Origin of the sequence: Mammaliicoccus sp. J-M41, assembly GCF_022385935.1 — a bacterium.
GTDB lineage: Bacteria > Bacillota > Bacilli > Staphylococcales > Staphylococcaceae > Mammaliicoccus > Mammaliicoccus sciuri_A.
On sequence record NZ_JAJNIR010000005.1, the window covers coordinates 1 to 57671 of the forward strand.

Genomic DNA, 57671 nt, shown 5'->3' on the forward strand with positions numbered 1-57671 from the left:
ACCTGTTCCCATGCCGAACACAGAAGTTAAGCTCTTTAGCGCCGATGGTAGTTGGGCTTACGTTCCGCGAGAGTAGGACGTTGCCGGGCAAATGTTTATAAATGGATGCGATGAGCCGCACTCGAGACCTGTTAGGTCTCTTTTTTTATGTTTAAATTTAGTTGAAATAAAGTAGAAGATAAAGGGCATGTATACAGTACATAATAAATAAAGATATAACAGGGTTTATATCAAAAAAACATCTCATTTCTTTCTGTAATAAACAGAGAAATGAGATGTTTTAATTTGGTTACGTACTTATATTAGCAATGAATAAAGCATTTTATTCTTATTAATATAGATGTATTTAGGATCAAATTCGCTAACGTTCTTATAAAGTTGGTCTAAATCGTTATGATCTTTAAGTTGAATACCTATAATAACAGAACCAGTATTTTGGCTCGATTTTTTTAAGTATTCAAATTTTGTTATATCATCATTTGGTCCAAGTACTTCGTTAACAAATTCTCTTAATGCCCCTGGTCTTTGTGGGAAGTTAACAATAAAGTAATGTTTCATATCTTCAAATAAAAGTGAGCGTTCCTCAATTTCTTTCATTCGGTTAATATCATTGTTACCACCACTGACAATACAAATAACATTTTTACCTTTAATTTCATTTTTATAATGATTAAGTGCAGTGACACTTAAAGCGCCAGCTGGTTCTGCAATAATAGCTTGTTTAGAGTACATATCTAGGATTGAACTACATACTTCACCTTCATCTACAGCAACAAAGTCATCAACAACATTTTTTGAAATTTCGAATGTTAATTGTCCAACTTTCCCTACTGAAGCGCCATCTACAAATTTATCGATATCCGTTAATGTAACAATTTTATTAGCTTTAACAGATTGAGCCATACTACTTGCTCCAAGTGGTTCTACACCAATGACTTGTGTAGTAGGCATTGTATCTTTAAGATAAGTGCCTACTCCTGAAATTAAGCCACCGCCACCAATTGCAGCGAAGCAATAATCAAATTTGATATCTTCTTCTTCTGCATAATCTACTATTTCTTTAGCGATCGTACCTTGACCAGCAATTGTATTAATATTATCAAATGGATCAATAAAGCTTAATCCAAATTGTTCAGTATAATCTAACGCATGTTTTAAGCAATCATCAAAAGTATCGCCAATTAATTCTATTTGTACAAATTCACCACCGAAAAATTTAACTTGATTAATTTTTTGAGCTGGTGTTGTTACTGGCATAAATATAACAGCTTTGATTTCGAGTTGTTTAGCCGTGAATGCGATACCTTGTGCATGATTACCTGCGCTCGCACAACTAACGCCATTTGCTCGTTCTTCGTCTGTTAACTGATTAATTGCATAGTACGCACCTCTTAATTTAAAGGAACGTACCCATTGCAAATCTTCTCTTTTTAAATATACATTACAGTCAAACTTCTGTGATAAATACATATCTTTTTCTAATGGTGTTTGTTTTACTGTATCTTTTAATTTTAAAAATGCTTCTTTTATATCTTCAGCACTTAAACGTGTTTTTAAGGTCATTCTACCACTCCCAATTATCAGCACTTAAACGTGTTTTTAAGGTCATTCTACCACTCCCAATTAGTTGTGCATTTTTTCATATTGGTTGATCTGTTCTTCATAAGTTAATGTAATAGCAATATCATCTAAACCATTAACCAATTTATTCTTCCATGTCGCATCTATATCAAAATGATATTTTGCTTCAGGTGTAATAATAAGTTGGTTAGGTAAATCAATCGTTATTTCACTATGTTGCGCTATTGCTTCTCTGTCTTCTTTATTTTCAATTACAATAGGTAACATACCATTTTTAGTACAGTTCATATAAAATATATCACTAAAACTACCTGCTATAATGATTAAGAATCCAAAGTCTTTTAATGCCCAAGCTGCGTGTTCTCTTGATGAGCCACAACCAAAATTATCACCTGAAATGAGTATGCTTGCACCTTTGTATTCTGGTTTATTTAAGTTGAAATCTGGATTATCAGAGCCATCTTCTAAATAACGCCATTCGTCGAATAAGAAGGGGCCAAAACCAGTTTTAGAAATTCTTTTCAAAAAAGCTTTTGGAATGATTTGATCCGTATCAATATTATCATTGAGTAGGGGAACTGTTTTACCATTAAAAATATTAATTGGTTCCATTTAAATGACCACCTTTCTAGTATCTACAAATCTTCCGTTAATAGCTGCTGCTGCTGCCATTGCAGGAGATACAAGATGCGTTCTTGCGCCTTTACCTTGACGACCTTCAAAGTTACGGTTACTTGTTGAAGCACAGTGAACACCGTTAGGAACTTGGTCAGGGTTCATTCCTAGACACATTGAACATCCAGGTTCACGCCAATCAAATCCTGCTTCTTTGAAAATTTTATCTAGACCAAGCGCTTCTGCTTGAAGTTTAACACTTCTAGATCCAGGAACGACTATTGCTGTAATATCTTGATGGACTTTATGACCATCTACAATTTTACTTGCTTCAATAAGATCTGAAAGTCTTGCATTTGTACAAGAACCAAGGAAAACATAACCTAGAGGAATATCTCTAGCAGTTTGACCTGGTTGAAGGCCCATGTAATTATAGGCTCTTTCATCATTTAAATCTTTAATTTCTGGGAATGGCGTATTAAAACTAACACCCATTTCAGGACTTGTACCCCAAGTTACTTGTGGTTCAAGATCACTTACGTCTACAGTAATTACTTTATCGTAAGTAGCATCTTCATCTGAATACAAAGTTTTCCAATCTTCAATAGCTGCTTCAAAGTTCTCTGGTTGATATTTACGTCCTCTTACATATTCAAAAGTTGTTTCATCTGGCTTCATCATGCCATATTTAGCACCAGCTTCGATTGCCATATTACAAATTGTCATTCGCTCATCCATTGTCATATTAGAAATAGCTTCACCAGCGAATTCTAAAGCGTAACCAGTACCAAAATCAACTCCGTGTTGATTGATTAAGTATAGGATAATATCTTTAGCATAAACACCAGTTGGCAATGTACCATCAACTTGAATTTTCAAGTTCTTTGGTTTAGTTTGCCATAGTGTTTGAGTTGCAAAAACATGTTCGACTTCACTTGTACCTATACCAAAAGCAATAGCTCCAAATGCACCATGCGTTGCAGTATGTGAATCTCCACATACGATAGTTTTACCTGGTTGTGTTAAACCTGTTTCTGGGCCAACCATATGCACGATACCTTGTTCATCTGAACCCATATCAAATAACTTTACACCAAATGCTTCACAGTTTTTTTGCAAAGCACTAATTTGTTTATTAGCAATTTCATCTCTAATATTGAATATATCAACTGTAGGTACATTATGATCCAATGTTCCAAACGTTCGATCGGGACGTCTTACTGTCCTATTTTGTAATCTTAAGCCTTCGAATGCTTGAGGAGATGTAACTTCATGAATAAGGTGTAAGTCGATGTATAATAATTGGGGTTCACCTTCTTTACCAGCTATTATATGTCGATTCCATACTTTATCAAATAATGTTTGAGACATGTCGTTTTCCTCCTTCTAAATATTATTTTTGATTGCTTCGAAGACTTCAGATGTACTGTTATTTCCACCTAAATCTGTAGTTGCAATACCTTTCTTGATTGTGCTAAATACGATATCTTCTAAATACTGAGCGCATTCAGGTTGATGTAAACTTTCTCTAATACACATTGCTAATGATAGTAACATACCACTTGGGTTTGCTTTATTTTGACCGGCTATATCAGGTGCAGAACCGTGTATTGGTTCATATAAACTTGGTCCATTCTCACCAAAACTTGCAGAAGGTGAAAGGCCAAGTGATCCTGGAATAACTGAAGCTTCATCACTAAGAATATCTCCAAATAAATTTTCAGTTACAATAACATCAAACTGTTTAGGATTTGTAATTAAATGCATGCTACATGCGTCTACTAAGAGATGATTTAGTGTAACATCTGGATATTCTTTAGAAACTTGTTCTAATGTTTGTCTCCAAAGTTTAGAAGAGCTTAGTACATTTTCTTTATCTACTGATGTAACGGTTTTATTTCGTTTAGTAGCTAGCTGAAATGCAACGTGTGCGATTCTTGTAATTTCTTCTTTAGTATATGCAAGTGTGTCAATTGCTTTTTCATAATCAAAATATTTTGGTTCTCCAAAATATAAACCGCCTGTTAATTCACGTACAATTATAAAATCAGTACCTTTGACGAGTTCTTCTTTTAATGGTGATAAATGTGCAGTTGATTCAGTAACAATTGTTGGTCTAATGTTAGCAAATAATTTCAATGCTTTTCTAATACCTAATAGGCCGTGTTCTGGTCTATTTTTTGGATCAGTCCATTTAGGACCACCAACGGCTCCTAATAATATTGCATCACTGTTTTGACAAGCAGTTAGAGTTTCTGGAGGTAAAGGCTCGCCATGTTTATCGATGGCGATACCTCCAAAATCTTTAGTGTCTATTTCATAATCAAAATTAAATTTCTTTGATAATAATTCTAGTATTTCAATACTACCTTCTAAAATTTCTGGACCGATTCCATCACCGGGTAGGGCAGTGATTTTGTATGTCATGACTTTACGCCTTCTTTCAATTTGTTCTCACTGTGTTTAGCATGTGCTTCAACATATGCCTTACAAGAAGCATATAGGATATCGTAGTCAATACCGATACCTGTATATACTTCGTCTTCAAATTCTACTTGAACGTGTACTTCAGCTTGAGCATCCGTACCTTCTGTAATAGATTCAATTCGATATTGTTGTAATTCAGGTGTGTAATCAAAAATTCTATCAATTGCATTATAAATTGATGTAATTGAACCTGAACCAATAGATGAGTCTTTATAAGTATTTCCTTCTTTATCTTCAATAACGACAACAGCGCTTTGTAAGCCATTCGATACAAATTGAAGTTGAAGTGCATTTACTTTATAGTATGCATTTTCTTCATGTTCACTACCTTGAAGGATAGCGTGTATATCTCGATCAGTTACTTGTTTTTTCTTATCTGCGACTGATTTGAATTGTTTAAATACTTCCACTTGTTCATCTGGTGAGAGATTATATCCAAGTTCAACTAACTTTTCGCTAAATGCGTGTTTACCAGATAGTTTACCAAGTGGTAATGAATTTTTAACAACACCGACAAGTTGAGGTGTCATAATTTCATAAGTTTCTGGGTTTTTCAAAATACCATCTTGATGAATACCAGATTCATGACTGAAGGCATTTTGACCAACGATCGCTTTGTTTCTAGGGACTCGAAGACCTGAATATCTACTTACCATGTCACTTGTGTTTTTAGTTTCAGCTAGATTGATATTAGTAGATAGGTTGTAATGATCTTGTCTAACGTGTAGTGCAAGTGCAATTTCTTCAAGAGCAGTATTACCAGCACGTTCACCGATACCATTAATTGCACCTTCAACTCTTCGTGCACCATTTTCAAAAGCAGATAGGGCATTTGCTACAGCAAGACCTAAATCATCATGACAATGAGAACTATATATCACTTCATGATCACTTTTAATTGTTTCAATAAGTGTCTTAAAGATTTGACCATATTCTGTAGGATAAGAATAACCAACCGTATCTGGAATATTGATAATATCTGCACCAGCATCAACTGCTGTTTGCACTGCTTTAATTAAAAATGGTAAAGGTGTTCTTGTAGCATCTTCAGGTGAAAATTGAACTTTTTCAAATAATGTTTTTGCATAAGTTACATTTTCAGTAATAGATGCTAATACTTGTTCTTCAGTCATTTTCAATTTATATTCCAAGTGGATAGGGCTAGTTGCTAAGAAAACATGAATTTGTCTATGTTGTGCTTCTTTTGTTGATTCATGTACAGCATCGATATCTGACTTTTTACATCTAGCTAATCCGCAAACTGCAGTTGTTGTTAATGCTTTAGCAATACTTTCTACTGATTTAAAACTACCTTCACTAGAAGCGGGGAAGCCAGCTTCTATTACATCGACTCCCCATTTTTCTAGTTGTATAGCAATTTTGAGGCGTTCATCAAATGAAAAACTGACGCCTGGTGTTTGTTCTCCATCTCTAAGTGTTGTATCAAATATTTGAATATGGTCTGACATAATAATCCTCTCCTTAAATTCTAGTACTTTTATTTAGTTTGAATACTTTTAGCTTTAACGAATGGCATCATGTCACGTAATTCTCTACCTACTGATTCGATTTGATGTCCTTGTTGCTCTTTACGCATTCTTAGGAATTCTTCGAAGCCATTTTCGTTATCTTTAATGAAGCGATCACTGAAAGCTCCTGTTTGAATATCTTTAAGTACTTCTTTCATATTTTCTTTAACATCAGGTGTGATAACACGTTCACCAGATACATAATCTCCAAATTCTGCAGTGTTTGAAATAGAATAACGCATGTTTTCCATTCCGCCTTCATACATTAAATCAACGATTAATTTCATTTCATGTAATACTTCGAAGTAAGCAATTTCTGGTTGGTAGCCAGCTTCAACTAATGTTTCGAAACCAGATTGGATAAGTTTCGTTACACCACCACAAAGTACTGCTTGTTCACCGAATAAATCAGTTTCAGTTTCTTCTTCAAAGCTTGTACCAATAACACCAGCTCTAGTAGCACCGATACCTTTTGCATAACTTAATGCTAATTGAGTTGCTTTGCCTGTAGCATCTTGATATACAGCGTATAGTGCAGGTACAGCACTTCCTTCAGTAAATGTACGTCTAACTAGGTGACCTGGTCCTTTTGGTGCAACTAAGAATACATCTACGTTTGCTGGTGGTTGAATAACTTTAAAGTGAATATTAAATCCATGAGCAAATACTAAAGCATTTCCTTCATCTAAGTTAGGTTCAATTTCTTCTTTATAAACTTGTCCTTGAATTTCATCTGGTAATAGAATCATTACAACGTCAGATTGTTTTACAGCTTCATCTACTGGATATACTTCAAAACCATCTTCTTTAGCTTGATCAAATGATTTACCTGGACGAATACCAATTACAACATCATAACCGTTATCTTTTAAGTTCTGTGCATGTGCATGTCCTTGTGAACCATATCCAACTACTGCGATTTTCTTACCTTGTAATGCGTCCTCTGTTACCGTGTTGTCATAAAATACTTTAGTCATAATAAATGCCTCCATTAATTTGTTTTATTTTGTATTATAGTAATCCTGCAGAACCTGTTCGTGACACTTGTGTCACAGGATATATTTTTAAATCATCCAATAGATTTTCTATTGTTTGATGGGTTCCAATTGCTTGAATATAAATATAATCTTCTAAATCTTTTAAAATGGTTAATTGACCTTCATAAGGCTTAATGATTTTTTCGAACGTTTGATAATCGTCAGGATGTCCTAACTTGATTAAAATAAGTTCTCTATTAAATAGGTTGTTATCTGTAATATCTAGGGCAGATATTACATTTACTTGCTTTTCTAACTGCTTAATAATTGTTTCTGTACTACTTTCATCTGAAACATCCACAATAAATGTAATATTTGTGATGCCCTCTGTTTCAGTAGGCGTTGCAGAAAGAGAAACAATGTTGTATTGTCTCCTTACAAAAATGCTTGTAAGTCGGTTGAGTGTACCCGCTCTATCGAGTACTTGAGTCTTAATTGTTCTTTTCATTATTCAACGCCCTCCATTTTGTAGTTTGGTTGTCCACTTGGAACCATTGGAAGTACTGGTTCAGAAGGGGAAATTCTAATTTCGATTAAGGCTGGGCCTTTATGAGCGAATGCTTCATCAAGTGTAGATTCTAATTTGTCGTTAGAATCGATCATGAAACCTTTAACACCATAGCTTTCAGAAAGCTTCATAAAGTCAGGCTGCCCAGCAAATACTGAATGAGAAAAACGTTGGCTATAAAATTTATCTTGCCATTGTTTAACCATACCTAAAGCACCATTGTTGATTAATACGATTTTGATGTCATTATCAAATTCATTTAAAATGGCCATTTCTTGGTTAGTCATTTGGAAACCACCGTCACCAACAAAGGCAACAACTGTCTTGTCAGGGTGTGCAAACTTGGCACCCATAGCAGCTGGAATACCGAAGCCCATTGTTCCTAAACCACCGCTTGTAATAATTTGACCATGTGTTTTAAATGGATAATATTGTGCAACCCACATTTGATGTTGACCTACGTCAGTTGCAACAAGTGCATCTCCGTTTGTAATCTTTCCGATATACTCAATTGCTTGTTGAGGCTTAATGAAGTCATCAGTTGGTTTGTCGTATCTAAATGGATATGTTGCTTTATTTGATAGACAATGTTCATACCATTCATGATGGATAAGCTCATGAGAATCATATTCTAATAGTGCTTCTAATGTTTGTTTTGCATCGGCAATAATACCTAAATCTGTAGGAATGATTTTGTTAATTTCACATGGATCGATATCTACATGAATAACTTTAGCGTCTTTTGCGAATTCATCTGGGTTACTTGCTAGACGATCATCAAATCGACTTCCAAAGTTAATTAACAAATCACATTCTGTTAATGCCATGTTACTTGCATATGATCCATGCATACCGCCCATACCTAAGAATAATGGGTCAGAGTAGGGGATAGAACCTAATCCAAGCAAAGTGTTTACAACAGGAATTTTGTATTTATTAGCAAATGCTGTAAGTTCCTTTGAAGCTTCAGCGTGGTTAACACCAGCCCCAGCAAGGATAATTGGTTTCTTAGCTAAACGAATCATTTGGATAACTTGTTCAATCTCTTTATCTTCTGGCGTTAAGTTAATATGATATCCAGGTAAATTAAGCTCTCTTGGAGAAACTTCAACTGTTTCTAGAACACCGATATCTTTAGGAAAATCGATTACAACTGGCCCTTTACGACCAGTTGAAGCAATATGAAATGCTTCATCAATAATCTTTGGAATATCTTTTACATCTGTAATTTGATAATTATGCTTTGTAATAGGTGTTGTCATAGAGAGTAAATCCGCTTCTTGGAAAGCATCTTTACCAATACCTGGTCTGTGAACTTGTCCAGTCAGTACAACTAGTGGAATTGAATCACTCATAGCATCAGCTATTCCAGTAATTGTATTAGTTGCGCCAGGTCCACTTGTAACGACTACAACACCAGGTTTACCTGTAACTCTTGCATATCCTTCAGCTGCGTGAACTGCACCTTGCTCGTGTCTCGTAAGAATATGAGGCACTTTACCTTCATAAAAGGCATCATATAAAGGCAAGACAGCACCGCCAGGATATCCAAAGATGTAATCGACTTCTTGATCAATAAAGGATTGGACAAGTAATTCTGCCCCTGTGTAAGTTATTGTCTTTTCTTTAGTTGCTTCATCTGGTTCTTTGTATGATTTAGTAGTTAGTGCCATGCAAATCACTCCTTAAATTAGTTCGTCCGGTACTTTCAAGATGCCTCCTGTATTTGCACTTGTTACAAGGGCAGTGTATCTTGCAAGATAACCAGTCTTAACTTTAGCTTTAAATGGTTCAATGTTTTGTTTTCTAGCATGTAATTCTGCTTCAGAAACATTTACATCTAATGTACGATTCGTTAAATCGATGATGATTTCATCACCGTCTTGGATGAGTCCGATAGGTCCACCCGCGGCAGCTTCTGGTGAAATATGTCCGACAGCGATACCTCTTGTTGCACCAGAGAATCGACCATCTGTAATTAATGCAACATCTTTACCTAAACCTCTACCGACGATAGATGAAGTAGGTGCTAACATTTCTGGCATTCCAGGTCCACCTTTAGGGCCTTCATAACGAATGACAACAACGTGACCTTCTCTAACAGTATGGTTATCAATTGCTTCAACCGCTTCATCATGTGAACTAAAGCAAATCGCTTTACCAACAAATTTCTTGATTGATGGATCAACACCACCAACTTTAATAGCAGCACCATCTGGCGCGATATTTCCAAATAACATTGATAAGCCACCAGTTTCAGAGAATGGATTATCTCTTGTATGGATAACTTCTGTATTTTTAATTTCACGATGTTCGTTATTTTCTCTTAATGTTTTGCCTGTGACTGTAATACGGTCAGGATGTAAAACATTATCGAGTTTGAGTAATTCACCGATGATAGCTGGTACACCGCCTGCTTCATGTACATCATGCATTGAGTATGAAGAACTTGGTGCAATTTTAGATAGGTAAGGTGTACGTTTAGCTATTTCATTTACTCTATTTAAGTCATAATCGATACCAGCTTCATTTGCTAAAGCTAAAGTATGAAGGACTGTATTTGTAGAACCACCCATTGCCATATCTAAAGCAAATGCGTCATCAATTGCATCTTTAGTAATGATGTCTTTAGGTTTAATGTCTTTTTTAACTAAGTCCATTAGTTTAAAGGCTGCTTCTCTAATTAATTCTCTTCTTTCTTCTCCTACAGCAATAGCTGTTCCGTTATAAGGTAATGCTAATCCTAATACTTCCATTAAGCAGTTCATTGAATTTGCTGTAAACATGCCTGCACATGAACCACAAGTAGGGCATGCGTTCTTTTCCATATCTAAGAATTCTTCTTTCGTCATTGAACCACCTTTGAATGATCCAACTGCTTCAAACATCGAAGATAAAGTTAATGCTTTACCTGTTGCAGATAAACCAGCTTTCATTGGGCCACCTGAACAGAAGATAGCTGGTACGTTTGTTCTAACAGATGCTAGTAACATACCAGGTGTAATCTTGTCACAGTTTGGCATGTAGAATACGCCGTCAAACCAGTGTGCGTTAATAACAGTTTCAGCTGCGTCAGCAATAACTTCTCTACTTGGTAATGAGTAGCGCATCCCGATGTGACCCATTGCTATACCATCGTCAACACCGATTGTATTGAATTCAAATGGAATACCACCTGCTTCTCTAATCGCTTCTTTTGCGATATCCGCCAATTCCCTTAAATGAACATGTCCTGGGACAATATCAATGTAAGAATTGCAAATCGCAATAAATGGTTTATTCATATCCGTTGGGCTCTTGATTTGTCCTGTTGCATGTAATAGGCTTCTTGCAGGTGCTTGGTGATCACCTTTTTTGATCATGTCACTTCTCATAATTACACTCCTCTAGAAAAATAAAAAAGCAACGTCCCAATAAATATGGGACGTTGCTTCGAGTCCCATTCAAGTAGAAATAGGACTTAAACCATACAGTAAATTGAAACTTACTGTTGTTCGAGTCCTTCTAAGCGTAATAAAATCACTAATATGCTGTATTCGATTGTCGGTTTATTTGCCGTCATTGTGAATTTCATTACAACTCGTCCTTTCTTCTCAAATGTGAACCATATTTTTAGTTAAGATTTTTGAATAGTTAAAAAATTTATGTACTAAATTTAACGCATATCAGAATACATGTCAACAGAAGATTTAGATTTTTCTAAAAATTTAGATAATGAAAGCGTTTTATTGATAAATGAACCATTCATTACCCAATTAAATAAATATTTGTTATAATAGTTCAGTTAGTTTAAGTAAAGAAAAGGTAGGTGCCAAATTAGTGATTATTCAAGTTGACTCATTAGAAAAAACGCAGCAAATTGCTGAAAAATTAGCTCAAGTTGTAACTGAAAATGATATTATTTTGTTGAATGGAGATTTAGGAGCGGGTAAAACCACTTTTAGCCAATATTTCGGAAAGGCTTTAGGCGTTAAAAGAAACATTAATTCACCTACCTTTAATATAATAAAGTCCTATAAAGGGAGATTGCCTTTTCATCATATGGATTGTTATAGATTAGAAGATAGTGATGAAGATTTAGGATTTGATGAATACTTTAATGATAATGGTGTTACGATAATTGAATGGAGTGAATTCATTCAAGAATATTTACCTAAAGAGCGTTTAGAAATCAACATTAAGTATATTGACGCCGATAAAAGGGTGTTTGAAATAATTTCTAAAGGTGAACATTATAAACAGATAAAGGAAGTGCTAAATGATGACAACATTACTAATTGATACTTCTAATCAACCTTTAGCAGTAGCACTTGTTAAAGATGGAAATGTATTAATCAATTATCAGTCCAATATAAAGAAGAATCATTCATTACAATTAATGCCCGTTATTGAATCGTTAATGGATGAAGCGCAATTAACACCTCAATCATTGTCAGATATAGTCGTTGCCAATGGACCAGGTTCGTATACGGGGTTAAGAATTGGTATTACAACTGCAAAAACGATGGCATATACTTTGGATATTCCTTTATATGAAGTTTCATCTTTAAAGGCATTAGCAGCAACATATAACAACGAAAATGATCTTATTGTACCTTTATTTGATGCTAGAAGAGACCATGTATTTGCTGGTGTTTATCAATATAAGGATGATAAATTAGAAACAATCAAAGAAGATAGTTATATTTCTATTGAAGCATTGAATCAATTTTTAAAATCACAAAATCATCCATATATATTTATTGGTCACGATGTATTAAAGTTACAAGATAAGTTAGAAGGTAGAAGTCTTTCAAAATTACCTGATGCTTCAATAATGTATAACATTAAGGAACAACCGGTGTTAAATGTTCATGAACTAAAACCAAGATATCTAAAATTATCAGAGGCGGAACAAAATTGGAAAAACAATCAAACGAAGCATTAGAAATTAGAAAAATGTCAATTGAAGATGTCCCTCAAGTATACGAAATAGAAAATCATAGTTTTACGCAAAGTTCATGGTCTATTGACGCATTCTATCATGAGTTAGAGAAAAATGAATTTGCGCATTATTTTGTTGTATCTATAGGTGAAGAAATCATTGCATATTGTGGATTGTGGTTAGTTATTGATCAAGCACAAATTACGACAATATCTGTTGCCGAGCAATATAGAGGTAATGGAATAGGACAAATGTTATTAGAATATGCGATGACTTTTGCTAGTGCAACTTGTACAACGATGAGCTTAGAAGTAAGAGTGGATAATGAAGCGGCGAGACATGTTTATGAGAAAGCTGGCTTTACGTATGGTGGCGTTAGGAAAAATTATTATGGTGATGGAGAGGATGCTAAAGTGATGTGGGTGAGTCTAAAAAATGTCTGAATCAATTATATTAAGTATAGAAACAAGTTGTGATGAAACAGCAGCAAGTGTCATAAAAAACGGCAATGAAATTATCAGTAATGAAGTTGTAACACAAATGATGACACATAAAAAATTTGGCGGTGTAGTACCAGAAGTAGCGAGTCGTCAACACGTTGAAGTTATGACAACAGTGATTGATGAAGCTTTGAAAAATGCAAATATGCAAATGGATGACATTGATGCAATAGCTGTAACAGAAGGTCCAGGATTAATTGGTGCTTTACTTGTCGGTGTTGCAAGTGCTAAAGCTTTAGCATTTAGTCATCAAAAGCCACTTATTCCAGTTCATCATATTGCAGGGCATATTTATGCTAATCATCTCGTTAAACCATTAGAATTTCCTTTAATTGCATTAATAGTTTCTGGTGGACATACAGAACTGATTTACATGAAAAATCATTTAGATTTTGAAGTTATAGGTGAAACGCGTGATGATGCAGTCGGTGAAGCATATGACAAAGTTGCTAGAACAATAGATTTACCATATCCAGGAGGTCCTGAAGTTGATAGACTTGCACAAATCGGTCAAGATACTTTGAATTTCCCTAGAGTATGGTTAGAGAAAGACAGTTATGATTTCAGTTTCAGTGGGTTGAAAAGTGCGGTTATTAATACATTGCATAATAAAAAGCAAAAAAATGAAGAAATCATTAAAGAAGATGTTGCGACTAGTTTCCAAAATAGTGTTGTTGAAGTACTTGTCGGCAAAACAATGGCCGCAGTTAAAGACTATGATGTTCAACATTTAATTGTAGCTGGTGGTGTAGCTGCGAATAAAGGTTTGCGTCATGCACTTGAACAAGAATCAAACAAATTAGGAATAGATCTTAGTATTCCACCATTAAATTTATGTACAGATAATGCTGCCATGATAGGGTCAGTAGCTCATTTCTTATATGAAAATAACCGCTTTTCAAATATGAAATTAAACGGTAAAAGTTCTCTAGATATTGAAGCATTTTAATATACAATAATTTGTAATATTGCACTATAGACGTTATACTCAATATGATATAAAAAGATTGAGGAGTCGTTGTAAAGTGGAAGTGAATACTTATTTTAATTTTAAAAATAGTATTGAAGCATTAAAGTTCTACGAAGAAAAATTAGGTGCAACGGATATTATGAGAGTTCCGGGTAACCATGAGATGTTTAAAGATGCACCTGATGAATTTAAATTGCCCGAATCTTTTACAATGAACGCGAGCTTTAACTTATTAGGGAAGACATTTTTATGTAGTGACACTTGGCAAAATAAAGATATTAATAACGAAGGCGCTCAAGCATGTTTTCAGTTTAATTATAACGATGAAGAAGATAGAGCAGCTGTCATCGAATTGTTTAAGAAAGCAGAAGAAGCGGGTTGTAAAATTGATATGCCTTTAAACGAGGTAGAGTGGTCACCACTCTTTGGTTCATTCCAAGATCCATTTGGTGTAACTTGGATGGTAAATGCATATACAGAATAGGATAAAAGGACGTTCAAAAATTTTGAACGTCCTTTTTTATTTGCGTGCGTATTTGCCTTCACTATTCGTATAGTCAGTATAATCTTTTATACGTTGATCATATTCTTCTTTAGTTATAATTTTATGTTTCAATAGTTCCTTAGCTTTCGTTGTATAATTTTCAATGTTAGATTGTTTCATAAATCATCATCCCTTCTGAAGCATACACAAGACCAATTAATCAATGAAATTTAACTCTAAGCACATCATTAACTTCAAAATTAAAGTAGAATTTATAACTAAAGTCTATAAACAAGAAAATTGGTTACATAAATTATAAGTCTTAATTGATATTAAATCTAGCCTAATTGATAAATATATTAATATTTTAGTCATTTCAACATTTAGAATTTAAAATATTTACAAAAAATACATGAAGGTCACCTATTCATCATAAAGTCAATACAGAACATTTGTACTTGTGCACAAGTTAACCACATTTTGTGGATAACATTAGTATAAGTTTTTAAATATTTGTGGATAAAATAGTTGATTCAGATCGATATTTTACATTTTACTTGTGGATAACTAGGATAACTTTGTGGATTACTTGAAAAATAAGACTTTTTGATGTGTATAAAGATGTGCTTAATTATTTCAGAAAAAAACGACTGAGGTGTAAAATTTACCTCAGTCGTTTTTCGTTAATTTAACTTACTTTCAAGTTCTTCCCATTTTTCCATATTTTCTTCGAGCAAACGTTCTGCTTCAACTCGTAAGTTATTGATTTCATTACTTTTTTCAATATCATTAAATATCTCTGGTAACGTAAGTTGATGTTCATAGTCAGAGATTTGTTCTTCATATGTTGAAATATTATTTTCGATTTCTTCTAACTGTCTTTCGAGTTTACGCTTTTCTTTTTTTAGTTGTTTTTGATTTGCGTAATATTGATCGTCTTTAGGCGTTTCAGTAGATTGGATGTCTTCTTGTTCATAACGACTAATAGCCTCACGTTGTTCTAGCTTTTCTAAATAATATTGGTAATCTCCTCTAAATAATTCATTTCCACTTTGTGTGATGTGGAAAATATTATTTGCTAGTTCGTTAATAAAATAACGGTCATGAGATACAAAGAGTAATGTACCTTCAAAATTTTGCAAAGCTTGTTCCAGCATTTCTTTAGAATCGATATCTAAGTGGTTGGTAGGTTCATCTAGAATGAGTACATTGTTTTTTTCTAACATGAGCAAAGCGAGTTGAAGTCTGGCTTTTTCTCCACCTGATAAATCATTGATGACTTTTTTTACTTCTTCTTGAGTAAATAAAAATCTACCTAAAATCGTTCTAATATCTTTCTCAGGCATATGTGCATACTGATTCCAAACATAGTCTAAGATTGTCATATTAGAAGTGAATTCTGCTTGTTTTTGGTCGTAATAACCGATTTGAATATTGGAACCATAAACAATATTACCACCTAAAGCAGGTATTTTTTGAGCAATTGTTTTGATTAACGTAGATTTACCAATACCATTTGGACCAATTATCGCAATACGATCATGTCGTTTAACTTCTAAGTTGATAGGTGGTGTAATGCTTTTAGAATAACCAATATCTAAATTTTGAACTTTAAGTACATCTTCACCTGTAGCTCTGTTTATTTCGAAATTTATTTGTGCACTTTTAGCATCAAGTCTCGGCTTTTCGATTCTTTCCATTCTTTCTAATACTTTACGACGACTTTTTGCCATGCCACTTGTCGAAGCACGTGTAATATTTTTTTCGACAAATGTTTCTAATTTTTTAATTTCACTTTGTTGTCTTTCGTATTCAGCCATGACTTTTTCGTAATGTGCATCTCGTTCTTTTAAGAATTTACTATAATTACCGACATACTTTTTAACAGAACCTAAAGCAACATCATATACTTGATTGACTATTTTATCTAAAAAGTATCTGTCATGACTGATAATAACGATCGCGCCTTTAAAATGTGTTAAATAATTCTCTAGCCATTCAGTTGTTTCCATATCTAAATGGTTCGTAGGTTCATCGAGTAATAGTAAATCAGGTTCACTTAATAACATTTGAGCCATAGATAATCTTGTTTTTTGGCCACCACTAAAGGATTGAATTTGTCTATCAAAGTCAGATTCTTTAAAATCTAAACCTGTTAAAACGGTTTTAATTTTGCTTTCGTAATTATAGCCATCCATTAATTCATATTGATTAGATAACGCTTCGTATTGTGACAATTTTTCTTTATATATATCTTGGTCATATTCATCAGCATGAATACTTAACCAATCTGTTAAAGTTTTCATTTTATCTTCAATATTGATAACGTCTTTAAATGGTTTTTTCATTTCATTCATAACACTGTCATTAGAATCTAATGTCATTTGTTGAGTAAGGTAACCCATCGTAACTTGTTTACCTTTAGAAATATTTCCTTCATCATACGATTCGACACCAGCGATGATTTTCATTAATGTTGTTTTTCCCGCGCCATTTCTTCCGACAATAGCGATTCTTTCACCGGTTTTTACTTCGAAATCTACATCAGAAAAGATAACTTCTCCATCATAAGATTTCTCTAATTTATTTATTTGTAAAAGTATCATGTTTACACCTCTCTATTAGTTATTATTTTACATGAAAACGAGTGATAATTGTATGTAAATCACATACAATATTTATATAGTTATTTTACGTGAAGTTTGTTATAATTAAGCCATTAGATGTGAACGCAATCACATTATTTTATATTGGAAAAGGTGAGGATTTTGGCAAAGAATGATGTGAAGATCCCTAAAGCAACTTTGAAACGTTTGCCTCTTTATTATAGATTTGTTAGCACATTGCATAATTCTGGCGTAGATCGTGTTTCATCGAAAGAATTAAGTGAAGGACTTAAAATTGATTCAGCTACTATTCGTCGAGATTTTTCGTATTTTGGTGAATTAGGTAAAAAGGGTTATGGTTACAATATTAGTTATTTACTTAAATTTTTTAGAACAACACTTGAACAAGATGATATGACTAAAGTCGCAATCGTTGGTGTTGGTAATTTAGGTACTGCACTTGTGAATTATAACTTTACTGTTAATGATAGAATGCAAATTGTAGCTGCTTTTGATCAATCAGAAGATATCATTGGTAGTATGGTTGGTAAATTAACTGTGGATAGTATGGATGATTTTGAAAAGGTAGTTGAAGAAGTAGGTATACAAGTTGTAATATTAACAGTACCACAACAAGCAGCTCAAAAAGTTGCGGATCGTATAACATCTTCGGGTATTACTGGTATTTTGAATTTTACACCTCAAAGAATTAATGTGCCTGAGAAAGTGCAGGTTCATCATATAGATTTAGGAATTGAATTACAATCTTTAATCTTCTTTATGAAGAATCAATAGGAGGGTATCAAATGGAAGCTTTAATGTTTATTAACACACTTGGTATTTCAGGACCAGTCAGTTTATTATTTATAGGGGTAGTTGCATTAATCATATTTGGACCAAAGAAATTACCACAATTCGGTAGAGCAATGGGTTCAACTTTGAAAGAATTTAAAGATGCGACTGATGGCATGACAAACTTTGATGAGAAGAAAAGCACTCCAGAAGATAGCAAAGATAAAGAAGTTAAATAGAATTTTATTTAACAGATGTTCCCATGTATGTGGCGGGTTTCCTGCCACATCTTTTTTAGATTGGAGGTAAGACGGTGGATAAAGACAATTTAACATTTGTCGAACACTTAGAAGAACTTCGTGGACGTATTATGATCATTGCATATTTCCTTGTTGGTGGTCTCATCGTTGGTTTTTTCGTAGCTAAACCCGTTATTTTTTATATAACAAATGATGATTTCACACAAACATTAGAACTCAATGCATTTAGAATAACGGATCCATTAACGATATACATAACAATGATAATTGTGATTGCATTTATCATAGTATCGCCTGTTATTTTATACGAATTATGGGCATTTATATCTCCAGGTTTACATCCTAAAGAACAAAAAGTGACATTAAGTTACATACCATTTAGTTTGATTTTATTTGTAGGTGGTTTATTATTCTCATACTTTGTTATTTTTCCGTATTTAATTTCGTTCACAATGGGATTAGCTGATGATATGGGGATTAAGCAAACTATCGGGATTAAAGAGTACTTTAGTGAAATGTTTAAATTTACAATACCATTCGGATTTGTCTTTCAATTACCAATTTTATTACTATTTTTAACGAGATTAGGTATCGTTACACCGATGTTTTTAAAGAAAAATAGAAAATATGCATATTTTATTTTACTTGTTGTGGCTGCGTTAATCGCACCACCTGACTTTATGACACATATGTTGTTTACTTTACCGATGATTTTACTTTATGAAATCAGCATAATTATTTCAAAAATCGGCTATAAAAAATATTTAAAAGCAGAACAAAAATTAATGGAAGAAGAACTTGGGATGGATGAAGAAGATAAAGAGCAGCTGTAGCTTAATGCTATGGCTGTTTTTTTATTGAATTGTCTGATATTTGTAATCAAATGTTAACTTGAATATGTGTTGTATATGATATATTATTATTCCTATCATTGTAATAGGAATAAGGAGTTGTTTATATGGTTTGGATGATTATAAGTGGACTTATAGTCGGAATATTACTTGGCTTTGTTATGCAAAGAACACGTTTTTGTTTAACAGGCGGGTTTAGAGATATGTATGTACAGAAAAATAATAAAATGTTTTATGCTTTATTAATAGCGATCTCTATTCAAAGTATTGGATTATTTACACTAGTAGGATTAGGCGTATTTAAGTTAGAAGCTGCAACATTTCCATTAGTAGGTACGATATTTGGATCATTTGTATTTGGTATCGGAATTATCTTAGCTGGTGGATGTGCGACTGGGACTTGGTACAGAGCAGGCGAAGGATTAATTGGAAGCTGGATAGCCTTAGTATTATATGGTGTTACAGCAGCAATTATGAAATCTGGACCATTAAACCCTGTTCAAGAAAAAATTAATTCATATAGTGTCGTTAACTCTAATATGGCAGAAACACTTAATGTACCTGTATGGGTATTGATTGCAATTTTAGTGATTGTTACAGTTTATTTTGTGACAAAGACACTAAAAAAACCAAAAGTAGCAATTCCTCAATTAAAACAAAAATATACAGGCATTCGTCATATCTTATTTGAAAAAAGATATCACCCATTTGCAGCTGCTATTGCAGTAGGGATAATAGCTTTAATTGCTTGGCCAATGAGTGCTTCAACAGGAAGAATTGCTGGCCTTGGTATTACAACACCTTCAGCAAATATCGTGCAATACTTAGTTACAGGTGATGCTTCATTAATAAACTGGGGCGTATTTTTAGTACTTGGTATATTTATCGGTTCATATATTGCTGCAAAAGGTTCAAGAGAATTCAAATGGAGAATGCCAGATACTAAGACAATAAGAAACAGTGTTATCGGTGGTGCTTGTATGGGTGTTGGTGCATCATTAGCAGGCGGATGTTCAATCGGTAATGGTTTAGTTTCAACTGCAGCAATGAGTTGGCAAGGTTGGGTTGCTTTACCATCAATGATCGTTGGTGCATGGTTTATGAGTTATTTCATCTTTGTTAAACCTAGAAAAGCAAGACAAACAAAAGCACAAGTAAGTACACAAAGTATTTAATAAAAGGAGTTAATATATATGGTACATGAATTAGGTACAGTAGGAATGGTATGTCCGTTCCCTTTAATAGAAGCGCAAAATAAAATGGATGAATTACAAGTAGGCGAACAATTGAAAATTGATTTTGATTGCACGCAAGCGACAGAAGCACTTCCAAATTGGGCAGCAGAGAATGGCTATCCCGTTACAAATTATGAACAACTTGGAGATGCTTCATGGACAATAACGGTTGAAAAACAATAAATTACATTTAACCTAGAAACAAAGCCAAATGTCTTTGTTTCTAGGTTTTTTTGTTTAAAACTGTATTTTATTTATAAAGAATTGGAAACGGTTTTATGATAGAATAAATGACTGAGAGGTGTATACATGAAGACGATTAAAGATATTGCTAATATGGCAGGTGTTTCTAAAAGTACAGTTTCTAGATATTTAAATGGCGGCTCCATTAGTAAAAGTACAAAAGAAAAAATACATAAAGTAGTAGAAGAAACAGGATATAAACCGAATCAATTTGCACAAAGTTTAAAGGCTAAGAGAACAGGTCTGATCGGTGCAATTGTACCTAGGCTAGATTCCTATGCAACGACTGAAACGTTAAAAGGTATAGAAACAACTTTACTGAAACAAAATGTTCAAACAATGATTGTGAATACAGATTTATCAAAAGATAGAGAAATTGATTCTATTTATATGTTAGCTAAGCGTAAAGTGGATGGCATTATTTTGATGGCAACGAACATTTCTGAAGAACATATGAAAGCAATTGAGTCAGTTGAATGCCCAATTGTTATTGTTGGTCAATCGCATGAATCACTTTTATCGATTGTTCACGATGATTTCCAAGCAGGTAATCAAGTTGCAGAATGGTTATTGAAACATCAAAAGCACAATATTACATATATCGGTGTTTCTGAACATGACATTGCAGTTGGTAAGACGAGAAAAGAAGGCCTGTTTGTCCCACTAAAGGAACAAGGCATCGAACCAACATTTATTGAAAGTAGTTTCAGTATTAAAGATGCACAAATATTGGGTAATGATATTGAGTTGAGAGAAGACGAAGTTATTGTCGCAGCTACGGATAATATAGCTTTAGGTATATACCACACACTTTTAAAAAGAGAAGTTGATATGCCAACAATTATTGGATTTGGTGGAAATAAGATGACAGAAATTGTGGCACCTCATATTGGGACAGTAAAGTTTAACTATTATTTAGCAGGTGAGACAGCAGTTCATGTATTAAATAAAAGTATAAATAACGAAACGGTAGAAAAATTAAATATTATTGAAACACAATTTGAATGGTTAAAAAATTAAGCCTTTCAAGTATGCTAAAATATATATATTATGGAACCCGTCTAAATCGGATGTAAGGAGAATGATAATGGTAAATTGGACACGAGAAGAAAGATATAAAAAATTATCAGACATATCTGATGAAGCATACAATGAATTAATAGATAAAGTAAATGCGTCAAAATGGCGTCAAACTTTTCATATTCAACCAAAAACAGGATTGTTAAATGATCCAAATGGATTGGTTTATCATAATGGTGTTTATCATATATTTCATCAATGGTTTCCGCTTGGTGCAGTACATGGTTTGAAGTATTGGTATCATTATACAAGCAAAGATTTATTAGAATTTAAAGATGAGGGAATCGCTTTAGTGCCTGATACAGAATATGATAGTCACGGTGTATATTCGGGTAGTGCTTTTGATTATAATGGCAAGTTATATTTAATGTATACGGGAAATGTACGTAATGAAAATTGGGATCGTAAATCTGTCCAAATGATTGCTGAACAATTAGAAGATGGTACTTTTAAAAAGTTTGATCAACCAGCTATTCCAAACAAGCCAGAAGGATATACTGAACATTTTAGAGACCCTAAAGTATGGTTTGAGAATGAAAAATACTATGCAATATTTGGTATTCAAAGAGAGAATGAAACAGGTACGGCTGTTATATATGAATCTGAAAATATTCAAGATTGGAACTTTAAAGGCGAAATTGAAACACGACTGCAAAACTTCGGTTATATGTGGGAATGTCCAGATTTATTTAAGTTAAATGATAAAGATGTATTTATCTTTTCACCTCAAGGTATTGAAGCGGAAAATAACCAATTCGAGAACATCTATCAATCTGGTTATTTAATTGGTGATTTTGATATTGATACGTTGAAGTTTGAGCACCAAGAATTTCTTGAATTAGATCAAGGCTTTGACTTTTATGCCCCACAAACATTCTTAGATGAACATGGTGACAGAATTTTAATTGGTTGGATGGGTCTTCCTGAAATAGATTATGCTACAGATGAAGAAGGTTGGGCACATTGTTTAACGATTCCAAGAGTACTCACAATTGAAGATGATAAACTGAAACAAAGACCTATAAAAGCACTTGAAAAATTAAGAACAAATAAAGAAACTGCTGAAGGTTATGCTAATAAACATTCAGTTAAACTCCACCCATATGAAGGTAAACAATTTGAATTAATGATTGAGATACTAGAGAATGAAGCTAGCGAAATATACTTTGATTTAAGAGTTTCTAAAAAATGTTCAACGCAAATTATTTATAATACACGTTCTAAACAACTTACTTTAGATCGATTTGAAAGTGGTATTGTAAGTGAAGCGGTTGAGAAGACAACTCGTACAACAACTTTAGATAATGACTTAAAAGAGTTGAGAATTTATAGCGATACATCTAGTTTAGAAATTTTCGTTAACGATGGTGAAAAAGTATTAACAACGAGAATATTCCCTGATGAAGATGCTGTTAATTTCAGAACTTCTACAGAGTCTGGTCAAGTTTACTTGAAGTTTACGAAATATGACTTACAACTAAATAACTAAACGAATAAAAAACACTTGTTGTTCTGATACAGCAAGTGTTTATTTTAATATCAGTAAATTGTAAGAAATATGAATAAGTTATTACAAAATATTAATTCTGTGTAACATATGGCGTACAAGCATAGAAAACAAAGAAACATTCCTTTATACTTTAACTATTAATTAATGTAGAGGAGGGGAAGAATTTTTATGAAGATATTTAAAAATGCTATGATTTCAACATTACTATTATCTTCTATGGCATTTGGAGTAGCACACGGGAATAATACAGATGCAATAGAAAGCAATGAATCTAGTACAAAAGATACTTCTCCGAACACAACTCAAGAACAATCGAATCAAAATATAGAAGCACAGCAATCCAATAAAACTGATTCAAATAGCAAACAAAATAGTAAAACTGAGGAAACAACTACTGAACCGAAGTCAGAAGAAAATTCAAGCACTGAGGAACAGTCATCAGAAGAACCTACTAGAGATAAAAAGTCTGAACAAAAATCAGATGAACAGCCTAGTAAAGAAGAACCAACAACAGAAGAACCAAGTACAGAGCCGAAATCAGATCAGAAACCAAGTACAGAAGAACCGAAGACTGATGAAAAGCCTAGTACAGAGGAGCCAACAACAGAAGAACCAAGCACGGAAGAACCAAAAACAGATGATAAACCAACTTCAGAGGAACCAACAACAGAAGAGCCAAAGACAGATGATAAACCAACTTCAGAGGAACCATCAACAGAAGAGCCAAGTACTGAACCAAAATCTGGCGAAAAACCGAGCACTGAAGAACCTTCAAGTAATGATAACAATCATCAAGTACCACCACCGAACCAATCCAATAGTGGGAAACCATCTTCTGAAGAACCTAAAACTAATGAACCAAATTCAAATAGCAATAATGATCAAAATGTAAATCAATATAAACCAACAATGCCAGCATATCCTAATACAAATGAAGTAGGGGATGGATATTACAATCCGCAATACACTGATGAAAAAGCGCCTAAATTTATACCTGGCCATTCAGAAGCATATTATAGTAAATTGGATGAAGATGTACTAGCGCTCGTAACAAGTAAAGTTGGTAGTAGACCTGATTTAGCACAACCAAAATTTAAAAAGACTAATAAAACGACAGAAACAACTTCAGTAGATGATGATACTAAAACAGAGACAACTCAAACTACAACAGAAAGTTTTGAAACAACTTCTGACGACAAAGGTGTTTCTAAACCATTCATCATTGGTATTTCAATCGCAATCGTACTAGTATTAGGAGTCATCATATTATTCATAATGCGAAGATTTTCAAAATCATAAATAAAATAAAAGTGAGTCTGGGACAGAAATGTTCTAGACTCTTTTTCATATTTTTAGAAATTGGGAGGCTGAATATTGCAAGTGAGGCGTGATAAGCAATGTTGGAGGACCTTGTATTTATCAAGACTGGACAAACCAGATAAATAAGCGCCTTGTATTTATCAAGACTGCCCAAACAAGATAAATAAGCGCCTTGTATTTATCAAGACTGCCCAAACAAGATAAATAGGAGCTCTGTATTTATCAAGACTGGTGAAACAAGATAGATAGACGCTATCTATGTTGCAAGACATACCAAACAAGCAACATAGAACTCCTGTATATTGCAAGACATACCAAACAAGCAACATAGAACTCCTGTATGTTGCAAGACTCCCTAAACAAGCAACATAGAACTCCTGTATGTTGCAAGACCCACCAAACAAGCAACATAGAACCTCACACTAATATTGATTTTTCCAAATAAAAGAGACTGGCATATAATGTAATGTCTCAGTCTCTTCTAGTATCTTGGGAGTAAACTTCTGTCTCGCACCAACTTTTTTATTAAAATTCACTTTGATCAATATTCTGTGTTGCTTTGTATAATGTTTCTATAATGGATTTTACAGTACCTTCTTCAAATGGAGATTGTAACTGAACAGATGCCATAATATCAATAAATGATTGTGAACCGCCAATTTGACATATTTTCAAGTAATCAGACCATGCTTGTTCTGGATCAGCTTCTTGTTTAATGAAAAATTGCATTGCACAAATTGTCGCTAATGTATAATCAATATAATAAAATGGTGATGCAAAAATATGACCTTGTCTATGCCAGAATGCACCATTTTCAAGATGTTGAATATTGTCATAGTCTACACTTGGGAAGTATTTATTTTCTAAATCTGACCAAGCTTTTCTACGTTCTTCTGAAGATATGTCTGGGTTCTCATAAACAAAGTGTTGGAATTCATCCACTGCTACACCGTACGGTAAGAATTTAATATTGTCTTCTAAGTGTGCTAGTTTAAATTTATCCGTATCTTTTTTGAAAAATAATGGCATCCATGGATAAGTTAAATATTCCATGCTCATTGAATGAATTTCACATGCCTCTGAAGTAGGGAAGTAATATTCGGGTACAGAATACTTCAAGCTTTCATATACTTGGAAAGCATGTCCGGCTTCATGGGTCATAACTTCAATATCACCTTGTGTGCCATTAAAGTTGGCAAAGATGAATGGTGATTTAAAATCATTAATGATTGTACAATATCCACCACTTTCTTTTCCTTTTTTAGCTTCTAAATCAAATAATTGTTTATCAATCATAAAATCTATAAAATGACCAGTTTCTTTAGAACGTTCATGGTACATTTTTTTAGCATTTTTCACGATTTCTTCTGTAGATATTTGTGGTTTAGGCGATCCAGTTTTAAAAGTGAAATTATTATCGGAAGCTTTTAAACTGTCAACGCCAATACGTTTCGCATGCTGAGATTTGATGTCTTCAGTAATAGGTACGACATGTTCTTTAACTTGCTCTCTAAAAATTTTTACATCATTTGCGTCGTAACCAATTCTTTGCATTCTATCATAGCCTAGTTGAACAAAGTTCTCGTATCCTAATTTTAGAGCTATTTCATGTCTTGTTTTTACAAGATCATCATAAATACGATCTAAATCCTCTAGATGATCTGCAAAAAACTGTTCTCTAGCTTTAAAAGCATCTTTTCTAATTTCTCTATCTTCGTTGATTAAGTACTTACTGAATTGTGATAAGTTCAAATGTTCACCGTTATAGTCAATATCTGCTGAAGCAATTAATTTATCATATTCGCTTACTAATTTATTTTCTTTAACAAGTAAGTCATTAATAGAAGGATTATATGTATTGAGAGCAACTTCTGCTAAAGAAAATAGTTGTTGTCCAAAATGCGCAATTAAATCATTTTTAAATTTAGATTTTAATAAAGATTGATAGAATAAATGGTCTAAATATTGTATTTTAGGCATTGTTTCATCAAAGAAATCTCTTTCTTTATTATAATATTCATCATTTGTATCGATAGATGCTCTTATGTAAGCTAAGTTATAATGCGTATCAGTATGGTTTCTAATTTTATTAATTTCATTAATCGCCTCAATTGCTTGATCGACCGTTTCTGCATTATCTAATTCATTTAATAATGATTTGGTTTGCTTTTCTTTTTCTTCAATATTGATTTGTTCATATTGATAATCTTTAAAAGTTAACGTCATGTTAAAACCTCCCTTAATAAATTTATTATAACATTTCTTTGTTTTAATTTTATTGAAAATTGCGAAAATAAAGGTGGAAGCATATAATATGAAATGAAAAGAGGTGTATATAAATGACTAAAAATAATGAACAATTATCTTTAGATGTAGCAACATTAACGAGGAAGACAAAAGAACTTGGAATTCCTATCATGATTGTATTTGAAGGTGTTCCCGCATCAGGTAAGACGAGACTATCAAATGAACTTCTGTTAACACTTGATGCTAAATACACACACTTTGTACCGATGAAATCACCTTCAGAAGACGATCTAAGATATCAATTTTTACAGAAGTATTGGAACAGTTTACCTTCAAAAGGTGATATCAATATTTATTTTAGAAGTTGGTATGCATATTATATAGAATATCAAGCAAACAAAATAAAACATTCTATATACAACAAATATCATGCATTACGAAGACAAATCCAAGACTTTGAATCGATGGTCCAAGATGATGGCTATGAAATTATTAAGTTTTATATTGAGATTAGCGATAAGAAGAGAAAAGAACATTTAAAAGAAATGAAAGAAAATCCATTAACAAGTTGGAAAGCACAAGAATATGAAACTGCCATTAATGATGACGTATATCATAAAGAAATGCATAAAATACTTAAAGCATCGCCTGATGAATGGGAAATCATTGATTATACGGAGAGAGAAGAAGCTATCAATTTGATGTATAAACATATCATCAATCGTTTGAACAAAGCGATTAAACTACATAAACAGAAAGACAAAGTAATTGATGGCGATTTTACGGAAGATTTTAAAACAGACCTATTTGAGCAATCAATAGATAAAGTAAATAAAAAGACTTATAAATCTCTTATAGGTGACTTACAAGATAGACTGAAGGAATTGCAATTTGCATTATACGAAAGAAAAATTCCGTTAATATTAGTATACGAAGGCATGGATGCAGCCGGTAAAGGTGGCAATATTAAAAGAGTTAGAGAAAAATTAGATCCAACCGGTTATGAAGTAAATGCAATAAGTGCCCCAACAGATGTTGAGTTGAATCATCATTACTTATGGAGATTTGCTAAAGATATGCCAAGAAGCGGCCACATTGAAATATTCGATAGAAGTTGGTACGGAAGAGTATTAGTCGAAAGAGTAGAAGGATTTGCTACTAAGAAAGAATGGAAACGTGCCTATGAAGAAATTAATCAATTTGAGAAAATGTGGACAGACGAAGGTGCAATTATTCTAAAATTCTTCTTAACTTTAGATAAAGATGAACAATTAAGAAGATTTAAAGAACGAGAAGAAACACCAGAAAAACAATGGAAAATCACAGACGAAGATTGGCGAAATAGAGAAAAATGGGATCAATATATCGAAGCAAGTCATGATATGATTAAATTCACAAACACAGATCATGCACCATGGCTTGTCGTACCAGCTGACAATAAAAAATCAGCTAGAATAGAAGTTATCAAATACATTATTAAAAAATGTGAAGAAGTATTATGGGGCGTCAAACAATATTAGAATATGTTAGGGACAGAATTCCGAGAAATGTCCGTAAGAGTGACCCGCTTAACTACCACAATTCGAAATAATGGAAGTTAGCCGCCCTCCAAATACAAAAAAATAAGCATATCACTTAAGACTGAGTTCATCAGTTCGGTGATATGCTTATTTATTTACACTTAGCTATACATGCTCAAGATTGTATGATATATCAGTTGTGAAATTTGAGATTGTTTCTCTAATTGTTCGTTTACTTGATCTTTAAATACAATTTGTCCTAAAACAACAATACCGTTCATTCCCATATGTGCAACCATTGGTACGATGATACGTTTCGTTAATACATAAAGGCCGCTAAATACAGTTCCCATTACAACATATATTAATGTATGTTCTGGATCTGAATGTGCTAATGAGAAGATAAATGAACTAACTAATACTGCTACGATAAAGCTTAACCACTTAGGTGCTTTGATCATATTGTATATCTCTCCGAAAATTAATTTACGGAATATTAATTCTTCTAATATTGGACCAGCTAATACGATATAAACGATTAATATATGTGATTGTTGTGCAATCTTCATGAGATTTTGAGTATTGCCACTTTCTACTGGTTGATTAAATATATATGTATTAATCAAAGCGGCGATGATTTGTCCAAGCATGGCCATTATAATACCTGCAACACACCAGAAAATCACGTATACCCATGGTTCTTTCTTCTGTTGTTCTAATCGAGTTGGATTTTTAATATTTGAGTTCATATACCATAATAATAAAACAGTAATGATAGCTGTTGTTGCCATCCAAGTTAAGCTGATTTCTAATCTTGTGACTTTAGATAATCCTGAATCAGCGTATAAACTATTTGGAATAATTGCGATTGTTTGTACAACACCAAATAGTAATAGGGTAGCAATATTAACAGTTAATCGATTAAATTGCATTTTCAATTCCTCCAAAAATAAACATGTAAACATTGTACCTTATTTAGCAGAAAAAGAGAAAAATTTAAGTTATATTGCTTGTAATTTTGACCAAATTTGATTATTATAAAAATGTAGTTAGCACTTAAGTATAAAGAGTGCTAACATTATTAGCGCCAAGGAGGATTTTATAAATGTTAAAACCATTGGGAGATAGAATTATTATTGAGAAAACAGAAACAGAACAAACTACAGCTAGCGGGATTGTATTGACAGATTCAGCTAAAGAATCGTCTAACGAAGGAAAAGTTGTTGCTGTTGGACCAGGTAAGCGTCTAGAAGATGGTACAAGACTTACTGTAGATGTTGCTGTAGGTGATCAAGTTGTATATCAACAATACGCAGGAACAGAAGTTAAACGTGATAAAGAAACATATATTATCCTTTCAGAAGATGACATTTTAGCAGTTATTGAATAATTTAGATAATATTTTTGAAGATATTTTATGGAGGTTTTTATAAATGGCTAAAGAACTAAAATTTTCAGAAGACGCTAGACGTTCTATGCTTGCTGGTGTTGATAAATTAGCAAATGCAGTTAAAGTAACTTTAGGACCTAAAGGACGTAACGTCGTTTTAGATAAAAAATTCACTTCACCATTAATCACAAATGATGGTGTTACAATCGCTAAAGAAATTGAATTACAAGATCCATATGAGAATATGGGTGCTAAATTAGTTGCAGAAGTTGCGAACCAAACAAATGATGTTGCAGGTGACGGTACAACTACAGCAACTGTCTTAGCTCAAGCGATGATTCAAGAAGGTTTAAAAAACGTAACTAGTGGTGCAAATCCAGTTGGTATTCGTGAAGGTATTGATAAAGCAGTTAAAGTAGCTTTAGAAGAATTACACAATATCTCACAACCAGTTGAGAAAAAAGAAGAAATTGCACAAGTTGGTTCTATTTCTGCTGCTGATGAAGAAATTGGTAAATTTATTTCAGAAGCAATGGAAAAAGTAGGTAATGACGGTGTTATTACAATTGAAGAATCTAAAGGATTCAGCACAGAATTAGAAGTTGTTGAAGGTATGCAATTTGATAGAGGATATACTTCTCCATACATGGTGACAGATTCAGACAAAATGACTGCTGAATTAGAAAATCCTTACATTTTAATTACAGATAAGAAGATTTCTTCATTCCAAGATATTTTACCTATCTTAGAAAAAATCTTACAAACAAATAGACCAATTTTAATTGTTGCTGACGATGTTGATGGCGATGCATTAACAAACTTAGTATTAAACAGATTACGTGGTACATTCACAGCAGTAGCAGTTAAAGCGCCTGGATTTGGTGACCGTCGTAAAGCAATGTTAGATGACTTAGCAATCTTAACTGGTGGTCAAGTGATTACTGATGACTTAGGTCTAGACTTAAAAGAAACAACTCTAGATATGCTTGGTGAAGCAGGTAAAGTTCAAGTTACTAAAGACGACACTACAATTGTTGAAGGTCAAGGTGACTCAGTAAACATCGACGCTCGTGTTGGTCAAATTAAAGCTCAAATTGAAGAAACAACTTCAGACTTTGATCGTACGAAATTACAAGAACGATTAGCTAAATTAGCAGGTGGCGTTGCAGTTATCAAAGTAGGTGCTGCAACTGAAACAGAATTAAAAGAACGTAAATTAAGAATTGAAGATGCTTTAAACTCTACACGCGCTGCAGTTGAAGAAGGTATTGTAGCAGGTGGTGGTACAGCATTAGTATCTATTTATAATAAAGTAGCTGAAGTTGAAGCAAAAGGCGATGTACAAACTGGTGTGAACATTGTGTTGAAAGCTCTTGAAGCACCATTACGTCAAATCGTTGAAAATGCTGGTTTAGAAGGCTCAATTATAGTTGAAAAACTTAAAAACGCTGACGAAGGTATTGGTTACAATGCAGCAACAGACGAATGGGTAAATATGTTAGATGCAGGTATTGTCGATCCAACAAAAGTTACACGTTCAGCATTACAAAATGCAGCATCTGTAGCAGCAATGTTCTTAACTACTGAAGCAGTAGTAGCAGACATTCCAGAAGAAGAACCAGCAGCACCAGATATGGGCGGCATGGGCGGAATGCCAGGTATGATGTAATTCGGTGAATATAACCGACATTACTAGCTAAGAGATATGTATAATCCCCTTTCTAAATGGTATTAAACCATATGGAAAGGGGATTTTTATGTTAAAATGAATCTAATTTGTATTAAAGGAGTAGAAAATATGATTAGACCTGCTGTTAAAGAAGATGCGAAAAAATTAAGTGAGTTAATGTTTATGATTTGGCATGATATGGAGCTACCTTTAGTTGTTCAAAATGATAAAGAAACTGTTTTAAGATTACTTGAACAAGCGAGTGTTGAAAGTGAATATAGAAACCATTATAAACATAGTCAGGTATTTGAAATTGATGGAAAAGTAGCAGGCTTTCTTAATTGCTATAGTGGTACTGACGAAAAACAACTTGAAGAAAATTGGCACAATATTGAATTTAAAGATTCATTTAAATTAGAAGGAACGCCGTTACCTGAACAAGAAGCGGATAATGGTGATTTATATATTGATTCAGTTGCGGTCTTTTCAGAATATAGGGGTAGAGGTATTGCCTCTAAACTTATAGAAGATGCATTTGTACGAGCTAAAGAAAGAGGATTTAAACAAGTATCATTAAATTGTGAATTTGATAATGAAGGTGCAATGAAACTATATGAGAAATTAGGATTCAAACCATCATATGATCGAAAACTAAGTGGACATGACTACAAATATATGATTAAACATTTATAATAAACTAAAAAAGTAACATCGGTTGATAATATTAGCCGATGTTACTTTTATTTTTTTCAATATCAAGCAAGATTTCTTTTCGTTCTATGCCACTAGAATAACCACCAATTGAACCATCGGCAGCTATCACACGGTGACAAGGTACAAGAATCGTTATAAAGTTCTTACCATTTGCATTTGCGACAGCACGAAAAGCAGTAGGTTTACCAATATTCTCAGCTAACTGCTTATAAGATATCGTTTCGCCAAATGGAATATCACATAAAGCACGCCACACTTTTTGTTGAAAAGGTGTACCAAAATTAAAATGGATAGGTGTTGTAAAAGTAGAAAGATTACCTTCAAAATAAAGATTTAATTCCTCTTCAAGTTTATCTAAAACATGATTACTTTCATCATTAATTTCTGAATTAAGTTGTTTACGTACAATTTGTAATTCCTCTTCTAACGAAGGCTTATTCGTAAAATGTAGCATTAATAAATACTCATTATTAGCAATTGCTAACATTTCACCAGCATTCGTTTGAATTAACTTTTGATATAAAGCCATAATCATCACTCCTAATGAGAGTTTAACATATAGACAACTCATACTTTATGAATTTGAATAAAAATATATGTTCATATACAATTATGGTAATAAGTTTGAAAGGGTGATGTATTATGATGGCTTTAAATCAATTGTTTCTTGTTAACTTAAGTATGGGTGGCCATAATTCCTAATTTATATAAATGGGGAGTTAAATGAAAATAGAACAATTAGGTATTAAAGAAGAACAATTATCATATTATAAGAATAATTTTAGTGATGAATTTAAAATTGGAAGAATATCTTTCGTCTCTAAAAATCATTTTAAAGTCATAACAACCACAAGTCAGTATAAAGCAGAAATTACACAAAAATTAGTTAATCAAAATTTGATACCTGCTATAGGAGACTGGGTTGTCGTTAATGAACTAGATGATTTTAAATTGATAATTGATATATTACCAAGAACTAGTGAGCTAAAACGTCAATCTAAAAAACATGAATCACTTGACCAATATATAGCAACGAATATTGATGAAGTGTTTATTGTAATGGGACTAGATGGCGACTTTAATTTAAACAGGTTAGAAAGATACGTGATTCAAATTAAAGAAAGTGGTGCATTATCTGTTATCATATTGAATAAGATGGATACTGCTCACGATTATAAAGAAAAAGTTCAATTAGTTAGTAGAAGATTAAGTAATGTCCCAATTATCACAACTAGTGTGCTTGAAAATATTAATATGGATCAAATTACGAAAAGGTTCTATAAAGGTATGACAGCAACACTAGTAGGTTCGTCGGGTGTCGGAAAATCGAGTATAGCGAACTATTTAGTTGGCAAAGATATTTTAAAAACTCATTCAACAAGAGAAGATGACCAAAAAGGGAGACATACAACAACTCATAGAGGTTTGTATTTGATTCAGCCTAACGGTGTAATAATTGATACACCTGGAATGAGAAGCTTAGGTCTTTCAGTGGATAAAGATAATATAATAGACAGTTTTGAAGATATTAAATTACTCTCACAAAACTGTAAGTTTAGTGATTGTACACATGAAACTGAACCTGGATGTAAAGTTCAAGAAGCTTTAAAAAATGGTGATTTAGATATAAGTCAATATAACAACTATCTAAAACTTAAAAAAGAAATTGCTTATAACAACTCGAAAGCATCTAAAAAAGCGACAGCTGAAAAGAAAAAACAATGGAAATCATTAACTAAAATGAATAGAAATAAACCAAAATATTAAACGAACTATTAAACAGAATTCTTCAATAGAAGAGTTCTGTTTTTTCTATGTTATAGGTACAGTCATTTCACCAGCATTCGTTTGAATTAACTTTTGATATAAAGCCATAATCATCACTCCTAAAGAAAGTTTAACATATAAAAATTTGATTGACTTTAGATTACTAAATGATAATATAATAATTAAACAGATGAGTTTAGTAGGAATTGAGGGAGATGTTTTTATGAAGAGATACATATTTTTAGCTTTGACACTTATTTTATCAGTTGTGCTAGCGGCTTGTGGAAATAATGATGACAAAGAAAAGAAGGAAATTACAATTGCTACATCACCGGGACCTTATAGTGAGTTGTTTTTGAAAGGTATTAAACCTGAATTAGAGAAGAAAGGTTATACTGTTAAAGATAAAGACTTCACTGAATTACTACAAGCTGATGTTGCTTTGCAAGAAGGTAGTGTGGATGTTAACGTTGATCAACATAAAGCGTATATGGATACATTTAATAAGGAAAGAGATGCAGATTTAACAAATATTACTAAAATACCAACAGTACCTGCACAAATATTCTCTAATAAAAATAAAAATCTTAAAGGTATTAAAGAAGGAGATACAATTGCGATACCACAAGATCCATCAAATGCAGCAAGAGCTTATCGTTTATTAGAAAAAGCAGGATGGATTAAATTAAATGCAGATAAGAATGATATTAAAATCACGAAGAAAAATATTTCTGATAATCCAATGAATCTTAACATCAAAACGATGGATTCTGCTAATATTCCTAGAATTTTAGACGAAGTTGATTATGCAGTTATACCAGGTTCAATTGTTTACGCTTCGAAAGTTGATCCAGCCAAAGGACTTCTAAAAGAAGATTTAGTAGAAGATTTATATTTACAAGTTGTTGTAGATAGTAAAAATAAAGATGCTAAATGGGTTAAAGATATAAAAGAGGCATATCAATCAAAAGGATTTAAGAAAGTATTAGATAAAGAAAATAAAGATGATTATTGGAAAATACCAAAGCAATCATAATATAAATATAGAGACTGGGACATTACCTTATGTTCCAGTCTCTATATTTTTTTACTTCTTTCTATTAGCTTTTTTGCGGTCGCCATTTCTACTTATAAATGCGGCTATTAAAAATAATATTGAAGCGAATGTAAATTGAATGCCTGAGTTGCCGCTTATTTGAATGCCTATTCCAATAATTAAGCAGATTATAGCTAAACCGACAAGAACTTTTGTAATTGTAGACATATGTTTTGCTCCTTTGCTTTATTTATTATATCAATTATTTCTTTGTTATCCAAAAAGGGATGATTTTCTAAAATTAAATGATGAAATTTAGTGAACACACTTTTAATTTTCATAATTCTCGTCTAGTATAGAAGTATCATAACAATGAAAGAGGATGACTTTCTATGAACCCACTAGCATTAGAATTAAATGAACAACTGAAAAAAGAATATCCTGTTGTATTAGATATGCTTTCCGATTTAGGTAAATCTATTTATTATCCAAAGGGTATTTTATCACAATCTGGAGAAGCAAAAGGTACAAAGTATAATGCAACAATCGGTATGGCAACTACTGATGAAGGTATTATGTACACAGATGCTTTATATAATCAATTTGGTGACCAAGATCCAAGTGATATATTCCCATATGCACCGCCACAAGGTGATGAACGTTTACGTACATTATGGCAACAGAAAATTTTAAAAGACAATCCTGATTTAAGTGCTGATGATATTTCTAAACCAGTCGTAACAAATGCATTAACACACGGATTATCTTTAGCTGGAGACTTATTTGTAGATGCCCAAGATACAATTTTATTACCTGAACATAACTGGGGTAACTATAAATTAGCTTTTGGTGTAAGACATAGTGCTAACATTGAAACTTACAAAGCTTTTGAAGAAGATGGCAGTTACACTTTAGAATATTTCAAACATGCTTTAGAACAATATAATAAAGAAAAAGTTATTCTCGTGTTAAACTTCCCAAATAACCCAACTGGTTATACACCAGTAGTTGAAGAAGTTAAAGAAATGGTTGAAGCTATTAAACAATTAGCTGATAAAGGTACGCAAGTCATTACATTAGTGGATGATGCTTATTATGGATTGTTCTTTGAAGATGTTTATAAACAATCTGTATTTACAGCATTAACAGCGTTAAATCACGAAAATATTATGCCGGTTAAAATTGATGGCGCAACTAAAGAATACTTCTCATGGGGCTTCCGTGTTGGTTTCTTAACATTTGGTAGTCAAAATGATGTTGTTAAAGATGTATTAGTTGCTAAATTAAAAGGTTTAATTAGAAGTAACTTATCAAGTTGTTCTTTACCTAGCCAAACTGCAATTATTCATGCAATGGAAGATCCTTCTTTCCAAGATCAAGTTGATCATAACGTGAATATTCTAAAAGAAAGATATGAAGTAACGAAAGAAGTCGCATATCGTGATGAATTTAAATCATTATGGACGCCATATGCATTTAATTCAGGTTACTTTATGGCACTTAAAGTGTTAGATGTAGACCCTGAGCAATTGAGATTACATTTAATTGATAAGTATAGTATCGGTATTATTGCTTTAAATAAAACTGATATTCGTATTGCATTTAGCTGTATTGAAAAATCTGATATAGAACATGTATTTGAATCTATCGCTAAAGCAATCAATGACTTAAAATAATAAAATTAATCAGAGTGTGTATATACAATGTGTATACACACTCTGTTTTTTTATGCCTAAAAACGTTGATTTATAAGCTTTCTATTAAATGAGTTTGACAAATATGTATATAGTGTATATACTGTTTATACACAGTTAGAGAGAGGGAGGTTAAACATGAAGATTCTACTTCAAAATAATAGTAATCAGCCTATTTATGAACAGATTAAAGAACAAATCAAAGCACAAATATTACAAGGTAAAGTAGAACCGGGTGCTTCATTACCTTCTATGAGAGAGTTAGCAAGTGATTTAGGTGTCAGTTTAATAACAACTAAACGTGCATATGTTGATTTAGAACAAGAGCAATTTGTCACGACCATAAGAGGGAAAGGTACTTTTGTAAAATCACAAGATCCCTCAATCATGAAAGAAAAACAATTTATTGTTATAGAGGATTTAGCAAGAGATTTAACTAAACAAGCAAAGTTAATCGGAATGGATGTTAAAGAACTCAATGAAATCGTTAATTTGATTTATGAGGAAGGTGAATAAAATGGACAATGCGATAGAGGTTAAAAATTTAAATTTTAATCATAAAAATCTTAAATTATCAGATGTTAACTTTGAAGTACGTAAAGGTTATGTAACAGGATTTATTGGTGCAAATGGTGCAGGTAAAACAACGATTATACGTATTATTATGGGTCTACTTAAAGAACAAAATGGAGATTTAAAAGTACTTGGAGAATATTTAAGTGAGAACCCAGTTGATATTAAAAATAAAATCGGCTTTGTCTATTCAGAATTATATATGTATGAAAACTGGAATATTAAAACAATCGAGAAAGTCGTCAGTAAATATTATAAAGAATGGGACCACGATGTATTTGAAGGTTATATTAATGAATTTAAATTACCTTATAAACAAAAGATTAAGCAATTTTCAACAGGTATGAAAATGAAATTGTCGTTAGCAATCGCATTAAGTCACCATGCTGAACTTTACATTCTAGATGAACCAACTGCAGGACTTGATCCAGTCATACGTAATGAAGTGCTTGAAATTTTACAAAGAGAATTAATAGATGAAGAAAAAACAATCTTTTTCTCTACACATATTATTTCAGATTTAGAGAAAATCGCTGATTATATTGTCTATTTGAAAAATGGATCCATTGTTATTAATGAAAGTGTAGAAGATTTAACGGATGGTTATCGAATCATCAAGGGAGACCAATCTATACTTGATGATGAATTAAGATCGTTATTAATCAGTGTGAAAGAAACGAATACAGGTTTCTCAGGATTAACAAGACAAAGTTCGGTATTTGTTGAGTTATTTGGAAATGAAGTAGTCGTTGAAACACCGTCAATAGAGGATATCATGGTAAGAATTGAGAAAGATCAATTCGATAAGGAAGTGGTATAAATGAAAGCTGTTTTCTACCGAAACTTTCAATATGAGAAAGGATACTACTTACTTTATTTAATCTGCTTCGGATTAGTATTTATAACGAAATTTACTGTGTCTTTTCAAAGTATAGAACTCATGAATGTATTAGCGGTTTATTTTGTCGCAGTTGTTTCAGTACACAGTATTAATCATGCGATATTTTTAAATAAACAAAGTAGTCAAATCTTTTATATGAGTTTACCGATTTCTAAAGTTGATATTGTAAGAGGGCATTATTTATATAACTTATTAGTAACAGGTATTTCATTTATGATGATCATGATCATAGCATTCGTAAAGCAAGACACAATATTTATACAAGCAGGGTTATTTATTATAGCAACGAACTTGTTTACGTTAAGCATTGTTTATCCAACATTTGCACATTTAAATATTAATCAATTAGGTGCTTGGATATTAGTTGCTATGTATGGGATATTCACAATGTTTTACTTTGGGATATATTCGAATCGACATTATCCATTTGCTGAGGCATTTGGTTGGAAAATATTTTTATACTATACACCAGCAATCATATTGTTAATCGTTGCAATCGTATGGTCGATTCAGTTTAGTAGAGCTATCAAACTAGCTAAACAAGATCAAATTACGGTTTATGGAGGTATAAAATGAAGGCAATCTTATATAGAAACTTAATTTTATCAAAATCATACCTATATTTAATGTTAGCTACAGCATTGTTACTACCATTAATAGTCGTATTACCTCTTAATGGATTTATTAAAATAGGTATATTAGGAATAATCGTTGTTATGATCCATATTGTGTTCTTAGTACCAATGTATTTTCTATTCAATAGAATCAATAAAAATCATTCTGAATATACATTTTTAAGTTTACCTGTTAAGCAATCAACAGTGATTAATGCTCATTATTTAACAGGATTAATATTTATTTTATTCACACAATTACTACTTGGTTTATGTACGATTGTAGCATTTTTAATACAAGAACCAGGCATGGAAGTTTCATATGACATTTCAGGCATGTGTTTAAGCATTGCAGGGAATTTGTTGACGATTAGTTTAATCTTACCATTTGCAGAGTATAAAAGATTGATCAAAATTCCTATTATATTTTGGATGATTATAGTCGGTGCAATTGTACCAAACTCAATACAGTTTATAGATTATGTGCTTAAATTATTTTCAGTACAATCGCATATATTTAAAACACATGATATGTCAATATTCTTAGGCTGTTCCATCATTCTATTTATCGTCAGTTATATCATTTCAATCAATAAAGCGCGTAAACATGCAATTACAATTTAAAGGAGAGGTGAATAATCGTGAAATTAAATAACATACAAAAGTATTACGGTAAGCAACATATCCTCAAGAATATTGACTTTGATTTTGGGGATAGCCAAATTGTCGGATTGATCGGTAAAAATGGTGTAGGTAAAACAACTTTAATGAAAATTATGAACCAGAATATTATGAAATATGAAGGGGATTTCAACAAAGAAAATAGTGACAAAGTGGGTTATTTAATAGAAAATCCTAAATTATATTTAAATAAAACAGGCTATTATAATTTAAACTTCTTTAGAAATGTATTAGGGACTAATGTTGATGATAATTATATCAATATGTTAATCGAGTCATTTGGCATTAAGCCTTATATCGACAAAAAAGTAAAAAAATATTCAATGGGTATGAAGCAGAAACTATCTATTGCAGTTGCGCTTATGAATAAACCACAATATTTGATTTTAGATGAACCAACTAACGGAATGGATCCAGACGGTTCGATTGACGTCTTAAAAACATTAGAAAAAGTAAGTAAAGATTTGAATATTAAAGTACTCATTTCAAGTCATAAGTTAGAAGATATTGAATTAATATGTGATAGAACAGTATTTATGAAAGATGGTGCAATCGTTGAAGATTATGATATGAAAGCTCAATCTAAAGACGTGACTAAATTTATTTTTGATCATTCAAACTATAATGAAGCACTTAATCTTCTTACGATGAATTACAAAGTAGTAACAAGTAATAAACAAGAATCGATTATTTCAGTAGAAGCACTGGAAGATTATCAAGAAGTGTTAAAAGCATTAAGCGCTAAAAATATTTATCCTAAGTTTATTCAAAATAATAAAACGACTTTAAGAGATCAATACTTTAATATTAACAAAGGAGTTGAAGTATCATGAATATCGCCCAACATGTAAAATATGATTTAACGAGAATATTTAAAAGTCCATTAGGCTATTTAGGATTTCTCATTTCATTGTTTCCAGGAATAGCCATCATGATTTCTGTTAAAACGTTAGATGGACCATTTGATGCACAAGTTGTATTGGCTATGTTCTTCATATTTGGTGGACTTGTATTATTAATGTTCTCTATTAGAACGATAGTACGTGATATGCAGTATGGTACGATTCAGTTGTTTTTAAATTCTAAAACAAATAGAGTGAAGTATTTATACGGTAAGTTACTATCAATTATCGGCATTGTTATTATATTTACGATTTTAGGTACGCTATTTACATTATTAGCATCAACTATAATTGATGCAGGCGAATTAAGTGTATCTGACTATTTCAAAATGTTTGGTGAATTTCTACTTATCATGCTATTTTACGGAACATTATTAAATATTCTAAATTTATTAACTGGTAAATCAGCAGTTGTTTATACTACTGCCATCATATTGATATTATTTTTACCTAACATCTTTGATGCATTGATTTTTATTCCTGAAATAGGGGAAGATTTATCAAAAATGATGAAATACAATCCTTTAGACTTTTTACCTAAAATATTGAATCAAGGTTTACTAACAATGAAAGTATCACAAATATGGATATCTGTAGCATGTATTGCTGTATTCACAGGTATCAATCATTACATGATAAGAAATAAGAATATTTAATGGTTTATCCCTCATTTCTATGTTAAATTTAACTTATTAGACATAAGAATGAGGGATATTTTTGGGTAAAAAATTTATTAAACATTATATCATTATTGGTATAATATGTATTGTTGCAAGTTTCTTTTTCCACGGTACACCTAGCTCATTAATGATCGGAGCTGGACTAGGATTTTTCCTAACAGCCGTATTAGCAAAGTTTGAAAAAGAAGATAAAGTTGATGAACATCCAGATAAATTAAAAGATAAAAATGAAAAAAAGTAGCTACTACATCTTGTGGTAGTTACTTTTTATGAAATTGAGGGGGGTGAATCTATGTTACGTAGTTTACTATTCAAAAAGCTCGAACAAAAAGAACAAGATATGATTAAGCATTATCAATATTTACATCAATATCCTGAACCGTCATTTAATGAAGTGAAGACATCACAATATATAGAAGCATTTTATGAAAATAAAGACGTCGTTATACATAATCGTATTGGTGGTAATTACGGACTGATTGTAGAGATTGAAGGCAGTTTACCGGGAAGAACAATTGCATTACGAGCAGACTTTGATGCTTTAAATATTACTGAAGATACGGGATTACCATTTAGTTCTAAAAATAAAGGCTGGATGCATGCTTGTGGGCATGATGCACATACTGCATATTTGTTAATACTTGCGGAATGTTTGATTGAACTTAAAGAGCATTTACCTGGCAAGATTATAATTATCCATCAACATGCCGAAGAGTTAGCACCAGGTGGCGCAATTGACATGATGCAGTCAGGATATTTAAATGGTGTGGACGAAATCTATGGTATTCATTTATTCCCTGATTATACACCTGATGTTATTTCATATAGGAAAGGTCCTACAATGGGTGGTCGATCATTATTTCACCTTAAAGTTAAAGGAAAAGGTGGACATGGATCAAGTCCACACCTAGCGAATGATGCAATTATGGCAGCAACTACTTTCGTAACGAATGTTCAAACCGTTGTTTCGAGAAGGTTGAATCCATTTGATATGGGTGTTGTAACGATTAGTTCATTTAATGGTTTAGGATCATTAAATGTTATCCAAGATAGTGTGGAATTAGCTGGTGATGTAAGATATATGGAAAGCCGTATAGGTCATCAAATCCATGATGAAATCGAGCAGTTAATTAGAGGATTAGAAGATACATTTAATATTCAATGTGAGTTTAAATATGAATTAGATTGTATTCCACTAGTCAATCACTATAAACAAACAGATTATTTAATAGATATTTTGGCAACGAGTCAAGGTGATTATTTTGAATCTTTAAAAGAACATGAACAATTAACGAGTTCTGAAGACTTTGCGATATATCTTGAGAAAATACCAGGTACATTTTTCTTTGTCGGATGTAAACCATATGGAATTGAGAAAGCGCATTTTAACCATAGTCCAAAATTTGTCGTAAATGAAGATGCTTTATTAACGGCGAGTAAAGCATTAGGGGAAGTTGTACTAAATCGATTATCAATAGAATAGAGTTATATATATAAGAGTTTGGGATTAAAAAAATCCTGAACTCTTTTTTTGTATTTTAAAAAATAAGCAGTAACCGTTTACAAATAATTCGAAAACGTTTACAATAACTTGTATACAAGTATACGAAGTTTGGAGGTATTTTATGAAACATCATTATCATTATCCAAGCGAATGGTTAAAGCATCGTTCAACGGGAGAGCAAGTAGCGAGTGAACTTAGACTAGCAATTATAAGTAAGATTATAGAAGAAGGCGATAAGTTAAGTGAAAATAAAATTGCTCAACAATTTGAAGTGAGTCGATCGCCAGTAAGAGATGCACTTAAACTCCTGCAACAAGATGGGCTTATATCTTTAGAACGTATGGGAGCAGTTGTTATGGGGTTATCTAAAGCTAACCAAAAAGAAATATATGATATTAGGTTAATGTTAGAGTCATTTGTATTTGAAAGATTACTCGTTGAAAATAATGAAGAAGTGATTAAACAGCTGAATAAAATATTAAAAATGATGACTGTAGCTGTTGAATTTGAAGATGCAGATGAATTCACGAGATTGGACCTACAATTCCATGAATCGATGATCACTGCTATTCACCATCAATACATTGAAATGATATGGCATAATTTAACGCCTGTTATGGAATGTTTAGTTTTAATTTCAATGAGAAAAAGAATGCAGAATGAACCTGAAGATTTTAAAAGAGTTATTCATAACCATAAAGTATATATTGAAGCGATTGAAAATAAAGACAGAAATAAAATGAAAGAAGCATTTCATTTAAATTTCGATGACGTTGATGAACAAATTGATGTCTTGTGGAATTCTCAAACTAATATAGATAGAAAGTAGGATTTTGTAATGAAATATATGATTGGTGTAGATATTGGTACAACGAGTACTAAAGCTGTTATTTATGATAGCGAAGGGAACTTTTTGAAAAAACATAATATAGAATATCCAATGACGACCCATGAGATTGGCGTTGCAGAAGAAAGTCCTGCAGAAATATTCGACGCTGTACTATTTACAGTAAAAAAAGTGATTAGAGAAGTTGGTGCTAAGCCAGAAGAAATCAAATTATTAAGTTTCAGTAGTGCGATGCACAGCTTGATAGCAATGGATAAAAACAATCAGCCATTAACTGAATGTATCACTTGGGCAGATAATAGAGCAAGTGAATACGCAGATAAGATTAATAATGAACATAACGGTATAGAAATATATAAAAGAACGGGTACACCCATTCATCCAATGTCTCCATTATCAAAAATTTATTGGTTAAAACATGAACATGCCGATATATTTAAAAACACTGAGAAATGGATAGATATTAAGACTTATGTATTCTATCAATTATTTGAAACATACGTTATGGACCACTCAATTGGTTCAGCGACGGGTATGATGAATTTGAATACATTAAATTGGGATAAAGATGTCTTAAACTTACTTGAAATTAATGAAACGCAATTACCAGAATTAGTGTCAACAACACATATTATGAAGCAAGTTAAAAAGAATTATGCTGATATTATGGGCATCAATGAAGATACACCGATTGTAATCGGCGCTTCAGATGGCGTATTGTCCAATTTAGGTGTTAATAGCTATCGTGAAGGAGAAGTAGCCGTAACGATTGGAACGAGCGGTGCTATTAGAACAATTATTGATAAACCAAAGACAGATGATAAAGGAAGAATATTCTGTTACGTATTAACGGAAGATCACTATTGCATCGGTGGACCAGTGAATAACGGTGGTGTCGTTCTAAGATGGTTAAGAGATGAATTGTTAGCAAGTGAAGTTGAAACAGCTAAAAGACTTGGCGTTGATTCATATGATGTTTTAACTAAGATTGCAAGTAGAGTTAAACCTGGGGCAAATGGTTTGTTATTCCATCCGTATTTAGCTGGTGAAAGAGCACCGCTTTGGAATGCGAATGCAAGAGGCAGTTACTTTGGTTTGACACTGTCTCATAAAAAAGAACATATGATACGTGCTGCGTTAGAAGGTGTTCTACTTAATTTATATACAGTGTATCTTGCTTTAATAGAAGTGATGGATAAAGCGCCTGAACAAATTAAAGCAACAGGTGGATTTGCTAAGAGTGAGGTATGGCGCCAAATGATGGCAGATATATTTGATACTTCTGTTGAAGTACCAGAAAGTTACGAAAGTTCATGTTTAGGTGCTTGCATATTAGGACTAAAAGCTATTGGGGAAATTGAGGATTTTGAAGTTTTAAACAAAATGGTCGGTAAAACATATCAACATGAACCTAATCAAGAGAATGTCGATATTTACCAATCGTTAATTCCGATTTATATCAATTTAAGTCGTAAATTAAATGAAGAATACGATTTAATCTCAGAATTTCAATCAACACATTCATAAGGAGATGTTTATATGTTTTCAGATATTGCACCATTATTAATTGTCGCACTCGCAATTGTTATATTATTAGGTTTAATTATGTGGTTAAAACTTAACACATTTGTATCTCTGATTATCACAGCTATGTTAACTGGTATTATGCTTGGTATGCCACTAAGCAAAGTTATCGGCACAATTGAAACAGGAATGGGCTCTACACTCGGTCACATTGCTTTAATATTTGGTCTCGGTGCTATGTTAGGTAAGTTACTAGCAGACGGGGGCGGTGCAACTAGAATTGCACATACATTGATTAATAAATTTGGTCAAAAACGTATTCAATGGGCAGTTGTAACAGCATCATTTATTATTGGTATAGCTTTATTCTTCGAAGTAGGGTTAGTACTATTAATTCCGATTGTCTTTACAATTGCTAAAGAATCTAAAGTTTCAACATTATACTTAGGTATTCCAATGACAGCTGCATTATCTGTTACACATGGATTTTTACCACCTCATCCAGGTCCAGTCATGATCGCTAAAGAATTTGGTGCAGATATTGGTCAAGTATTACTATTCGGCTTTATTGTTGCAATACCAGTAACAATTATTGCAGGTCCTATTTTTACAAGATTTGCGAAAAAAGCAATTCCAGAAGCATTTACTAAGTCTGGTGACTTAGCTTCATTAGGTAAACAAAAAACATTCAATATAGACGAAACACCTAGCTTTGGAATTTCTGCTTTAACAGCTTTATTACCAGTATTTATTATGCTTATTTCAACTATTGTAGATTTATTAACAGGCTCACCAGAAAACCCTCAAGGTATTTTAGGCTTTATTAGTTTTATTGGTGAAGCGGGTACTGCAATGTTAATTTCAGTATTATTCGCTATTTATTCAATGGGTCTTAAACGAGGATATAAAGTTACAGAAGTTATGGATACATTAACAAATGCCATTTATCCAATCGGTATGATGCTCTTAATCATCGGTGGCGGTGGTGCATTTAAGCAAATATTAATTGATGGCGGCGTAGGTAAAACAGTTGAATCACTATTTACAGATACTGCAATGTCTCCAATATTATTAGCTTGGATCGTCGCAGCAGTACTAAGATTAGCATTAGGTTCTGCAACAGTTGCTGCTATATCGACAGTTGGTATTGTTATGCCATTATTAGAATCATCAGATGCTAATTTAGCATTAGTCGTATTAGCAACTGGTGCTGGTAGTGTAATCGCGTCACACGTAAATGATGCTGGTTTCTGGATGTTTAAAGAATATTTCGGTTTAACGATGAAAGAAACATTCTTATCATGGACGCTTCTTGAAACAGTTATCTCAGTTTCAGGTATTATCTTTATACTATTTATAAGTCTATTTGTATAATTTATTTAAATATGAATATAAAAACCTCCAAATCTGTTTATTTAAAGATTTGGAGGTTTTGTTATGTGCTTTTATTTGATGTTTACTGTGCTTGCATTTCTTTAATTCTTTTAATATCTACTCTGATTAAGAATGAAATCGCTAATGCTACAACAAAGAATGCTGCGAAAATATATAACGTTGCCATGTAACTTTGTGTAACTTCTCTGACAGTTGCTGATATAAAAGGTCCAACTAATCCAGCAGCTGCCCATGCAGTTAATATATAGCCATGTATGGCACCGAGTTGTTTCGTACCAAATATATCACCGATATAAGCGGGGATAGAAGAGAAACCGCCGCCATAACAAGAGATGATGATGAACAGAATAATTTGAAATAGCATTGAATTATCAACAATTGGTAACCATAAGAATAATGCGATTTGTATGACAAAGAAAATTGTATAGACATTTGTTCTGCCAATAAAATCAGATATACTTGCCCAAATGAGGCGACCAAGACCATTAAACACACCGATAATACCAACCATTGTGGCAGCTTGAGCAGGTGTTAAGTTTACAATTTCTTGTGCCATTGGGCTTGCGACAGATAAAATCGCTATACCACAAGTAACATTAATAAAGAGCATTAACCATAAATAATAAAACCTTTTAGTTCTAACGGCCTCATTAGCAGACATTTGAACTAAGTCTGGTTTTTTCTTTTTATCTTTTTGAGGATTAAAACTATTAGGTCTATAATATTCCGGTGGTCTTTCTAAATATAAACTAGAGATCAGCATGATAATACAATACACGACTGCTAAAATGATAAAAGTCGATACAAGATTAAAATGTGTTATGAGAAATTCTATAACTGGACTGGCAATCATTGATGCGAATCCAAATCCCATAATTGCTAATCCTGTAGCCATACCACGCTTATCGGGGAACCATTTCACTAATGTAGATACAGGTGCAATATAACCAATACCAAGTCCAATACCTGATAATACACCATATCCTAAGTAAAGTAAGGGCAAGCTCTCAACGGAAATTGCATAACTAGAAAGTAACAATCCTGAGATGAAAAATATCGTAGAAACAAGTCCGGATAAACGTGGTCCAAATTTCTCAACGAAATGTCCCATAAAAGCTGCAGAAAGTCCTAAAAACAATATTGCGATACTAAATATTCTAGATACTTCACTTAAAGTAAAGCCTAAATCATTTTGAATATGTTTCGTGAATACACTCCATGAATAAACAGATCCTATTGAAATATGTATTCCAACAGCTGCAACTGCAATAAGCCACCTGTTTTTGATTTTCTTGTTCATCATATTCCCCCTATAGTAATTGTGTTCAATTGATGTCATTATAGCTAAATTCAGAATATTCAGCAATCAAAAATTTTAAAAAAGTGACAGTATTGAACAGTTAGGCAGCATGATTGCATGTTGATTTCATCGTCTTTTTAACAGTTAGGCATGCCTAACTGTTAAAAAAATAGTTGTAAAATACACTTAAGAAATGAAATATTTGAGTTAAGAATGAATCAACAAAAATTCCTATCTCACTGATATACTTTAGTCATAGATAACACAACACGAAGCACAATCCATTCAATTCCTCAAAACTATTTCGTATATGTTTTTTTCATGATTGTAAATGACTTTGTGTAGAACGTGTTTTGATAGTTATCTGTAATTGTAACGTTGAAATGGATCATAAAATGATTCAAGATATTTTTATAAAGTTTCCCGGCTTTATAAAAATACATGTTTCCTTAATTAATAACCCTTCCCCGAAAAGCGCTCGTTAATTCCCGGACGAGCGCTTTTCACTTGCCAATTTTTATATGTTAACTTTAATAACATGAATTTTCAGTTTTTATTGATTTGAAGTATAGTTATATTAGTAGCCATGGGGATGGCGAGAAATTCTCCTAAGTGAATAGTGGCGCATATACATAAATAAGGCTCGGACATTTAGTCCGAGCCTTTATACGTTTAATTATGAAATTGAACTAACGATTGATTCGTATACGTCATCCCAAAATTCTGTTTTATTTTGATAAGTTTCATGGATGCTATGATGTACTTCTTTTTCTTTTTCAGCATATGTTGGATCGTCTTTACTTGGTAAATCTTTACGAATATTTTCTACAAATTTTTGGACGCTGATTGCTCTTGGTCCCCAAACATGTTCTTGTTCATGTTTGTCATTTAAAAATACAAAAATAGGTATAGAGCGAGCAGTACCATTTGTTAAGTATTGATCAATTAAATTTGTATCTTCATCACGATGGAAAGCTTTCACTTCAATATTAGCGTAATCAGCAATGTTTAATAGAACAGGTATGTTCATCATTGCATCTCCACACCAATCTTCAGTAATCACAAGTACTTTATAATTTTTATCTTTAATTTTATCTAATCGTTCATCATTTTTAGGTAATTGGAAAGATTGATAAATATCGAGTAATTGCTCTTTATTTGTTGTCATCTCATTAACATATTCTTTAATGGATTGTGCCTGTTCATAGTATGTAGCTAACTTTGTCATTGTAAAAATCCCCCTTTGATATACTTAATATTATAACAATTCTGAAATATTTCGCAAAGTACAATACTTTAAAATGAATAATTAATCTACAGCATTATCGATTATTGTAAATGTCTTATTATCGACATCTAATTCAGCTTGTGCACCGTATGGAATAATGCATTTAGGTTCATTATGTCCAAAACTAGCATTATAGAAAACGGGCATATCTTCTTGATGCCACTCTTTTAACATTTTAACCCAGACTTCTTTATATTCTTCATAGTATACATCGTCTTGAGGTCTTCCGATAATAACGCCATTAATTCTATCAAAAATACCCATAGAACCAAATGCACGGACATAATCTTCCATCAGCCATGGTGGGGCATGAACTTCAGCAGTCTCAATGAAAAGAATAGCACCATCAAAGACGTCTTTATTAGGGAACACGTCAGTAGCTTTTAAGGAATGGAATAATTCCATACAACCGCCAATAAGATGTCCAGTAGCTTTGCCAGAACCATTTAGAATTTCATATCCGTTATTATCAAAAGATTCACGATTAATATTTTTATTCTTTTCATCCCACTGTAAACCGTATTTTCTAATTTGTGGTGAAGTAGGTACATTACCGACAACACCATTTTGGAACCACGTTTGATTGATCGATTGAACAGTGTAGTCATCCATTTGAACATTTTCGGCAAAATCAGTTAATAACAATGGTCCATAAAAGCTTGAAACACCTGCTTGATTAAACATGAAATGAAGTGCAGTCGTGTCTGAATAGCCACTGAAAATTTTAGGGTTATCCTTAATAATATTTAAATCTATGTATGGCCACAATCTAACAGAATCATCTCCGCCTAATGTACAGATAATAGCTTTAACTTCTGGATCTTGAAGTGCTTGATGTAAATCTTCTACTCGTTTTTCTGGATGATTATAAGTATAGTCAGCGCCTTTTAATGCGTGTGGCATGACTTTGACATTTAATCCGAACTCATCCTTTAATCTTTGTATACCAACTTCAGTTCTCCATAATATGTCTTTTTCGCCAGCTAATCCTGAAGAAGGCGAGACAATTGCTACAGTATCGCCTTTAGAAAGCTTACTCGGTTTTATTAATTCTTTCACATCATTACCCCCTTATTTGTATATTGAAATTAGTATAGCATATGGGTATAACTTGAAATCAAATAATTCAAATGATAATATAAGTTTGTTTGTAAAAAGAATGGTAAAATAATGAATAATATAAGGTTAACTTCAGAATATAAGGGGTATTTCTATGGATAAAATAACCTTCCTTAATTACCTTGAGGATGAATTATCTCGACTGCCTAAAGTAGAGCGAGATAAAATAATGTACGAATATGAAACGAAATTTTTTGAATCAGAAGATGAACAAAGTTTAATACAAGAACTTGGTGAACCTAAAGCAATCGCCAAGAAAATATATGCAACAAGTGCCATTCATGATGCAGAGTTATCACCCAATTTTAAGAATGTATTTCAAGCAATTTTAGCGACATTAGGACTAAGCTTTTTTAATATATTTTTTATTATTATTCCATTTCTTATCATTGCCTTTGTACTGCTCATCGTAGTCGTAATCGGTGCTTTAATGATGTTAGGTCCTATCGTTAGTGTGATCAATGTATTTGTTCACGGTTTTTATTGGGTTGATATTACAAATATCATTTTTTCAATTTCTTTCTTAGGGTTAGGACTGATGTTGTTAATAGCAGGGCTTAAATTAATAGAAGTGAGTTACAAAGGTATCTTAAAATATTTAAGATGGTGTGTGAAACTCGTTAAGGGGCGTGCTGAATCATGAAGAAGTTATTTTTATCTGGTCTAGGCATCTTCTTAATTTTTGGCATTTTAGGAACGATACTTTGGTTTACAGTTAATAATAAATATGAAAAGCAAGAAACATATGAAAAAGTATATAAAAACAATCAAGTTGAACAAGTTATCGTGAATGGGCAAAATACAAATGTTGAAGTTAAGAAAGGGAAATATTTAGGTATTAAATATAATGGTAATCAAGATGTTAATGCGAGCATAGAAAATAATTTATTGCATTTTACGGAAAGGGAAAATAAATATAAATTTAATGCTAATTTTATTCCATTTAGAAAGACCGTCAATCACTTAGTGATCACACTACCACCTAAAAATTACGAATCATTTAACATTACTACGAATACTGGAAACATTTCAGTTCGTGACGCTAAAAGCAACAATAGTAATATGATTACGGATACAGGTGACATTGTTTACCATAATGTAAACTTAAAACATGCTAAAGCAATGACAGACTTAGGCAGTGTTAAAGTTAAACATTCAGATTTAACGGAATTTACAGGCGAAATCAAAACAGGTAATATATCTGTCGACAAAAGTAGTCTTGTGAATAGTGAGATGATTACATCATTAGGTAATATTAATATTAGCCAATTGAAAAATGAATGCGATATTAAATCATCTACTGAAGACGGAGATATTTCAATTTCTTATATGAATCCACCTAAGAATACTTTATTACAACTTCAATCTGAATCTGGCAATACAAAAATTGAAAATAAAGCATTTAATGGCGAAAAAGTAGGTAAAGGGAAACACGTTATTGAAAGTTACACAGATAACGGAGATATTTATATAAAATAGTATAAAAATAGGCTGAGACATTTATGTCTCAGCCTATTTTCATTCACTAGCAAATAGAATGTCTGAATCAATCTGACCTGTTATTGTAGGAAGTGTAATGGATTTACCATCTAACCATTCTTTGAAATCAAATGTATGTATGGTGCCATTTTCACCAAGTGCAATTTTCATTTTTAATTGGCTAGGTATGTATGCTGATGTATGTATCGTACCTGACCAACTTTTGAATAACTTGCTGTAAATTTCATATTGAGGATCATTAAAATATCGAAAAGCATCTTCTAAAGACATTTGATCATTTGTGATTTGGTCAATTCGATTATATCTGTCAACAGACTCTTTAATATAATTTCGATTCTCATGACTTAATATTTCAAAATGATTGGTACATAAATTGTTTTGTTTAGTCACAACTTCTCTTGGTGTCGCTTCTACAGTAATTCTCTTGTTTGTTTTATCCATTAAAATATAGCTAAATGAACTACGATGAGGAATCTCATTTAATAATCTAACAGCATCATCGACATCTTTACATGTTTCTAAGATCAATCTTCCAATCATGTAGCAAACAAATCCATCACCAGGTTTTTTACGATGCATAAAATTATAGCCCATCGCTAAACCATGTTCATTCATGCCATCCATTCTGCCAGTTACTCTGGAAGTAGGACCGATTTGTGCATATCCTCCATCTGTAGGTTGGAATAAACTAAATCTCCCATCATATGTAGCAGGACTATAATCATAGTTTCTAACCATATAATCTTCTCCTAAGAAAATAGAACAACCACTATCTTTAGCATAAACTCTATAATGACCATAGTTTAACAAGATTGTTTCTAACGGAAATTTTAATGTATCTTGAATCCCCATTAGTTCGTCCCAAATTTTTGGTGCGAATTTTTGATATATATTTTTTGTTTCATCTATATTAATATCGAAGCGGGGTCTTCTAATTCGCCATTCTTTTTCTCTATTTTGCAACATTTTTGTAGACTTTAACCATTCTGCTTGAGCAACGCCATAATCATAATGGTTTCCTCTAAACTCTAATGTTTGCATCTTAACATTTTGCACATTATCACTCCTCATATATTTATTTTGATTGAACTTATGTACTTTGTCACGTAAATCCTCTCATATAATTGGAAATATGATGTTAAAGAGATTGTAATAATAGCTTAACCTATGTAATTTATTACCATGTTATATTTGAATTACCAATTATCTCACAGATTATGTGAGAAGGGGGTATGTAAAATGTGGAATCAAGGATATATTTACGTAAAGAAAATATGGCAAGAATGGTATAGAAGATAATCTATTAAATGACGCTTATAGAACAGCTAGAATATATATTTTTGAAATAAAGAGCAAGGGACAATTTAATGTCTCTTGCTCTTTACTCTTTATATTTGATCTGTTGATGTACTATAAGATTGCGCTTTGTTAGTCTTTTTAGTTTGGTTAGACCATATAATAGCAATTGTAGGTCCAGTGATTAAGTGGATAAAGCTGAATATGGCGCCAGGAACTGCGGATAGGGGATTGAAATGTGCTGTTGCGAGTGACACAGCTAGTCCGGAATTTTGCATTCCAACCTCTATAGAAATTGCTCGTTTATCTGGTCTATTAAGTTTGAATAATTTAGCTAATAAGTATCCAATTGTTAAACCACTGACATTATGAAGTAAGACAACGCCGAACATAATAAGACCAGTTTCAATGATTTGTGTTTTATTACCTGCGACTACGCTTGCAAGAATAAGTGAAATAGATACAACTGAAATAATAGGTAAAATATCAATAGATTTTTCTGCAACTGGTCTAAAGAATCTTTGTACGATAAAACCTAATATAATTGGAATCAGTACAACTTGAACTACTGATATAAACATAGATGCAAATGATACTTGTAACCATTCTCTTGCAAATAAATATATTAAACTAGGTGTAACAATAGGTGCTAATAATGTAGAAACAGTTGTGATAGAAACGGATAACGCAGTATTTGCTTTAGCTAAATAGCTAATAACATTTGATGCAGTTCCACCTGGACAACAACCTACTAAGATAACGCCTAATGCTACGTCAGGACTTAAATTAAGCCCTTTAGCGATTAAATATGCAGTAACAGGCATTACGGTATATTGAAGAATAACACCGATTAATACGCTTTTGGGTGATTTAAATACTTCTTTAAAATCATTTGTAGAGATAGTCATGCCCATTCCAAACATTACAATTCCTAATAAATAAGGAATGTAAGGTGCTATTTGAGCAATGGCATTTGGAAAGCTAAAGCCTAACACTGCTGCTAAAAGCATCCAAAATACAAATGTTTTATTGATAAACTGACTGAACTTCTTAATATTACTCATATATACACCTTCCAATTAAATAATAATCAGAATATTAACAATAATACAAAAAATTTTCAATACTTTATTTGAATTAATTATTTATTTTACGTATTAATGATGAAATGATACATATATTAAGTGAAATTATACTAAAATATCTATATATCGATAATATCTCGCTTAGAAAAGGATAATATCTTTTATGTATTTTAAATATTATGTTATGATGAAAGAGGTAGAAAATGATGAATGAGGTGACTTCAATGGATTGTATTAAAGGGATATTCAAATTCTTTTTCATCTTAATTGCTATAACAACAGTTGCTGTTGGGGCAGGTATTGCTGTCTTAGCATTTGTATTTAAAAAAGACTTTGAAGAATTAGAACAAAAAACAAAAGAAATTGTATCTGAAATCGAATCTAATAATTAAAATAAAGGAGCAATCACAATATTTCTGTGATTGCTCCCTTTTTTATATTTAAAAATTAGGAGGGTTTATATTTGCGATATGAGCGTAATGTTTTAATATCCCCAAGACTAGAAAATGACAAGTGTCATCAATTAAAAGCTTTATCTCATAATCTCAAAGTACCAAGCGAAGATGAATTATATGCCATACTTGAAAGCATTGAATATGACCAACCATTTTTAAAATCGATTACAATTGGAACGAGTAATGAAAAGGAGATGATTAATACAGCATTTCATTTAAAAGCAATCATAGAGTATATGTGGTACGAACGAAAAAAATCTGAAGTATATGTTAATATCGTCATTTGGAAGAATCATGTTGGTTCTTCTAAAAAATATGTTAATAAATTTATGAAGTATGAACCAGATGCGTGGATAATATTAGGGTCTCATACAGGTTTCTGTAATTTGTTAAAAAGATTATACAGATTTGATAGTTGGGATGCTAATCGAACATATTGTTCAAATGCGTTATTGTCCCAAACGATGTTTCAAATAGTAGGTGAAAAGTATTTCGAACATATTAAAAGTATCAATCATCTCGGTAAACCAATTATAATCGAGGGTGGTAAAATCATTTCAAAATACAATGCTATTGTTTAGACCGCTTCTTTTTGAATATAAAAAATAGAATTGATGCAATACATATGAGTAATGCACTTATTAAATAATTTAAGTAATGTTTTGAACTTTGACCAGTTTCAGGAAGCTTTGTTGTTTTCTGATTTGGTCTTTTTTTCTTTATTAGTGTGATCGTTAGTAAGTTTATTAGGGTTAGGAATTAAAGAGTCTTTAATGACTGAGATTTGGTATGTCTGATTTTGACTTGGAATTTGATTAGAATTTGAATTATCCGTAATTTGATTTTGATTTTGTTGACCTTGATCTATTTGAGTAGGTTGATTTGTATTTTGCTCAAAAGTTGAAGTGGTCTTGTCGTCAGAATTAAATGTATAATATTTATCCTCTCCTAGTGAAATCGTTGAGTGGCTATCTATGCCGTTAATCTTCACATTAAATTTAGTGGACTTAGTAAATGTAGTGGGTATATTGATTGAAGTATTACCGTTCTGATCTGTTATGCCAGAAAGTTCTTGGTTATTTGCAATGAGTTTAACTTCGACATTATTTAAAGGGTGATAGGTCTTTGAAAGTACATTAATAGAAATGGATTGATTATTTGTATTTGCTATATTGCGTTGGATATTGCTAGAAGAAGTCAATCTATATAACTTATTAGGTTCAACAGTAAAAGTTTGATTATTTGAAGTGGTTAAAGTGTAATGAGGTTTAATATTCTTATTAGGAATTTCTATAAATGCTAAACCGTCAGATTTAGTTGTTAAAGATTTAACTTCTTGATCTAACTGTAATTGGAAAGTTTCATTAGATATCGGGGTATTATCAGAAGCATAAAATTGAAAACCAATAGGTGTCATATCATTATTAGCGTGCGCAGTTCGTGACGTATTGAATGATGTAGCGACCATACAAACAATACTAAATAAAAAGATTGGAAAAGGTTTCATATTGACCTCCTTTCATCTCTTAATTTATTAGATGATCATCTGATATCATTATGCCATAAACTCGTTAGATATTCCACTATTATTTTATGCTTTTTATATAAAATTTTTAAAACAACTAAAATCTTCCTATATATATGTCATTCAAATTTTTGAGGATGGACGCTTGAATCTTTTTGCAAGTGATAAAATAAAAGAGTAAAATATAATCAGAACGAGCATAATCTAAAAGGGGATGTCTTATATGAAATGTGCAAGTTGTAATCAAGAAATGGTAGATGATCTTCGTACGAATGTTCCAGGCACTCTAGTTGATGTTAGATTAATAAAAGAAGAAGAGAATGAAGATATTTTAAACAAAGCGATTGCAATACCGAAAGCAGCAGTATGTTTACAATGCGGCGAAGTGAAATATTACATAGAAGATATTGAATCATTTAGAAATGCTATTAATCATGAATAAAAAGTAAATCATTAATAAAAAAACAGCGTACATTTGAAATAAATCATGTACGCTGTTTTATTTATATTTTTTTAATATTTCGTACAGATGCATAGCAATGCTCACCATTACTAAAATATACTGCACGATCTTTCGTGTTAATAGTATCAACGTTATTACGATTAATGACATAACTGTTATGGCATCTGAAGAAGCGGTCATCTAAATTAGATAAATCTTTTAAACTGCCATAAAACTCAATTTGTCTATTATCTAGATGAGCAATTAGTCGATGTGATTTTGATGATGACTCAAAGAACATAACATCATCATATTGAACATATACAGAATTGCTACCTCTTGTTAATTCTATCTTTTCTACGTTTGTATTTTTAGAAAGCATACCTAATCTTATGTATGCAGTGTCTAAACAATCTAACACTCTAGTCTTCAGTTGATCAGGATCATCTTTAAAAATAAAATCCATCGCAGCAACTTTATAAACAAATGTTAAATAAGTCAGTTCACTGTGGCTTGTGACAAAAACAATATTACCAATAGGGTCATACTTACGTATTTCACTTGCTAATGTAATACCATTAATATCAGCGTCTAATTGAATATCTAAAAAGTAACAACCTATATCATTTGAAGATTTAACGTGCTCCAACAATTCATACGGATCACGTGTTGCAAGTTCAATAGACATTTCTTTTTCTTCAATCATAATATAATTATTGATAATCGTCTGCATGCGCTCTAATTGTTTCGGGTCATCTTCACAAATGATGATTTTCATTGAATCACTTCCTCATTGCTATCATTTAAAATTTCAAGCTTTTGAATAAAGTATTGATTATTAATAAAAGTATCTAAGAAAACATGGTCAGTCTTCTCAGTAATTTCTTTCAACGTAGTTAACCCAATACCACGCTTACGACCTTTAGTAGAATAATGATTTTCAAATAGTTTATGTACCTTAGGCGTATCTTTAGAACATTTATTCATGAATACAAGTAAAATCGATTCCTCATTTTTAATAAATGCAATTTGAATCGTTGGATTATCAACAAACTCAGATGCCTCAATTGCATTATCCATAATGATGCCAATACATCTACTTAATTCAACAATGTTCATATTTATATGATCAATCTGTTCAGTAATCTCAACACTAATATTGATATTCTGTTCCTGAGATTGAATAATTTTCGTCGTTAATAAACCCTTAATTTCTCTAACATGTAAATTTTGAAGACCATTAATTTTTATCGCATTTAATTTCATATCATCATGAAGATGTGCAATATTTTGGTCAAAGTAAGTTCTCAAACCATCCATATCATCTTCTCTAATATATTCAGATAACGTCGCTAAAATATTTACATAATCATGACGAAACTTACGCATCTCATTATTAATTTGTTCAATCTGCAACGTATACTTATAATACTGATTGATTTCTTTCTTCGTACGCTGCAAAGCCATCTCT

Annotated in this window: 60 protein-coding genes and 1 rRNA gene (1 of these 61 running past the window's edge); 37 read left to right on the forward strand and 24 right to left on the reverse strand. The window is 32.2% G+C overall.

Going from position 1 to position 57671, the window contains the following annotated elements:
- Positions 1-89, forward strand: a 5S ribosomal RNA gene (gene rrf / locus LQ686_RS03080); the annotation flags it as partial.
- 208 nt (positions 90-297) lie between these two features.
- Here the strand turns inward: rrf and ilvA are convergent.
- Genes ilvA through ilvD form a run of 9 tightly spaced genes read right to left on the reverse strand, consistent with a single transcriptional unit; the run spans position 298 to position 11131 of the window.
- A complete protein-coding gene (gene ilvA / locus LQ686_RS03085; RefSeq protein ID WP_107565879.1) occupies positions 298-1563 on the reverse strand; it encodes a threonine ammonia-lyase IlvA in 1266 nt (421 codons plus the stop codon).
- A 60-nt stretch (positions 1564-1623) separates the two neighbouring features.
- Positions 1624-2193: a 3-isopropylmalate dehydratase small subunit gene (gene leuD / locus LQ686_RS03090; protein ID WP_025905043.1), complete on the reverse strand. Its 570-nt coding sequence runs from the start codon at positions 2191-2193 to the stop codon at positions 1624-1626.
- Positions 2194-3567, reverse strand: a complete 1374-nt coding sequence (gene leuC, locus LQ686_RS03095; protein ID WP_107565880.1) for a 3-isopropylmalate dehydratase large subunit — start codon at positions 3565-3567, stop codon at positions 2194-2196.
- 15 nt (positions 3568-3582) lie between these two features.
- Positions 3583-4623, reverse strand: a complete 1041-nt coding sequence (gene leuB, locus LQ686_RS03100; RefSeq protein ID WP_239733163.1) for a 3-isopropylmalate dehydrogenase — start codon at positions 4621-4623, stop codon at positions 3583-3585.
- Positions 4620-6152, reverse strand: coding sequence for a 2-isopropylmalate synthase (locus tag LQ686_RS03105; RefSeq protein WP_103361617.1), 1533 nt, complete (start codon positions 6150-6152; stop codon positions 4620-4622). Before LQ686_RS03105 ends, leuB begins: the two co-directional genes overlap by 4 nt.
- 29 nt (positions 6153-6181) lie before the next feature.
- Positions 6182-7189: a ketol-acid reductoisomerase gene (gene ilvC / locus LQ686_RS03110; RefSeq protein ID WP_025905047.1), complete on the reverse strand. Its 1008-nt coding sequence runs from the start codon at positions 7187-7189 to the stop codon at positions 6182-6184.
- Between the two features lie 34 nt (positions 7190-7223).
- Positions 7224-7697 (reverse strand): acetolactate synthase small subunit, encoded by a 474-nt coding sequence (gene ilvN / locus LQ686_RS03115; protein WP_025905048.1) that lies wholly within the window; start codon positions 7695-7697, stop codon positions 7224-7226.
- Positions 7697-9430: a biosynthetic-type acetolactate synthase large subunit gene (ilvB, locus tag LQ686_RS03120; RefSeq protein WP_103361616.1), complete on the reverse strand. Its 1734-nt coding sequence runs from the start codon at positions 9428-9430 to the stop codon at positions 7697-7699. Before ilvB ends, ilvN begins: the two co-directional genes overlap by 1 nt.
- Positions 9431-9442: 12 nt before the next feature.
- Positions 9443-11131 (reverse strand): dihydroxy-acid dehydratase, encoded by a 1689-nt coding sequence (ilvD, locus tag LQ686_RS03125; protein WP_025905050.1) that lies wholly within the window; start codon positions 11129-11131, stop codon positions 9443-9445.
- A gap of 448 nt (positions 11132-11579) precedes the next feature.
- On the opposite strand from ilvD, the gene tsaE reads away from it, so the two are divergent.
- The 5 genes from tsaE to LQ686_RS03150 all read left to right on the forward strand — a co-directional run bounded on the left by tsaE (position 11580) and on the right by LQ686_RS03150 (position 14635).
- Complete coding sequence (gene tsaE, locus LQ686_RS03130; protein WP_025905051.1) at positions 11580-12038, forward strand: tRNA (adenosine(37)-N6)-threonylcarbamoyltransferase complex ATPase subunit type 1 TsaE; 459 nt, start codon at positions 11580-11582, stop codon at positions 12036-12038.
- A complete protein-coding gene (gene tsaB / locus LQ686_RS03135; RefSeq protein WP_103361621.1) occupies positions 12019-12684 on the forward strand; it encodes a tRNA (adenosine(37)-N6)-threonylcarbamoyltransferase complex dimerization subunit type 1 TsaB in 666 nt (221 codons plus the stop codon). The genes tsaE and tsaB overlap by 20 nt, the downstream gene beginning before the upstream one ends.
- On the forward strand, positions 12657-13124 hold the full coding sequence (rimI, locus tag LQ686_RS03140) for a ribosomal protein S18-alanine N-acetyltransferase (protein WP_049320460.1): 468 nt from the start codon (positions 12657-12659) through the stop codon (positions 13122-13124). Before tsaB ends, rimI begins: the two co-directional genes overlap by 28 nt.
- Positions 13117-14130: a tRNA (adenosine(37)-N6)-threonylcarbamoyltransferase complex transferase subunit TsaD gene (gene tsaD / locus LQ686_RS03145; RefSeq protein WP_107590632.1), complete on the forward strand. Its 1014-nt coding sequence runs from the start codon at positions 13117-13119 to the stop codon at positions 14128-14130. The genes rimI and tsaD overlap by 8 nt, the downstream gene beginning before the upstream one ends.
- Before the next feature lie 76 nt (positions 14131-14206).
- Positions 14207-14635 carry a VOC family protein gene (locus LQ686_RS03150; protein WP_048540591.1) on the forward strand — a complete coding sequence of 143 codons (429 nt, stop codon included), beginning with the start codon at positions 14207-14209 and terminating at the stop codon, positions 14633-14635.
- Between the two features lie 36 nt (positions 14636-14671).
- Here the strand turns inward: LQ686_RS03150 and LQ686_RS03155 are convergent, their stop codons facing one another.
- Together LQ686_RS03155 and LQ686_RS03160 are read right to left on the reverse strand one after the other, a co-directional pair.
- On the reverse strand, positions 14672-14815 hold the full coding sequence (locus LQ686_RS03155) for a hypothetical protein (protein ID WP_164961626.1): 144 nt from the start codon (positions 14813-14815) through the stop codon (positions 14672-14674).
- A gap of 503 nt (positions 14816-15318) precedes the next feature.
- Complete coding sequence (locus LQ686_RS03160; protein ID WP_103361777.1) at positions 15319-17241, reverse strand: ABC-F family ATP-binding cassette domain-containing protein; 1923 nt, start codon at positions 17239-17241, stop codon at positions 15319-15321.
- Between the two features lie 162 nt (positions 17242-17403).
- On the opposite strand from LQ686_RS03160, the gene LQ686_RS03165 reads away from it, so the two are divergent.
- From LQ686_RS03165 to LQ686_RS03200, 8 genes are all read left to right on the forward strand, one after another.
- Entirely contained in the window at positions 17404-18036 is a 633-nt protein-coding gene (locus tag LQ686_RS03165; RefSeq protein WP_025905057.1) for a redox-sensing transcriptional repressor Rex, read from the forward strand.
- Positions 18037-18047: 11 nt separating this feature from the next.
- On the forward strand, positions 18048-18272 hold the full coding sequence (locus tag LQ686_RS03170; protein ID WP_048540593.1) for a twin-arginine translocase TatA/TatE family subunit: 225 nt from the start codon (positions 18048-18050) through the stop codon (positions 18270-18272).
- A gap of 74 nt (positions 18273-18346) precedes the next feature.
- Complete coding sequence (tatC, locus tag LQ686_RS03175) at positions 18347-19126, forward strand: twin-arginine translocase subunit TatC (RefSeq protein ID WP_103361776.1); 780 nt, start codon at positions 18347-18349, stop codon at positions 19124-19126.
- A 125-nt stretch (positions 19127-19251) separates the two neighbouring features.
- Entirely contained in the window at positions 19252-20319 is a 1068-nt protein-coding gene (locus tag LQ686_RS03180; RefSeq protein ID WP_103360809.1) for a YeeE/YedE family protein, read from the forward strand.
- Positions 20320-20337: 18 nt separating this feature from the next.
- The gene (locus tag LQ686_RS03185; protein WP_025905061.1) at positions 20338-20562 is read left to right on the forward strand and encodes a sulfurtransferase TusA family protein; all 225 of its coding nucleotides are present in this window, start codon (positions 20338-20340) and stop codon (positions 20560-20562) included.
- A gap of 126 nt (positions 20563-20688) precedes the next feature.
- On the forward strand, positions 20689-21642 hold the full coding sequence (locus LQ686_RS03190; RefSeq protein WP_103360810.1) for a LacI family DNA-binding transcriptional regulator: 954 nt from the start codon (positions 20689-20691) through the stop codon (positions 21640-21642).
- A gap of 67 nt (positions 21643-21709) precedes the next feature.
- Complete coding sequence (locus LQ686_RS03195; RefSeq protein WP_107590631.1) at positions 21710-23191, forward strand: glycoside hydrolase family 32 protein; 1482 nt, start codon at positions 21710-21712, stop codon at positions 23189-23191.
- A 189-nt stretch (positions 23192-23380) separates the two neighbouring features.
- Positions 23381-24511 carry an SdrH family protein gene (locus tag LQ686_RS03200; protein ID WP_103360812.1) on the forward strand — a complete coding sequence of 377 codons (1131 nt, stop codon included), beginning with the start codon at positions 23381-23383 and terminating at the stop codon, positions 24509-24511.
- A gap of 546 nt (positions 24512-25057) precedes the next feature.
- Here the strand turns inward: LQ686_RS03200 and LQ686_RS03205 are convergent.
- Positions 25058-26758, reverse strand: coding sequence for a M3 family oligoendopeptidase (locus tag LQ686_RS03205; protein ID WP_107618011.1), 1701 nt, complete (start codon positions 26756-26758; stop codon positions 25058-25060).
- A gap of 113 nt (positions 26759-26871) precedes the next feature.
- Between LQ686_RS03205 and LQ686_RS03210 the strand changes: the two genes are divergently transcribed.
- On the forward strand, positions 26872-28299 hold the full coding sequence (locus tag LQ686_RS03210) for a phosphate--AMP phosphotransferase (protein ID WP_107590630.1): 1428 nt from the start codon (positions 26872-26874) through the stop codon (positions 28297-28299).
- A 161-nt stretch (positions 28300-28460) separates the two neighbouring features.
- Here LQ686_RS03210 and mroQ read toward each other — a convergent pair whose 3' ends face one another.
- Complete coding sequence (mroQ, locus tag LQ686_RS03215) at positions 28461-29231, reverse strand: intramembrane glutamic endopeptidase MroQ (RefSeq protein ID WP_025905067.1); 771 nt, start codon at positions 29229-29231, stop codon at positions 28461-28463.
- Positions 29232-29404: 173 nt separating this feature from the next.
- Here mroQ and groES point away from each other — a divergent pair, with 173 nt between their 5' ends.
- The 3 genes from groES to LQ686_RS03230 all read left to right on the forward strand — a co-directional run bounded on the left by groES (position 29405) and on the right by LQ686_RS03230 (position 32051).
- On the forward strand, positions 29405-29689 hold the full coding sequence (groES, locus tag LQ686_RS03220) for a co-chaperone GroES (RefSeq protein ID WP_025905068.1): 285 nt from the start codon (positions 29405-29407) through the stop codon (positions 29687-29689).
- 43 nt (positions 29690-29732) lie between these two features.
- Entirely contained in the window at positions 29733-31358 is a 1626-nt protein-coding gene (gene groL / locus LQ686_RS03225) for a chaperonin GroEL (protein WP_037589599.1), read from the forward strand.
- Positions 31359-31487: 129 nt separating this feature from the next.
- Positions 31488-32051 (forward strand): GNAT family N-acetyltransferase, encoded by a 564-nt coding sequence (locus LQ686_RS03230; protein ID WP_103360834.1) that lies wholly within the window; start codon positions 31488-31490, stop codon positions 32049-32051.
- A 31-nt stretch (positions 32052-32082) separates the two neighbouring features.
- On the opposite strand, the gene LQ686_RS03235 is transcribed toward LQ686_RS03230, so the two are convergent.
- Positions 32083-32601 (reverse strand): methylated-DNA--[protein]-cysteine S-methyltransferase, encoded by a 519-nt coding sequence (locus LQ686_RS03235; protein WP_103360835.1) that lies wholly within the window; start codon positions 32599-32601, stop codon positions 32083-32085.
- A 194-nt stretch (positions 32602-32795) separates the two neighbouring features.
- Between LQ686_RS03235 and rsgA the strand changes: the two genes are divergently transcribed.
- Complete coding sequence (rsgA, locus tag LQ686_RS03240) at positions 32796-33839, forward strand: ribosome small subunit-dependent GTPase A (protein WP_103360836.1); 1044 nt, start codon at positions 32796-32798, stop codon at positions 33837-33839.
- Positions 33840-34062: 223 nt separating this feature from the next.
- On the forward strand, positions 34063-34875 hold the full coding sequence (locus LQ686_RS03245; protein WP_103360837.1) for a MetQ/NlpA family ABC transporter substrate-binding protein: 813 nt from the start codon (positions 34063-34065) through the stop codon (positions 34873-34875).
- A 51-nt stretch (positions 34876-34926) separates the two neighbouring features.
- On the opposite strand, the gene LQ686_RS03250 is transcribed toward LQ686_RS03245, so the two are convergent.
- The gene (locus LQ686_RS03250) at positions 34927-35103 is read right to left on the reverse strand and encodes a hypothetical protein (RefSeq protein ID WP_037589573.1); all 177 of its coding nucleotides are present in this window, start codon (positions 35101-35103) and stop codon (positions 34927-34929) included.
- A 164-nt stretch (positions 35104-35267) separates the two neighbouring features.
- Between LQ686_RS03250 and LQ686_RS03255 the strand changes: the two genes are divergently transcribed.
- The 12 genes from LQ686_RS03255 (at position 35268) to LQ686_RS03310 (ending at position 46169) form a co-directional block, all read left to right on the forward strand.
- Positions 35268-36551 carry an aminotransferase class I/II-fold pyridoxal phosphate-dependent enzyme gene (locus LQ686_RS03255; protein WP_103360838.1) on the forward strand — a complete coding sequence of 428 codons (1284 nt, stop codon included), beginning with the start codon at positions 35268-35270 and terminating at the stop codon, positions 36549-36551.
- 156 nt (positions 36552-36707) lie between these two features.
- Positions 36708-37085 carry a PSM export ABC transporter transcriptional regulator PmtR gene (pmtR, locus tag LQ686_RS03260; RefSeq protein ID WP_025905075.1) on the forward strand — a complete coding sequence of 126 codons (378 nt, stop codon included), beginning with the start codon at positions 36708-36710 and terminating at the stop codon, positions 37083-37085.
- A gap of 1 nt (position 37086) precedes the next feature.
- Positions 37087-37962 (forward strand): phenol-soluble modulin export ABC transporter ATP-binding protein PmtA, encoded by an 876-nt coding sequence (gene pmtA, locus LQ686_RS03265; protein WP_107565589.1) that lies wholly within the window; start codon positions 37087-37089, stop codon positions 37960-37962.
- Positions 37963-38619 carry an ABC-2 transporter permease gene (locus tag LQ686_RS03270; protein WP_103360840.1) on the forward strand — a complete coding sequence of 219 codons (657 nt, stop codon included), beginning with the start codon at positions 37963-37965 and terminating at the stop codon, positions 38617-38619. It abuts the gene before it with no gap.
- Positions 38616-39281, forward strand: coding sequence for a phenol-soluble modulin export ABC transporter permease subunit PmtB (gene pmtB / locus LQ686_RS03275; protein WP_107590629.1), 666 nt, complete (start codon positions 38616-38618; stop codon positions 39279-39281). Before LQ686_RS03270 ends, pmtB begins: the two co-directional genes overlap by 4 nt.
- Positions 39282-39298: 17 nt before the next feature.
- Positions 39299-40171 (forward strand): phenol-soluble modulin export ABC transporter ATP-binding protein PmtC, encoded by an 873-nt coding sequence (gene pmtC, locus LQ686_RS03280; RefSeq protein ID WP_107565588.1) that lies wholly within the window; start codon positions 39299-39301, stop codon positions 40169-40171.
- Positions 40168-40896, forward strand: coding sequence for an ABC transporter permease subunit (locus LQ686_RS03285; protein WP_103360843.1), 729 nt, complete (start codon positions 40168-40170; stop codon positions 40894-40896). Before pmtC ends, LQ686_RS03285 begins: the two co-directional genes overlap by 4 nt.
- Before the next feature lie 61 nt (positions 40897-40957).
- The gene (locus LQ686_RS03290; protein WP_025905081.1) at positions 40958-41161 is read left to right on the forward strand and encodes a hypothetical protein; all 204 of its coding nucleotides are present in this window, start codon (positions 40958-40960) and stop codon (positions 41159-41161) included.
- Positions 41162-41212: 51 nt separating this feature from the next.
- Entirely contained in the window at positions 41213-42403 is a 1191-nt protein-coding gene (locus tag LQ686_RS03295; RefSeq protein ID WP_239733164.1) for an amidohydrolase, read from the forward strand.
- Positions 42404-42545: 142 nt separating this feature from the next.
- Entirely contained in the window at positions 42546-43253 is a 708-nt protein-coding gene (locus LQ686_RS03300) for a GntR family transcriptional regulator (protein WP_025905083.1), read from the forward strand.
- 9 nt (positions 43254-43262) lie between these two features.
- Positions 43263-44798: a gluconokinase gene (gene gntK / locus LQ686_RS03305; protein ID WP_103360845.1), complete on the forward strand. Its 1536-nt coding sequence runs from the start codon at positions 43263-43265 to the stop codon at positions 44796-44798.
- Between the two features lie 12 nt (positions 44799-44810).
- Positions 44811-46169 (forward strand): gluconate:H+ symporter, encoded by a 1359-nt coding sequence (locus tag LQ686_RS03310; protein ID WP_037589558.1) that lies wholly within the window; start codon positions 44811-44813, stop codon positions 46167-46169.
- A gap of 82 nt (positions 46170-46251) precedes the next feature.
- On the opposite strand, the gene LQ686_RS03315 is transcribed toward LQ686_RS03310, so the two are convergent.
- The 3 genes from LQ686_RS03315 to LQ686_RS03325 form a co-directional block, all read right to left on the reverse strand.
- Positions 46252-47490, reverse strand: a complete 1239-nt coding sequence (locus LQ686_RS03315) for an L-lactate MFS transporter (protein WP_103360846.1) — start codon at positions 47488-47490, stop codon at positions 46252-46254.
- Between the two features lie 676 nt (positions 47491-48166).
- Positions 48167-48718: a thioredoxin family protein gene (locus LQ686_RS03320; protein ID WP_107565585.1), complete on the reverse strand. Its 552-nt coding sequence runs from the start codon at positions 48716-48718 to the stop codon at positions 48167-48169.
- An 81-nt stretch (positions 48719-48799) separates the two neighbouring features.
- Positions 48800-49837 (reverse strand): S66 family peptidase, encoded by a 1038-nt coding sequence (locus LQ686_RS03325; protein ID WP_107590628.1) that lies wholly within the window; start codon positions 49835-49837, stop codon positions 48800-48802.
- A 154-nt stretch (positions 49838-49991) separates the two neighbouring features.
- On the opposite strand from LQ686_RS03325, the gene LQ686_RS03330 reads away from it, so the two are divergent.
- Positions 49992-50540 carry an HAAS signaling domain-containing protein gene (locus tag LQ686_RS03330; RefSeq protein ID WP_107590627.1) on the forward strand — a complete coding sequence of 183 codons (549 nt, stop codon included), beginning with the start codon at positions 49992-49994 and terminating at the stop codon, positions 50538-50540.
- On the forward strand, positions 50537-51376 hold the full coding sequence (locus tag LQ686_RS03335) for a DUF4097 family beta strand repeat-containing protein (protein WP_107590626.1): 840 nt from the start codon (positions 50537-50539) through the stop codon (positions 51374-51376). The genes LQ686_RS03330 and LQ686_RS03335 overlap by 4 nt, the downstream gene beginning before the upstream one ends.
- Before the next feature lie 39 nt (positions 51377-51415).
- Here the strand turns inward: LQ686_RS03335 and LQ686_RS03340 are convergent, their stop codons facing one another.
- The gene (locus LQ686_RS03340) at positions 51416-52453 is read right to left on the reverse strand and encodes a C45 family autoproteolytic acyltransferase/hydrolase (RefSeq protein WP_107565581.1); all 1038 of its coding nucleotides are present in this window, start codon (positions 52451-52453) and stop codon (positions 51416-51418) included.
- Between the two features lie 332 nt (positions 52454-52785).
- The gene (locus tag LQ686_RS03345; protein WP_107565580.1) at positions 52786-53757 is read right to left on the reverse strand and encodes a bile acid:sodium symporter family protein; all 972 of its coding nucleotides are present in this window, start codon (positions 53755-53757) and stop codon (positions 52786-52788) included.
- Positions 53758-53981: 224 nt separating this feature from the next.
- Between LQ686_RS03345 and LQ686_RS03350 the strand changes: the two genes are divergently transcribed.
- The gene (locus LQ686_RS03350) at positions 53982-54170 is read left to right on the forward strand and encodes a hypothetical protein (RefSeq protein WP_037560030.1); all 189 of its coding nucleotides are present in this window, start codon (positions 53982-53984) and stop codon (positions 54168-54170) included.
- A gap of 71 nt (positions 54171-54241) precedes the next feature.
- Positions 54242-54814 (forward strand): hypothetical protein, encoded by a 573-nt coding sequence (locus LQ686_RS03355; protein WP_107618322.1) that lies wholly within the window; start codon positions 54242-54244, stop codon positions 54812-54814.
- Here the strand turns inward: LQ686_RS03355 and LQ686_RS14260 are convergent.
- Both LQ686_RS14260 and LQ686_RS03365 read right to left on the reverse strand, forming a co-directional pair.
- Positions 54804-54980: an LPXTG cell wall anchor domain-containing protein gene (locus LQ686_RS14260; RefSeq protein ID WP_325960165.1), complete on the reverse strand. Its 177-nt coding sequence runs from the start codon at positions 54978-54980 to the stop codon at positions 54804-54806. The two genes, LQ686_RS03355 and LQ686_RS14260, sit on opposite strands and share 11 nt — an antisense overlap.
- Positions 54913-55740: a hypothetical protein gene (locus LQ686_RS03365; protein WP_239733165.1), complete on the reverse strand. Its 828-nt coding sequence runs from the start codon at positions 55738-55740 to the stop codon at positions 54913-54915. Before LQ686_RS03365 ends, LQ686_RS14260 begins: the two co-directional genes overlap by 68 nt.
- A gap of 241 nt (positions 55741-55981) precedes the next feature.
- On the opposite strand from LQ686_RS03365, the gene LQ686_RS03370 reads away from it, so the two are divergent.
- Positions 55982-56200 carry a hypothetical protein gene (locus LQ686_RS03370; protein ID WP_025905095.1) on the forward strand — a complete coding sequence of 73 codons (219 nt, stop codon included), beginning with the start codon at positions 55982-55984 and terminating at the stop codon, positions 56198-56200.
- Between the two features lie 61 nt (positions 56201-56261).
- On the opposite strand, the gene agrA is transcribed toward LQ686_RS03370, so the two are convergent.
- On the reverse strand, positions 56262-56978 hold the full coding sequence (agrA, locus tag LQ686_RS03375; RefSeq protein ID WP_037589542.1) for a quorum-sensing response regulator AgrA: 717 nt from the start codon (positions 56976-56978) through the stop codon (positions 56262-56264).
- On the reverse strand, positions 56975-57671 hold the 3' portion of the coding sequence (gene agrC, locus LQ686_RS03380; RefSeq protein WP_107596810.1) for a quorum-sensing sensor histidine kinase AgrC. The gene runs 620 nt beyond the window's last position; the window shows 697 of its 1317 coding nt (coding positions 621-1317); its start codon lies beyond the right edge, outside the window; its stop codon occupies positions 56975-56977. The genes agrA and agrC overlap by 4 nt, the downstream gene beginning before the upstream one ends.

Coding starts and splice junctions, on each gene's coding strand:
- ilvA (WP_107565879.1), bottom strand. CDS start 1,563: ATGACCTTAAAAACACGTTTAAGTGCTGAAGATATAAAAGAAGCATTT.
- leuD (WP_025905043.1), bottom strand. CDS start 2,193: ATGGAACCAATTAATATTTTTAATGGTAAAACAGTTCCCCTACTCAAT.
- leuC (WP_107565880.1), bottom strand. CDS start 3,567: ATGTCTCAAACATTATTTGATAAAGTATGGAATCGACATATAATAGCT.
- leuB (WP_239733163.1), bottom strand. CDS start 4,623: ATGACATACAAAATCACTGCCCTACCCGGTGATGGAATCGGTCCAGAA.
- LQ686_RS03105 (WP_103361617.1), bottom strand. CDS start 6,152: ATGTCAGACCATATTCAAATATTTGATACAACACTTAGAGATGGAGAA.
- ilvC (WP_025905047.1), bottom strand. CDS start 7,189: ATGACTAAAGTATTTTATGACAACACGGTAACAGAGGACGCATTACAA.
- ilvN (WP_025905048.1), bottom strand. CDS start 7,697: ATGAAAAGAACAATTAAGACTCAAGTACTCGATAGAGCGGGTACACTC.
- ilvB (WP_103361616.1), bottom strand. CDS start 9,430: ATGGCACTAACTACTAAATCATACAAAGAACCAGATGAAGCAACTAAA.
- ilvD (WP_025905050.1), bottom strand. CDS start 11,131: ATGAGAAGTGACATGATCAAAAAAGGTGATCACCAAGCACCTGCAAGA.
- tsaB (WP_103361621.1), top strand. CDS start 12,019: ATGACAACATTACTAATTGATACTTCTAATCAACCTTTAGCAGTAGCA.
- tsaD (WP_107590632.1), top strand. CDS start 13,117: ATGTCTGAATCAATTATATTAAGTATAGAAACAAGTTGTGATGAAACA.
- LQ686_RS03155 (WP_164961626.1), bottom strand. CDS start 14,815: ATGAAACAATCTAACATTGAAAATTATACAACGAAAGCTAAGGAACTA.
- LQ686_RS03160 (WP_103361777.1), bottom strand. CDS start 17,241: ATGATACTTTTACAAATAAATAAATTAGAGAAATCTTATGATGGAGAA.
- LQ686_RS03170 (WP_048540593.1), top strand. CDS start 18,048: ATGGAAGCTTTAATGTTTATTAACACACTTGGTATTTCAGGACCAGTC.
- LQ686_RS03180 (WP_103360809.1), top strand. CDS start 19,252: ATGGTTTGGATGATTATAAGTGGACTTATAGTCGGAATATTACTTGGC.
- LQ686_RS03185 (WP_025905061.1), top strand. CDS start 20,338: ATGGTACATGAATTAGGTACAGTAGGAATGGTATGTCCGTTCCCTTTA.
- LQ686_RS03190 (WP_103360810.1), top strand. CDS start 20,689: ATGAAGACGATTAAAGATATTGCTAATATGGCAGGTGTTTCTAAAAGT.
- LQ686_RS03195 (WP_107590631.1), top strand. CDS start 21,710: ATGGTAAATTGGACACGAGAAGAAAGATATAAAAAATTATCAGACATA.
- LQ686_RS03200 (WP_103360812.1), top strand. CDS start 23,381: ATGAAGATATTTAAAAATGCTATGATTTCAACATTACTATTATCTTCT.
- LQ686_RS03205 (WP_107618011.1), bottom strand. CDS start 26,758: ATGACGTTAACTTTTAAAGATTATCAATATGAACAAATCAATATTGAA.
- LQ686_RS03210 (WP_107590630.1), top strand. CDS start 26,872: ATGACTAAAAATAATGAACAATTATCTTTAGATGTAGCAACATTAACG.
- mroQ (WP_025905067.1), bottom strand. CDS start 29,231: ATGCAATTTAATCGATTAACTGTTAATATTGCTACCCTATTACTATTT.
- groES (WP_025905068.1), top strand. CDS start 29,405: ATGTTAAAACCATTGGGAGATAGAATTATTATTGAGAAAACAGAAACA.
- groL (WP_037589599.1), top strand. CDS start 29,733: ATGGCTAAAGAACTAAAATTTTCAGAAGACGCTAGACGTTCTATGCTT.
- LQ686_RS03230 (WP_103360834.1), top strand. CDS start 31,488: ATGATTAGACCTGCTGTTAAAGAAGATGCGAAAAAATTAAGTGAGTTA.
- LQ686_RS03235 (WP_103360835.1), bottom strand. CDS start 32,601: ATGGCTTTATATCAAAAGTTAATTCAAACGAATGCTGGTGAAATGTTA.
- rsgA (WP_103360836.1), top strand. CDS start 32,796: ATGAAAATAGAACAATTAGGTATTAAAGAAGAACAATTATCATATTAT.
- LQ686_RS03245 (WP_103360837.1), top strand. CDS start 34,063: ATGAAGAGATACATATTTTTAGCTTTGACACTTATTTTATCAGTTGTG.
- LQ686_RS03250 (WP_037589573.1), bottom strand. CDS start 35,103: ATGTCTACAATTACAAAAGTTCTTGTCGGTTTAGCTATAATCTGCTTA.
- LQ686_RS03255 (WP_103360838.1), top strand. CDS start 35,268: ATGAACCCACTAGCATTAGAATTAAATGAACAACTGAAAAAAGAATAT.
- pmtR (WP_025905075.1), top strand. CDS start 36,708: ATGAAGATTCTACTTCAAAATAATAGTAATCAGCCTATTTATGAACAG.
- pmtA (WP_107565589.1), top strand. CDS start 37,087: ATGGACAATGCGATAGAGGTTAAAAATTTAAATTTTAATCATAAAAAT.
- LQ686_RS03270 (WP_103360840.1), top strand. CDS start 37,963: ATGAAAGCTGTTTTCTACCGAAACTTTCAATATGAGAAAGGATACTAC.
- pmtB (WP_107590629.1), top strand. CDS start 38,616: ATGAAGGCAATCTTATATAGAAACTTAATTTTATCAAAATCATACCTA.
- LQ686_RS03285 (WP_103360843.1), top strand. CDS start 40,168: ATGAATATCGCCCAACATGTAAAATATGATTTAACGAGAATATTTAAA.
- LQ686_RS03295 (WP_239733164.1), top strand. CDS start 41,213: ATGTTACGTAGTTTACTATTCAAAAAGCTCGAACAAAAAGAACAAGAT.
- LQ686_RS03300 (WP_025905083.1), top strand. CDS start 42,546: ATGAAACATCATTATCATTATCCAAGCGAATGGTTAAAGCATCGTTCA.
- gntK (WP_103360845.1), top strand. CDS start 43,263: ATGAAATATATGATTGGTGTAGATATTGGTACAACGAGTACTAAAGCT.
- LQ686_RS03310 (WP_037589558.1), top strand. CDS start 44,811: ATGTTTTCAGATATTGCACCATTATTAATTGTCGCACTCGCAATTGTT.
- LQ686_RS03315 (WP_103360846.1), bottom strand. CDS start 47,490: ATGAACAAGAAAATCAAAAACAGGTGGCTTATTGCAGTTGCAGCTGTT.
- LQ686_RS03320 (WP_107565585.1), bottom strand. CDS start 48,718: ATGACAAAGTTAGCTACATACTATGAACAGGCACAATCCATTAAAGAA.
- LQ686_RS03330 (WP_107590627.1), top strand. CDS start 49,992: ATGGATAAAATAACCTTCCTTAATTACCTTGAGGATGAATTATCTCGA.
- LQ686_RS03335 (WP_107590626.1), top strand. CDS start 50,537: ATGAAGAAGTTATTTTTATCTGGTCTAGGCATCTTCTTAATTTTTGGC.
- LQ686_RS03345 (WP_107565580.1), bottom strand. CDS start 53,757: ATGAGTAATATTAAGAAGTTCAGTCAGTTTATCAATAAAACATTTGTA.
- LQ686_RS03350 (WP_037560030.1), top strand. CDS start 53,982: ATGATGAATGAGGTGACTTCAATGGATTGTATTAAAGGGATATTCAAA.
- LQ686_RS03365 (WP_239733165.1), bottom strand. CDS start 55,740: ATGAAACCTTTTCCAATCTTTTTATTTAGTATTGTTTGTATGGTCGCT.
- LQ686_RS03370 (WP_025905095.1), top strand. CDS start 55,982: ATGAAATGTGCAAGTTGTAATCAAGAAATGGTAGATGATCTTCGTACG.
- agrA (WP_037589542.1), bottom strand. CDS start 56,978: ATGAAAATCATCATTTGTGAAGATGACCCGAAACAATTAGAGCGCATG.